The sequence below is a fragment of the Streptomyces sp. S.PB5 genome, assembly GCF_030403745.1.
Classification (GTDB): Bacteria; Actinomycetota; Actinomycetes; order Streptomycetales; family Streptomycetaceae; genus Streptomyces.
This window is the reverse complement of sequence record NZ_JAQMWP010000014.1, coordinates 1-57,671: the sequence shown is the minus strand read 5'-3', so window position 1 is coordinate 57,671 and position 57,671 is coordinate 1. Positions and strand designations below refer to the sequence as shown.

The following is a 57,671-nucleotide window of genomic DNA, read 5'->3' as shown; positions in this document are numbered from 1 at the left end:
CTTCGCCAGGATCGTGATGCCCTTCTCACGCTCCAGGTCGTTCGAGTCCATCATGCGGTCGTCGACGCCTTCGAGCTGGTGCGCGGCGAAGGCGCCGGCCTGCTTCAGCATGCCGTCGACGATGGTGGTCTTGCCGTGGTCGACGTGGGCGACGATGGCGACATTGCGGATGTCGTGGCGCGTGGCCATAGTGCGGCGTACTCCCGGAGTGGTGTGGAAGAGGCCTGCGCGTACGTCTGTGTTACGCGGACCCTGCCGGGCTGTACATGCCACGGCCTCACCCCATGGTACGGGGCCTTTCGGGCAAGGGCGCGCCGGGCTGCGCGGGGATGGCCCGGGGCGGCGGCGCGGGCGGCGTGGGGCGGGCGGTCCGCCCCGCACGTGACATGCGGTTTTGCGAGTACGGCCTAGGCGGCGTCCCGAGTTGCGACCGCCCCCGCCTCGCAGGACCGCCGGGCGGCCTGGCGGGCGAGGTCGTCGGTATCGACGGCCTCGTCACAGGACAGGACGCCGCCGATGTCGACGGTCCACTGCCGCGCCTGTCCTGTGGTGGCCGTGCCGTCCGGGCAGGAGTACTGGAAGTCCGCCGTCACCTCGCGGACTCCGGCGTACGTCACGAAGTCCCCGGCGTTGTCGCCCCCCACGATGCCGCTGTCCAGGGACGGGGCCTTGCCGTTCACGTCGGTGAAGGCCCACGTGTCTCCGCCGGCGGCCGCCAGGGTGGGGGCGTCGGAGTCGATCTCGCCGATCTTCTTGCCCAGCGAGAAGAGAACCTCCGCCGGGGACAGGGCCGGACCTTGGGTCTTCACCGAGGCACGCGGGGTGTACACCCGCTCCATGTGGCTCGTCATCGTGACGCCCTCGGGCAGCGGATGCAGGTCGGAGACCCCGGTCAGCCTGTCCGACTTCTCGACGTCGAACCAGGTGAACGTGCCGTTCGCGCACGCCTTGGCCACGGGCTTGGCGCTCGTCTTGTCGCCGCTGCCGTCCTTGCCCCCGTCACCGCTGCTGCCGGTGCAGGCCGCCAGGCCCGCCGCCAGTGCCACCGTGGCCAGTCCCGCCGTCCAGGTACGTCGTGCCTTGCCGCGCATACGCCGGCTTCCTTTCCCCCGTCGCGCGAACGCCCCGCGCCCGCGCCATGATCCTTGATCGAATCCATGATGCGGGTGCGGGGCGGGTGCGGGAACCGCCGTCCGTAACGGAACGGAACCAGTCGTCGGGCGGAGGGCCGGGTCAGTCGCCGGAAGCCGGGCTCGCCGACGCCTTCGCGCCCTTCTTCAGGAACCCCATGTCCTCGTACACCGGTGTCTGGAAACCGAAGGCACCGGCGTTGGCCACGTTCTTCTTCGCGGCGGTCAGCTGGGGGCGCTGGTAGAGGGGGATGGAGCCGGCCGCGGCCCAGATGCGGGAGTCGGCCTTGCGGATCAGGCCCCGGCTCTCGTTCTCGTCGAGCGTGGCCATGGCCTGCTCGAAGAGCTGGTCGACCTGGTCGGTGCCGACCCTCGTGTAGTTCTGCTCGACGTTCAGGGAGCCGTCGGCCGCCGGGACCGGCTTCGCGAAGATCGGGCGGGCGTCCGTCGCGGGGAAGGCCGACGTCGGCCAGGAGTACAGGGCGAGGTCGTACTGGCCGGAAGCGATGTGGTCCTTGAAGTAGCTCTCGTCGTCGACCTTGGAGATCTCGGTACGGATGCCGACCTTGCGCAGCATCCCCGAGATCCGGTCGGCGACCGTACGCAGCGTCTGCGAGCCCGGACCCGAGGGGAGCACGAAGCGGAGGGTCAGCGCCTTGCCGTCCTTGGCCAGCGCCCCCGCCGCCGCCCCGGCCGGAGCGGCCGTGCCGCGCGGCGCGTACGCCCCCGGCGCCCCGCCCTGCTTCAGCTTGTTCGCGTACTGCTGGCCGTCCTGTGCGAGGTGCTTGGCCCCCTCGCCACTGCCCTTGGGGTCCTTCTTCTTCTCCCGGTCGGCCTCGCGCGGCGCCTTGTCGTCCTCGCCGACGATGTACGTACCGTCGTCGCCGCCCTCGGACTCGTCCTCGGCCTTCCTGCCCTCGGCGCCCGCGGCCTTCTCCCCCTTCTCTCCCTTCTTCTTCTCCGTGATCGGGCCCCCCTTCACCCACCCGGCGTCCGCGAGCAGCGCCTGCGCCTCCTCAGGGTCCCGCCCGCCGAGCGCACCGCTGTTGTCGGCGTACGCGGCCTGGCCGGACAGCGCGAGGTGGCTGCCGACCGGCACGGCGGGCAGACCGAGCGGGGTGAGGACGACGTCGGCGAGCGCCTCCCGGTCCAGCGCCCGGGCCACGGCTCGGCGGACCCGCTCGTCGGCGAGGGGGCCGTCGGCGCCGTTGAGGGCGAGCTGGGTGTAGGCGGGTTCCAGGGAGCGGCGCACCTCGAAACCGCGCAGGGCCTGCTGCTGACGGCCGTACTCGGTGATCGCCTTCTGCTGCTTCTCGCGCGCGGTCGTCTCCTCCTCCGCGGCCTCCTCGTCGGAGCCGTTGGCGACGGCCCAGGAGCGCAGCGAGTCGGCGGCGTCGAGGTCGCTGCCGGGGCCCATCAGCGGGGTGGCGCTGCGGCGGCCGGCCTTGGCGGCGACGGTGATCCGCTTGACCGACTCGGGGTCGATCTCGGCCAGGTCCAGCTTGCCCGCGGCCAGTTCGGTGGCCCGCTTGTCGCGCGGCACGGCGCGCAGCACGATCTCGTCGAGCTTGGCGGGACGGCCCCACCAGCGCGGGTTGCGGGCGAGGGTGACCTCGTCGTCCTTGCGGTCGACCTTCTTGACCGCGAAGGGACCTGCGGTGATCTTGAGCTTCTTGCGCGCGCTGTCATTGAAGGAGTCCGGGGTTCCCATGACGTCCTTCGGGTACAGCGGCGAGAACAGCGACTTCCAGTCGGCGTACGGCCGCTCGAAGGTGACCTTGACCTCCAGGTCGTCGGCGCCGCGCTGGATCTTCTCGATGCGGTCGTACCCGGCGTTGCGGGCCGTCCAGTACGCGGTGTCCTTGCCGGACAGGGCCCGCCACTGCGCGGCGAAGTCGGCGGCGCCGATCTCCCGGCCGTCGCTCCACACCGCCTGCTGGTTCAGCTTGTACAGCACGACCTGCTTGGGCTCGGTCTCGACGACCTCGGCCTTCTCCAGGTAGTCGGGGTTGACCTGCGGCCGCCCGTTCGCGTCGAGCCGGTACATGGAGGGCAGTACGGCCTGGGCGACCCGGCTGGTGGTGGCGTCGGCGTCGGCCTGGAAGGTGTTCAGCGTCTCCGGCACGGAGTCCACCGCCCAGTGCAGGGTGCCGCCGTCCGCGACCAGGGAACGGTCGGCGGCGGCGATGTCCTGGTCGGCGAGCGGTCTGCCCGCCGGATGCTTCGAACTGCACCCGGCGAGCATGGACACCGCGAGCGCCCCCGCGGTGAGGAAGGCGACCGAGCGCATGACCGCGCGCAGTCCGACGTCGTCGTGGGACATGCCGCATACCTCCGGGGTTACGCCGCCGGTTTGGATCACGTTTGGCGGTATATGGAGCTGATCAGATGTATGCGGCCACTGAAGAGGAAAGGGTTCGGCGGACGGTGGCGACACGGCGAGGAGCGGCCGGAAGCCCACCCGTGCGGCGCAATCGCGGGCGTACAGGGGGCGCGCACGGAGGCTCACGATCCGCCAATCCGTGCACGTGCCTTCACAGCGGCCGGTGTGACGCGCAACACTCGCAGGCGCACATGAACGTGTTGCCGCCCTAAGTGAGGTCACGTCATGTCCGTGTACGACGAACTGGCATCGGCACAGCGCTCGCTCGACGAACTGATCCGGTATGTGAAACGACTGGAACAGCAGTTGGGCAGCGGTGGTCTGGAGATGCGCCGCGTCCGGGTGGACGCCGACCGTCTCCGCGAAAGCCTCGCCCTGCTCAAGGAGGCCGATCCGGCGCTCGCGAAAGCCAAGCGCTCCGACCTGGTCTCGATCCCCGACACCCCGTACGACAGCAGTCTGTGGACGGACTCGGACGACGAGGGACTCGGCGCCCACCACGGGCCCGGCCACTGAGCCCTCCTTCAACCCCGACCGGAGTCATAAGTTGGCCACTGGTACGGAACCACATCTGAACAGCGGCGGCGTACGCACCGGTACGCGCGCCGCGATCGACGCCCCGCACTTGCGGACCGACCGCTGGTGGCTGGCGCCCGCCGCCACCGCCGCCGGGCTGCTCGCGTTCATCGTCTATTCGACGTGGCGGGCGTTCGCCGACACCGACTACTACGCGGCGCCGTATGTCTCGCCGTTCTACTCGCCGTGTCTGGCGGAACGCTGCGAGCCCATGCGCAACGGCCCCAACTGGGAGATCTTCGGCGGCTGGTGGGGCATCTCCCCCGCGATCATCATCCTGATCTTCCCGCTCGGCTTCCGTCTGACCTGCTACTACTACCGCAAGGCCTACTACCGCGGCTTCTGGGCGTCGCCGCCGGCCTGCGCGGTCGCCGAGCCGCACAAGAAGTACTCCGGCGAGACCCGCTTCCCGCTGGTCCTGCAGAACCTGCACCGGTACTTCTTCTACGCCGCGATCGTCGTCGCCGGGATCCTGACCTACGACACCGTGCTCGCCTTCCGCGACGAGCACTACGAGTGGGGCCACATGGGCCTCGGCACCCTGGTGTTCCTGGTCAACATCGTGCTGATCTGGGCGTACACCCTGTCCTGCCACTCCTGCCGGCACATCGTGGGCGGCAAGCTCAAGCACTTCTCCAAGCACCCCGTGCGCTACAAGGCCTGGCAGTTCGTCGGGAAGCTGAATGCCCGTCACATGCTGCTGGCCTGGGCGTCGTTGGTGAGCGTGGCACTCGCCGACTTCTACGTCTATCTCGTCGCATCCGGTGTCTTCGACGATCCGACCATCTTCTGACAGAAAGGAGGGGCTTCTGATGTCCGTGGTCGACCGGCAGGAATGGGACGTCGTCGTGGTCGGCGCCGGCGGCGCCGGCCTCCGCGCCGCCATCGAGGCCCGCGAACGAGGCGCCCGTACGGCCGTCATCTGCAAGTCCCTCTTCGGCAAGGCGCACACCGTCATGGCCGAGGGCGGCATCGCGGCGGCGATGGCCAACGCCAACGAGCACGACAACTGGCAGGTCCACTTCCGCGACACCATGCGCGGCGGCAAGTTCCTCAACCAGTGGCGGATGGCCGAACTGCACGCCCAGGAAGCCCCGGACCGGGTCTGGGAGCTGGAGACCTGGGGCGCGCTGTTCGACCGCACCAAGGACGGCCGGATCTCCCAGCGCAACTTCGGCGGCCACGAGTACCCCCGCCTCGCCCACGTCGGAGACCGCACGGGCCTGGAACTCATCCGCACGCTCCAGCAGAAGATCGTGTCGCTGCAGCAGCAGGACATGAAGGAGACCGGCGACTACGAGTCCCGTCTGAAGGTCTTCCAGGAGTGCACGGTCACACGGGTGTTGAAAGACGGCTCCCGCGTCAGCGGCGTCTTCGCGTACGAACGCGAATCCGGCCGTTTCTTCGTCCTCGAAGCCCCCTCCGTGGTCATCGCGACCGGCGGCATCGGCAAGTCCTTCAAGGTGACGTCGAACTCGTGGGAGTACACGGGCGACGGCCACGCACTGGCGCTGCTCGCGGGCGCGCCCCTGCTGAACATGGAGTTCGTGCAGTTCCATCCGACGGGCATGGTCTGGCCGCCGTCGGTGAAGGGCATCCTCGTCACGGAGTCCGTCCGCGGTGACGGCGGGGTGCTGCGCAACTCCGAGGGCAAGCGGTTCATGTTCGACTACGTCCCCGACGTCTTCAAGGAGAAGTACGCCGAGTCGGAGGAGGAGGGCGACCGCTGGTACGAGGACCCGGACAACAACCGGCGTCCCCCCGAGCTGTTGCCGCGTGACGAGGTGGCCAGGGCCATCAACTCCGAGGTGAAGGCGGGCCGCGGCTCCCCGCACGGCGGTGTCTTCCTGGACGTGTCGACCCGGATGCCGGCGGAGGTCATCAGGCGCCGGCTGCCCTCCATGTACCACCAGTTCAAGGAGCTGGCGGACGTCGACATCACCGCGGAGGCGATGGAGGTCGGGCCCACCTGTCACTACGTGATGGGCGGCATCGCGGTCGAGTCGGACACGGCGGCCGCACGCGGCGTACCCGGTCTGTACGCGGCCGGCGAGGTCGCGGGCGGCATGCACGGCTCGAACCGTCTCGGCGGCAACTCCCTGTCCGACCTCCTGGTGTTCGGCCGCAGGGCGGGCCTGCACGCGGCCGAGCACGCGGCCTCCCTCGCCTTCGAGCGCCCCGCCGTGGACGACGTCCAGCTCGACATGGCCGCCGCCGAGGCCCTGCGCCCGTTCTCCGCGGAGGGTCCGGCGCCGGGCGAGGACGACGGACGCCCGCCGGAGAACCCGTACACCCTCCACCAGGAACTCCAGCAGGCCATGAACGACCTCGTCGGCATCATCCGCCGCGAGCCGGAGATGAAGCAGGCCCTGGAGAAACTCGCCGATCTGCGTGTACGGGCACGGCGGGCCGGGGTCGAGGGCCACCGCCAGTTCAACCCGGGCTGGCATCTCGCCCTGGACCTGCGGAACATGCTGCTGGTCAGCGAGTGCGTGGCACGGGCGGCGCTGGAGCGCACCGAGTCCCGGGGCGGTCACACCCGCGAGGACCACCCGGCGATGGACCGCAAGTGGCGCAACATCAACCTGCTGTGCCGACTGGCCGACCCGACGGGCGGGTTGGCGGCCACGGACCCGGTCCGCGGCCAGATCGACCTGATCCGCGAGACCACCGACCCCATCCGCTCCGATCTGCTCGCCCTCTTCGAGAAGGAGGAGCTGGTCAAGTACCTCGCCGAAGAGGAGCTCTACGAGTGAGCAGCTACGAGGCCCGCTTCAAGGTGTGGCGCGGCGATGTGCAGGGCGGCGGTCTGGAGGACTTCGCGGTCGAGGTGAACGACGGCGAGGTGGTCCTCGACATCATCCACCGCCTCCAGGCCACCCAGGCCCCCGATCTCGCCGTCCGCTGGAACTGCAAGGCGGGCAAGTGCGGTTCGTGCTCGGCGGAGATCAACGGGCGGCCCCGGCTGATGTGCATGACCCGTATGTCGGTCTTCACGCGGGAGGAGACGATCACCGTCACCCCGCTGCGCGCCTTCCCGGTCGTCCGCGACCTGGTGACGGACGTCGGCTTCAACTACGAGAAGGCGCGCGAGGTCCCGGCGTTCGTACCGCCGGCGGAGCTGGGCCCCGGTGAGTACCGGATGATGCAGGAGGACGTGGACCGCTCGCAGGAGTTCCGCAAGTGCATCGAGTGCTTCCTGTGCCAGGACACCTGCCATGTCGTCCGTGACCACGAGGAGAACAAACCGGCGTTCGCGGGCCCGCGCTTCCTGATGCGGGTGGCGGAGCTGGACATGCACCCGCTGGACGCGGCCGCCGACACCGGCCTCGACCGCAAGGCCACCGCCCAGGACGAGCACGGCCTCGGCTACTGCAACATCACCAAGTGCTGCACGGAGGTCTGCCCCGAGGGCATCAAGATCACGGACAATGCGCTGATCCCGCTGAAGGAACGTGCGGTCGACCGCAAGTACGACCCGCTGGTGTGGCTGGGGTCGAAGATCAGGAGGCGGACCTCATAGCCAGTCGCTGCACATAGAGCCCCAGCGCGAACACGGCCATGCCGGCCAGCGCATACGGGAAGAAGGCCGGGTGGCGCGATTCGTCGAGCGGTCCGAGGAAGAGGAACGTGCCGATCCCGGCCTGACCGACCAGCGTGCCGTACCCCCACATCCGGGGCCGCAGCACCTTGTCCCGCCCCCGCCCCGGGATCATCCAGCCGTCGATGACCGCGGCGAGACCGATCACCGCCCCGGCCGTCAGCACCACGACGGCCACCACCATCAATGTCTCGTGCACGTCGATCATCGTCGCACCAGGTCCAGGACGCGTACCAGGTCGTACTCGGCAGGGGCACGCATGGATTCCGTAAAGGGATTCCGCCCCCTGCTCCACCCCGGTCGCGCCGCCGCATTCCTGCTCATACGCTCCGAAATGTGACGTCATCCTCGATCAGGAGCCGGCCGCGGCGCGCGACCCCGCACATATCCGTGCGGGTGGCGCACACGCTGCTGGGCGGGCTGGCCGGGGTGGCGTGGCTGGTGCTGCCGGGGATGACGCACGACGGCGGGGCCGTGGTCGTGGAGGCCCGGGCGGGGGCCGTGGAGAAGGCGGCGGTGCAGGAGGACGACTCCTCGGGCGCCGACCTCGTCCTGCCTCTCCTCGCGGTGGGGGCCGCGGGGGTGATCGGGGGGTACGCGTATGTGCGGCGGACGCGGCGCGCCCGAACCCGGACCACTCCCGCCACGGCCCTCGTCGGACCGTGGACCCCCTCCACCGACGAACTCGACCGGCAGGCCCGCGCACTGCTCGTCACCGCCGACGACTGCGTCCGCACCAGCCGTGAGGAACTCGGCTTCGCCGAGGCACGGTTCGGCGCGACCCCCGTGGCCCCCTACGCACGGGCCGTCCGGGACGCCGAGGCCGAACTGACCGCCGCCTTCCGGATACGGCAGCAGTACGACGACGGCATACCGCAGGAGCCCGCCGCCCGGCAGCACGCACTCGCCGGGATCGTCGGCCGGTGCGAGGAGGCCGGGCGCCGACTGGACGCGGAGGCGGCCGGCTTCGACCAGCTGCGGGCCCTGGAGCGAGACGCGGACGAGGCCCTCAAGATCGCCGAGGACCGCTTCCGGGCCCTGGCCGCCCGGACCGCGTCCGTCGAGTCGCTCCTGGCCGGACTCCGCCGCCGCTACGCCCCCTCGGCCACCGCCGCCGTCACCGGCCATGCCGAACAGGCCAAGGACCGTCTGGTGCTCGCCACCCTCCGCCTCAACCACTCCCGCCAGGCCGCCGACCGCCGGGACCCCGACCTCGCCGCCGCCCATCTGCGCACCGCCGAGAGCGCCATACCCCAGGCCGCGGTGTTCCTGGACGGCATCGAGCGCCTCACCACGGAGCTGGCCGCCGCCGACGCCCTGACACCGGCGGCCCTGACCGGAGCGGAGGCGGCGATCGCGGGCGCACGGGAGCGGCTGGCGACCCTGACGGAGGCCCCCGCCGAGATCCCCAGCGGCGAGCTCTGGGCCCGGATCCTGCATTCCGACGGCGCCCTGGCCGCCGTACGGGACGCACGGACCACCGGGCCTTACGACCCTCTCGACGGGCTGCGCCGGATCGCGCGGTCGGCCGCGCCTCTGACGGCTGATCCGACGACCGGGGTGCTGGGTGCCGCCGCCCTGCTCGTGGCCCGCAGCGCCGTCGCCGGGGCGGGCGACTTCGTGGCGACCCACCGGGGCGCGGTGGGCGCGGCCGCCCGCACGCGGCTGGCGGAGGCGGAACGGCTGCTCGTGGAGGACCCGTTGGCCGCCGACGCGTACGCCGGGGAGGCCCGTGACCTGGCCGAGCAGGACGTACGGGTGCACGGCAATCCCGTCGAGGGGGCGGCCGCGCACGAGAGCGGGGTGGCCGGGGCGATCGTGGGCGGAGTCCTGCGGGACGGCGAGGCACCGGGGAGCTTCGGCGGCCCCCGCACCCGGGAACGCCGGGCACGGCTCTGACCGGGGCGCGGCCGCCGTCGCCCCTCAGAACAGGCTGAGCAACGCCTCCGCCGGATCCGCCAGGCCCGTCTCCCCGTCCGGCAACGGCAGTTCGAACCAGACGGTCTTGCCGCGAGGCGTCCGCCGGGAACCCCACGCGGCGCTGAGCAGCCCCACGAGCTGCAGGCCCCGCCCGCCTTCGTCCGTGTCCCGCGCCCGCCGCCGCCGGGGCTGCACCAGCCCGGAGTCCCACACCTCGCACACCAGCGTCCGGTCCAGCAGCAGCCGCAGCCGGATCTCGCCCTCGCCGTACCGCAGCGCGTTCGTCACCAGCTCGCTGACCAGCAGTTCGGTGGTGTCGACGAGCGGTTCGAGGTCCCACGACAGCAACTGCCCGCGCGCGTACTCCCGGGCCCGTCCCACGCTCCGCGGCTCGCGCGGCAGCGTCCAGTCGCCGACCGAGTCCGTCGGCAGTCCCTGGACCCGCGCCATCAGCAAGGCGATGTCGTCCTCGCCGTGGTGGGTGTCGAGGGTGTGGAGGACGTGGTCGCAGACGTCCTCCAGCGGCCGGGTCGGGTCGGTCAGCGCGCCCACGAACGCCTGGAGCCCCTCGTCGAGGGGGTGATCGCGGCTTTCGACCAGTCCATCCGTGTAGAGCGCCAACAGAGCACCTTCGGGAAGTTCGACCTCGACCTCCTCGAAGGGCTCGCCGCCCACACCGAGCGGCATCCCCGGCGGCACGTCCAGCATCAGCGCCGCCTCCCCCGGCTCCACCAGCACCGGCGGCAGATGCCCGGCGTTGGCGAAGGTGCAGCGGCGGGTCACCGAGTCGTAGACGGCGTACACGCAGGTCGCGAGGTACACCTCGGACAGATCCGCCTCGCGGGGGCGGCGGGCCGCGCGGGTCGCCTGCTGGACGCCACCGGGCGCCCCCAGCCCCCGCGCGATCTCGTCCAACGCGCTCAGCACTTCCGCCGGTTCGAGGTCCAGCAGTGCCAGCGTACGGACCGCGGAGCGCAGTTCACCCATCGCCACCGCGGCGCGCAGACCGCGCCCCATGACGTCCCCGACCACCAACGCCGTACGGTGACCGGGCAGTTCGATCACGTCGAACCAGTCACCGCCGACCTCGCTGGGCCGGTCGGAGGAGGAGTTGCCCGGCAGATAGCGGCAGGCGATGTCCAGCCCGGAGGCCACCGGGTCGCCCGGGGGCAGCAGCGACCGCTGCAGTATCAGCGCCCGTTCGTGCTCCCGCCGGTACAGCCGTGCGTTGTCGATACAGACCGCTGCCCGCGCGGCCAGCTCCACCGCCAGATCCCGGTCCCGGTCCCCGAACGGCTCGCTGCCCTTCGTACGGGAGAACTGCGCGAGACCCACCACGGTGTCGTGGGCGACCATCGGCACGGCGAGCGTGGACTGGACCAGGCCGCCCTCCTCGGCCGGGATGAACTGCGGGCGGGCGGTGCGCAGGGCGTCCGCGCAGGGGGAGTTGAAGGGGAAGTGGTGAACGGCACCGACCGCGACGGGCGGGCCCGAGCCGAGGAAGGGGGCATCGGAGACGGCGCTGGCGAAGGCGACGCGGCGGAGTTCGGCGCTGCCGTCGGCGAGCCCCGGCGGGGTCTCGTCGCCGGCCAGGAGGCCCTGGTAGAGGTCTACGGTCGCCAGGTCGCAGAAGCCGGGGACGACGACGTCGAGGAGTTCGCGGGCGGTGGTCTCCAGGTCGAGGGAGTTGCCTATGCGGGCGCCGGCCTCGTTCAGAAGGGCGAGATTGCGCCGTGCCGCGGCCGCTTCCCGGGCTGCCGCACGACGGGAGGTGATGTCGATTCCGAGCCAGGCAATGCCGATGGGGCGCCCTGTGCCGCTGTGCACGCGGTAGAGGTTGATGGACCAGTGACGGCGGTCGTCCGAACCCGGCACGAAGCCCGTGACGTGCATGTCCGTGATGGAGTTGCCGGTCTCCAGGACCCGGCGCAGGGTGGCGGCCACCCGCTCGGCCTCCGGGCTGCGGAGATAGTCGTGGACGCCGCGGCCGCGGTGGTCGTCCGGAGTGCCGCCGAAGGTGCTGGCGAACTGCTGGTTGGCGCGGCGGACCCGCAGATCCGTGTCGATCAGCAGGAAGCCGAAGGGAGATTGACCGAAAATCGACTGCGAGGCGGCTAGGTCGGTCTCAATCCGGCGCAGTGTGCGGACGTCCACGACGATACAGACGGCGGCCCGCTCGCCTTCCTCCGTCTGCGTGGGCATGACGTAGACCTCCGCGAGGCCTTCCTCGCCCGCCTCCCGGTCGGCCGACTCCGGCACCCGGAAGGGGACCACCCCGGTCCACTCGCGGCCGTCGAGGATCTCCGCCATCTTGCGCTGGCCGACCTCGCGCTGGGCGGGGTGGATGAACGCCTCGATGGGGTCCATGCCGACGGCGCGGTCCGCGGGGATGCCGAAAAGCTGCTCGGCGCGCAGGCTCCACTGGTCGACGAGGCCGTCGGGGCCTATGGAGAAGGACGCGACCTTGATGTAGTCGTAGATGGAGCCGGGCGGGCTGCTCTGCCACATCGCGTCGCCCACGGCCTCGCCCGTGGCACCACGCGCCGCCTCCGCCGCGGCATCACCCGCGGCGGGTGACCTCGCGCCGTCCGACGGGTCCTCGGACTCCGTGGCCTTCGCTGGTATCTCGCTCACGCGAACCGTCCCCTCCAGCTCACCGCGTCCGGCACCGGTCACCGGCAGCGGCTGCCCGCAGTATCCAGCACTACGGCGCCGCACAACACGGTGTTCACGATCACAGCACGGTCCCAGCGTTTTTTGGACCGCACCGCGAAAACACTTCCAGTCTTCTAACCAGCCAACACGCTGTCGAATCACGTACTCCGGCACCCGCCAGTGGCCTGAACCAGTCGGTGGACAGTGCCGGCCGTGCCGTACAGCCCGTAACGGCCCTGAATCATCCCGGTACGGCGAGTTCGAACCACACCGTCTTGCCCTCCTCACCAGGTCTGGTGCCCCAGCGGCGCGAGGAGTGGGCGACCAGTTGCAGACCCCGGCCGCTCTCGTCCTCGGGGCGGGCGACCCGTTCCCTCGGCGGGTCCGGAAGGGGGTCGGAGACCTCCACCAGCAGGACGGCGTCGAGGCCCGTGGGGCGGACGAGGCGCACGCCGATGGGGCCTGTGGCGTGCCGCAACGCGTTGGTCACCAGTTCACTCACCAGCAGAGCGGTGATGTCGGAGACGCTGTCCAGGTCCCAGTCGCGCAGCCGGCCGCGGACGGCTGCGCGGGCGGCGCGTACGGCGCCGGGGTCCGCGGGGAAGGTCCAGTCGGCGCAGTCGCCTTCGGTGTCGATCACGCCGATCACTTCCCAGGCCACACCCATGTCTGGTTTCGTGGGGTTAATGGGCACATACCCGATATCAGGCGCGCGTTACCGTGCGGGACGGCGCGTTGTGGTGCGAACGGCGTAGCGGGGGGCGTCGCGGCCCCGCGCACGCGAGAAGAGCGCCTACAGGCGCCCGGCGATTTCCCGGACCGCCGCCACGTCCTGGTCCAGCCACGGCACGTCCCACAGTTCCGCCGCTGTCAGCCAGCGCAGGTCGTCGTGGTCCTGCAGGGGCTTGGGGTCGGGCGAGCCCGGGAGCAGTTCCGCCGTCCAGACCTGGAGGACGTACGGCTCTCTCAGGGGCCACTGCCCCGGGATCCGCTCCCCGGCCGCCACCTCCACGCCGAGTTCCTCCCGGAGCTCGCGCACCAAGGCCGCCTCCGGGGTCTCGCCGGGCTCCACCTTGCCGCCCGGGAGTTCCCAGCGGCCGGACAGTTCGGGGGGTGCGCTGCGGCGGGCGGCCAGGAGGCGGCCGGTGTTCAGGAGGGCGGCTCCCACCACCACGATCGGTTCCGTCATGCGGCGGAGCCTACGGGAGGGAGCCTGCGGTCAGTTCGCCGTCGCGCTGCTGCCGTTCTGGCCGATGCGTTCGACCCAGTAGAGCTGCTTGTGGCCGCGGCTGTCGAGGCTGTCCGCGATCTTCTGGGCCTCGGCGCGGGTGGCGTAGCGGCCCACGCGGTAGCGGTTGCCGTTGTCGTCCTGTCGTACGACGAGCCAGGGAAGAGTGATCGTGCCGTCGTTCACCGCACCCCACCGCCCCTTCCCGCCCCGGCCTTCGCTCGCGGCTCTCGTCGTACCCCGCCCGCTAAGGAAACCGCAATCCGCATATGCCCGAGCCTACGCCTAACCTTTACGCACCGAATACGGATTCTCACAAAGAGGTACGCAACCAGCCAGAACGCAGGGGGCGCACGACGGCGAACGCGCCGTGCGCGGGCGGGAATGCGTCCGGTCAGCGCGGTGTGGGCAGGCCTGGGGTCACCTGCGAGAACGGCCAGATTGCAACGCCCGGCGCATGAGGTCCGTTTGGACGGGTACTGAGGGCAACTGCCGAAGCGGTGTGCGCTACTTCACCGGAAGGTGATAGGCGACCCGATAGCGGTCCGCCGGGATCACCACGTCCGCCGTCTCGACGGGACGGCCCGAGGCGTAGAACGTGCGGTGGACGACCACGACGACATGGCCGGGGACGCCGCCCAGCGCGAGGAGTTCCTCGGCGAGGCCGGGGCGGGCGCCGACCTCCTCCGTCACGTTGTCCACGATCACGTCGATGGCCCGCATGCGCTCGACGACGCCCATACCGCCGAGGGGGCCCTCCTCGGGGAGCATCACGGGGGTGCGGCCGGTGACGGCGAGGGGCTCCCAGGAGGTGGAGAGCATCATCGGCTCGCCGCTGTCCCGGTAGACGTACTTGGTGCACATCACGCGGTCGCCGGGGCGGATGGCGAGCCGCTCGGCGACCGCGACACTGGCCTCGGTCTGGGCGCTGCTGGACTCCCAGGTGCCGCGCGACTCGGCGTCGGCCTGCTCCTGGCGGAAAGGGGTGGCCCCGCCGTCCGGACGGAAGCCGGAGCGGGCGACCCGGCGGGGCACGGGGCGCTCACGGACATAGGTCCCGGAGCCGGAGCGGCCCTCGACCAGACCCTCCGCCATCAGGACCTTGCGCGCCTCCAGCGCGACGGTGTCCGAGACGCCGTACTCCTCGCGGATTCTCGCCTGCGAGGGCAGGCGGGTGTGCGGTGGCAGCGAACCGTCGGCGATCTTCTTGCGAAGATCACCCGCGACGCGCAGATACGCCGGCTGCTCACCGAAAGTCACTGGCCGCTCCCATCAGGTTGTACAGACAGCAACAGCGTGGCAACCGTGGGTTCCGCCATGCAAGCAAAGGCCAGGGAATCACTCGATGTAGTGACATGTGCCCGCGTCGGGCTTTACGCAGGCACTTTCTCCCCGCTATGGGGGCGCTCACACATCGAGTTCGCCTTCGCCTCCACCGCCGCTCCCTCCGCCGTCCTCCTCGTCGTACGTCGGCACGGTGGTGGCCAGGCCCAGAGCTTCGCGGGCGGTGACGGTGCTCGCGCCGTCGACGAACTCGTAGGCGAGGTCGTAGTGCTCGTAGTACGTGTCGACGTCCTTCGCCTCGGCGGCCTTCGTCCACTCCTTCCCGGCGGCCTCCATGCCCTTCAGGAAGTCCGCGACCGGCTTCTCGGCGCCGGCCGGCCAGGAGTGGCCGCGCAGCGCCTCGGCCTGCTCACCGAAGGCGGTGCCGACGTCCCCGGCCCATTCCCGGTTGGCCCGCAGATCGTCCTCGGCGTAGTCCACGGGCTCCTCGTAGAGCACCGTGTCGACGGCGTTGGCCGCCTTCAGGAAGGCGATCTGGTCGGCGTCGAGGGTCGTGGCGTCGTTGCGGAGGGAGCCGGTCAGGCTGTTCTTCTCGTCGACGTTGCCGAACACACAGGTGATCTCGCGGTCGCCGTAGTCCCAGCTCTCCTCGGAGGGCACGAGGTAGTAGATGTCCACGTCCTCCGGCACGGCCCAGACGTCCATCGCGTACGTCTCCCGCAGCGTGTAGCACTTGTCCTCGGCGGTGTCGGTGAGCGCGTCGTCGCCGGGGAACGATCCGGCGGGCAGCTTCTCGACGGCGAACACCTCGCCGTGGTGCTCCTGGGAGCAGGGCACCTCGTCGACGTCGTAGGCCTCGCCCGTCAGAGCGCCGGTGCCCGAGTCGAAGCAGTCGCCCTCGGCGAGCGCGTAGGCGGTGCCCTGGCCGCTCGCGGCGTCCTTGAAGCCGGCCCAGAACTCGCCGGCGGCGCCGGTGGTCAGCGACAGGGTCCACAGCGCCAGACCGACCGAGGAGAGGATCGACCCCGCGATCGCCATGCCCCTGCCGCGCTCGCCCTTCCTCTTGATCTGGCTCAGGGCGATCAGTCCGAGGACCAGACCGACGGCCGGCAGGAAGCAGAGGACGCCGAGGACCAGGGCGGCGATGGCGACCCCGTTGACGGGCACGGGTTGCGCGTAGCCGCCCCAGCCGTAGCCCCAGGGGCCGGGCGGGGTGTAGGGGCCCGGCGGGTACGGCCCTTGGGGCTGGTGGGGGCCGGGGGGTGGCGGTATGGACACGGGTACCGTGCTCCTGGTTCGGGCTGGTGATGCTCGGGGGAACTTGCGTGCGACTGGGCGCATGGTAAGCGCGGGGCTGGTGGGGGCGGTATGGCGGTCACGAATACGACGATCCGGGCGGTCAACGGACTGACCGCCCGGTGGGCGGACGCGTCCGGGGGCGGGACGGTGTTCTCGGCGGCCGGGGTGTGGCCGTTGCTCGCGTTTCTGGCGGACGGGGCCGGAGGCGCGGCGCGGGACGAGCTCGCGGCGGCCGTGGGGATGTCCGCCGGTGAATCGGCCGCGGCGGCACGGGAGTTGCTGGCCGGCATGGATCGGATGCGGGGGCTGGACTCGGCGCTGGGGCTGTGGACCAGGCGGACGCTGGAGCTGCGGGAACGGTGGGAGGCGGGACTGCCGGCCGGGGCGCACGGGGTGCTGACGGGGGACGCGGCCGTCGACAAGGGGGCGCTGGACTCCTGGGCGGCGAAACGGACGGGCGGGCTCGTCGAAGAGATGCCCGTTCTGCTGGACCGCCGCACCGAGATGGTGCTGGCGAGTGCGCTGACGCTGCGGACGGACTGGCTTCGGCGGTTCCGGACCTGGCCGCTGTGGCCGGACGCGGGGCCGTGGCAGGACCGGAGGCTGACGGGGCTGTACCGGCGGTCCGAGCTGCTGGACCGGATCGGGGTGGCCGACACGCCCCACGGCCGGGTGACCGAGCTGAAGGTGCTCGGCGACACCGCCATCGACGTCCATCTGCTGCTCGGGGAGGAGGGCATGACGCCCGGGCAGGTGCTCGGGGCGGGCGTGGGCGTCCTGGAGCGGCGGCACCCGGTGGTCCCGGGGCCCCTGCTTCCTTACGGCGAGGTGGGCCCGGGCCTCCTGGTCCGGAAGGTCCGCAGCGTGACGCCGGATCCTCCGACCCTCCACGTGACCACCGCGGCGTTCGGCATGCGGGCCGAGCACGACCTGCTGGAACTCCACCGGGTGTTCGGCCTCACCACGGCGATGAACCGTGAGCGACCGCACTTCCCCGGCATCAGCGACCAGCCGCTGGCCGTCGGCTCCGCGAAGCAGTCCACCGTGGCGGAGTTCGGGAAGCTCGGCTTCCGTGCGGCCGCGGTGACCGCGGTCGGCGTCGCCGCCGGCTGTGCCGCCCCCGCGTTCCGCTGGGTGACGACCAGGATCGACGCCGCCTTCGACCGTCCCTTCGGCTTCCTCGCCCTGCACCGCCACACACGCCTCGTCCTCGCGGCGGGCTGGGTCACCGACCCGACGGCGTACCCCGAGGACCCTGAGTACGACGAGGAGGACGAGTACGACGGGGAGGACGCGCCCTTCTGATCCGCGCGACACGGCTCGTCCTCGCGGCGGGCCGGGTGACCGACCCGGAGCCCGCCGCGAGGACGACCTGTCATGACGTACTCAGCGACCGTCTAGAACTGCAGCGCCCAGGCGTCGATCCGCCCGATGTCCTGCGCCGCGTTGTCGCTGACCCGCAGCCGCCACGTGCCGTTGGCCACCTCGGAGGAGGCGTTCACGGAGTACGTGGTGTCGATGTTGTCCGAACTGCCGCCGGTGCCGTACGCCTTGAGGGTGTACGCCGTGCCGTCGGGGGCGATCAGCTGGACCTGGAGGTCACCGATGTAGGTGTGGACGATGTGGACCTCCACGGCCAGGGCCGAGGGCGCGTTGCCCGTGACGCCGGAGACGGTCACCGGGGACTCGACGGTGGAGTTGTCGGCGATCGCGTAGTCCCCGGTGTTCTCGAAGCGCGGTCCTGGCGGGGTGACGGTGCCGCCCGGCACGTTCAGGAGCCGGTTGGGCGAGCCGGAGCCGGGGCTGGTGACCACACCGGTGGAAGCGAGGCTCACCAGCGCCGAGGACACCTGCGCGGGGGTCGCCGACCGGTTGTCCGCCAGGTACAGCGCCGCCGCGCCCGCCACGTGCGGGCTCGCCATCGACGTACCGGAGATGGTGTTGGTGGCGGAGTCGCTCGTGTTCCATGTCGAGGTGATGGACGAGCCGGGGGCGAACAGGTCGAGGACGGAGCCGTAGTTGGAGTAGCTTGCCTTGGCGTCGGTGGAGGTCGTGGCGCCGACCGTGATGGCCTCCGTGACGCGGGCGGGCGACCTGGTGGAGGCGTTGGTCGTCTCGTTGCCGGCCGCGACGGCGAAGGTGATGCCGGAGGAGATGGCGTTGCGGACGGCGGTGTCGATGGCGGTGTCGGCGCCGCCGCCGAGGGACATGTTGGCGACGGCCGGCTTGACGGCGTTCGCGGCGACCCAGTCGATGCCCGCGACGACCTGGGCGGTCGTACCGGAACCGGAGTTGTTCAGGACGCGGACGCCGACGATGTTCGCCTTCTTGGCGACGCCGTACGCCGTGCCCGCGACCGTGCCGGCGACATGGGTGCCGTGGCCGTGGCCGTCCTGGGCGGTGTTGTCGTTGTCGATGGCGTCGTAGCCGTAGCGGGCCCGGCCGCCGAAGTCGCTGTGGGTGATGCGGACGCCCGTGTCGATGACGTACGCCGTCACGCCCGTGCCCGCGGAGTCGGGGTAGGTGTACGAGCTGTTCAGCGGGAGCGACTTCTGGTCGATGCGGTCCAGGCCCCAGGAGGGCGGGTTGGTCTGGGTCGCGGCGATCGAGAAGGTGCGGTTCTGGACGACGGAGGCGACGGCCGGGTCGGCGGCCAGACGCTTCGCCTCGGCGGCGGAGGCCTCGACGGCGTAGCCGTTGAGGGCCTTGGTGTAGGTGCGCTCGATGTCGGCGCCGTACTCCTTGGCGACGGCCTTGCCCTGGGCGGAGCCCGCCCTGGTGCCGGCCTTGAGGGTCACGATGTAGCTGTCGGCGACGGCGTTCGCCGCGCCTTCGTACTGGACACGGCCCTCTGGGGCGGCCGTGGCGGGGAGGGCGGAGACCAGGCTCGCGGCGAGGGCGGCGGTCACGGCCGCGCCGAGCACTGCGTATCTTCGATTACGCATCACTGCCATCTGAGGGATCCTCCTCGATCGGTGGCGCATTCGACGGTGAACTAGATGTGCTCATGTCAAATAGCTGTGGGGTTGCTGTGCGCCCGCCGAAAGATTGATGCCTCCACAGGAATTGCACAAGAGGCCCTGCACGGCCGATCTACGCTGCGCACATGACCCCACTGCCGGACTGTTACTGCCCCTCGGACGGCACCCGCGTCCCCGGCGGGTCGCTCCTCTGGTGCTGCCCCGTCTGCCGCGGGCCCCTCGACCTGGACTTCCACCCGACTCCGGCGCCCCTCAAGTCCCTTTCCGGAAGGGCCAATTCCTTGTGGCGGTACGCCGAGACGCTCCCCCTGGGCGCCCCCTCGGTCTCGCTCGGCGAGGGCCGTACCCCGCTCGTGCCGCTGCGCGACGGGATCTCGGCCAAGCTGGACTTCCTGATGCCCACCCTGTCCTTCAAGGACCGCGGGGCCGTGCTCCTCGCCGAGCTGGCCCTGCGGCTGGAACCGCGCCGGGTGATCGCGGACAGCAGCGGCAACGCGGGCACGGCGATCGCCGCGTACTGCGCACGGGCGCGGCTGCCCTGCACGGTGTACGTCCCCGAGGGCACCTCGGCGAAGAAGCTGGAGCAGATCGGGGCGCACGGGGCACGCCTTGAGGTGGTCGCCGGTGACCGCGAGGCGGCGGCCACGGCGGCCCGCGCGGCCGCGGACGCGGAGGGCACCTTCTACGCCTCCCACGTCTTCAACCCGTACTTCCTGCACGGCACCAAGACCTACGTCCACGAGCTCTGGGAGGACCTCGGCGGCCGTCTCCCGGACGTCCTCGTCGTCCCCGTCGGCAACGGCACGCTCCTGCTCGGAGCGGCCCTCGCCGTGGCCGAGCTGCACTCCGCCGGACTCATCGACCGCCGGCCCGCCCTGTACGGGGTCCAGGCGGCGGCGGTCGCTCCACTGGCCCATGCCTGGCAGGAGGGTTCGGAAGACCTCGCCGGCACGACACCGACGGCACCGACCCTCGCCGAGGGCATCGCGATCCCCCGCCCGCCCCGCGCCCGGCAGATCCTGCGGGCGGTACGCGAGTCGGGCGGCACCTTCCTGACGGTGACGGAGGACCAGATCCGGCACGCCCAGCGGGACCTGGCGTCGATGGGGCTGTTCGTGGAGGCGACGGGGGTGGCGTGCTGGGCGGCGGTACGGGAGGGGGCGCTCGGGGAGCGGAGCGGAGTGGTGCCGTTGTGCGGGGCGGGGTTGAAGTCGGGGCTGGCGGGTGGGTAGTCGGGGGCCGTGTGCCCGGGGGGTCGCGTGGTTCGGGAGCCGCATGACTGAGGGGTCGCGTGGTCCGGGAACCGCATGACCGAGGGGCCGCATGACCGAGGGGCCGCATGACCGAGGGGCCGCATGACCGAGGGGCCGCATGACCGAGGGGCCGCATGACCGAGGGGCCGCATAGCCGAGGGCCGTGTGGCCGAGGGCCGTGCAGCCGGGGATGTCCCGGATCCCGTCCGGCGCGGTTCGACCGGGCGGGGTCCGGGTGTCGTCGTCCCTCGGTCGTCGAGCCGTCAGGCGTCGAAGCCGGTCGACCGGGTGCTCTTCTCCCACGCCAGGACGTCCTCGCGGACCTGGTCGAGGTGGCCCAGCACCGCCGTCACGCCGTCGTCGCCGAGCGGGAGGCGCAGCGGGGTGCGGTCGGCCTGGAGCGCGGCCAGGATCACCGCCGCCGCCTTGGCCGGGTCGCCGGGCTGGGAGCCGTCGCCGCCGGCGACGAAGCCGCGGGTGCCGCTGACCTTGGCGTACACCCCGCTGTCCGCGCTGACGCCCGCACGGTCGGTCTCGAAGAGGGAGGTCCGGAAGGCGCCCGGCTCGACGATCAGCACCTTGATGCCGAACTCCTCGACCTCGTCCGCGAGCGCCTCGGACATGCCCTCCAGGGCGAACTTGGTACCGCTGTAGGCGCCGAAGCCCGCGAAGGACATCTGCCCGCCCATGCTGCTCATCTGCACGATCGCCCCGGAGCGCCGCTCGCGCATCGACGGCAGTACCGCACGCACCAGGGCCGCCGGTCCGAAGACGTGCACGTCGAACAGCGCGCGCAGCTCCTCGTCCCCGGTCTCCTCGAACGCGCCGACGTGGGTGCGGCCCGCGTTGTTGACCAGTACGTCGATCCGCCCGTGCCGCGCCACCACGTCCCGTACCGCCGCCTCGGCGGCCGCCGCGTCGGCGACGTCCAGCCGCAGCGCCTCCACCTGGTCGGGGTGGGCGGCCACGAGGTCGTCCAGCGCCTCGGGCCGGCGTGCGGCGCCGACGACGACATCGCCCTCGGCGAGGGCCGCCTTCGCGATCTCCCGCCCGAAGCCGCTGCTCGCGCCCGTGATCAGCCAGACCTTGTTCATCTCGGATCCCCTGTCCTTGAGTGGCTTATGAACCAGCCTGCTGCGGAAGTCCGTTGCCCGTCCAAGACCCGCGGTGATAACCGGTTGGCATGACACCGGACGTCCATCTGCGGGACCTGCGCTACTTCCTCACCGTCGCCGAGGAGCTCCACTTCACCCGCGCCGCCGAGCGGCTGTACGTGTCCCAGCCCGCGCTGAGCAAGCAAGTGCGGGCGCTGGAGCGGCAGTTGGGAGTCGAACTGTTCCGGCGTGACCGGCACGGTGTCACGCTCACCGCAGCCGGCGAGGCGCTGTTGCCTCACGCCCGGCGGCTGTTGGAGTCGTGGGCCGAGGGGGCGGCGGCACTGGAGGCGGCCCGGTCGGCCCAACGCAGCACGCTGGTCGTGGGGATGAGCACCAGCCCGGGGCGCGGCGGCCTGCTGCCCGCCATCCGGTCCCGTTTCACCGCGGCCCACCCGGACGCCGTGCTCCGGGTGCGGCAGGTGAGCTGGGAGGACCCGACGGCGGGCCTCGCGGACGGGGACGCGGACGTCGCCTTCTGCTGGCTGCCGCTGCCCGACGCCGGGCGCTACGCCTGGACGGTGGTCGCCGAGGAACCCCGGCTGATCGCCCTCCCGGAGGCCCATCCCCTGGCCGCCCGCGCCGAGCTGGACTTCGCCGACCTCACCGACGAGCCCTTCCTCGCCCTGCCCGAGAGCGCCGGTCCGCTGCGCGACCACTGGCTGGCCCTCGACGAACACCCCGGCCGCGCGGTCCGCGTGGGCGCCGAGATCGCCGGCACCGAGGAGACGTACGAGGCCTTGGTGGCCGGCCTCGGCATCTGCCTGGTGGCCGCGGGCAACGCCCCGCTGATCACCTTGGGCGGGGTGGTGACACGGGCGGTGCGCGGGGTGAGCCCGAGCCGGTATGCGCTCGCCTGGCGCAAGGGGGACCGCAGACCGCTCGTGGAGGCGTACGCGCGGGCGTGCCGGTCGGTCGCGGAGGCCTGACGGGGCAGGTGCCTCGCGGCGCGTCGGGGCTGTCTACGATCCCCGCATGAGTACGTGGAGGAGGGCCCTGGCTGCGGCGGGGGTCCGGGATCCGGAGCTGCGCGGCGACTACGACGCCCAGCGGCGGCTGGTGGCGCGCTTCCGGCGCAGTTCGTATCTGGCGGCCCGGCTGCTGCTGCCGGCGCCGGTGCTGCCGCACGTGGTGGCCGCGACGGCCGTCATGCACCACGGGGACAACCTCCTGGACACCGGCTCGCGGCCCCAGCGGGTCGCGGCGTGGGCATCTTGGGAACAGCGGGTGCGCAAGGCCCTGGAGACGGGGGTGGGCGACGATCCGGCGATCCGCGCGTTGCTGCACACCGTGGCCGCGTATCCGCGGCTCAGGGAAGCGCTGGAGGACTATCTGGCCACCGCCACCGCCGAATTGGAGTTCACCGGCTTCACGACGGAGGCCGACTTCCAGGCGTATGTGGACGCCTACTCGCTGCCCGCCTTCATGCTGGTCGGCACGTTGCTGGGACCGGAGGCGGACGACGGTGGGTACCGGGCCCTGTGCCGGACCCTGATGGAGGGCAGCCAGCGCCTGGACTTCGTCAACGACCTCGCCGAGGACCTGCCGGAGGGCCGTCTCGGCATCCCCGCGGAGACTCTGGCCCGCTTCTCACTGACCCCCGAGGACCTGGTGGCGGGCCAGGCCCCGGCGGGCCTGCGCGACTTGGTGAACGACCAGATCGACGCCGCCCGCACGTCCCTGGAATCGGCCCGCGAACTGACCGCCCTGGCCGCGCCCTGGGGTCGCGCACTGGTGAACGCGGTGATCGAGATCGAACTGCTGACGGCGGACGCGGCGGCGGCACGGGGAGCGGGACTGCTGAACGGCTCCGCCGGCCCACCCCTGCCGGCCACCCTGCGCGTCCTGCACCACGCCCGCAAGCTGCGCCGGACGACGGCTTGACCACGGGCCTCCCGAGGACGGACAGGGGCGTCGCCCCGTTGACGATCTCGTGGCCCTGCCCCCGTCGATCCACAGGCGGCGGTCATCACCTGACCATGCCCGGCCGTCCCGGAAATTCCCCTGGTGAAGCCAGTGTTCGACCGGATCAGCGCGGCTGTCCGAGAACGTCGTCGATAACCATCGGCTATGGATGCCGGGTGCTCTTCTCCCACGCCATGACGCGGGTACGTGGCGGCCTGCGCCGCCGTCCGGTCCAACCCCGGCTGAGGGCACCGTACTTCAGGCACAACAGGAAGCGCTCGCTGTACCCTGTCGCCACTGTGTGTCAGGAGCCGCCGAGGCAACACGGGGGGACAGGGCGGATGGTCCAGACGGTGCAGCCCCACAGCAGCCGGTCAGGGGACTTCGAGGACGAGGACGAACAGCGGCGGCTGTCGGTGTTCCATCTCGTCGGTCTCGCGGCCGGCGGAGTGATCGGTTCGGGCTGGATCCTCGGCACCCACGAGGCGTACGAGAAGGCCGGTTCGGACGCCTATCTGGCCTGGGTCTTCGGCGGCCTGCTCATGCTCCTCATCGCCGCGGTGATGGTCGAACTCGGCACCGCCGCGCCCAAGACCGGCGGGCTGGTCTTCCTGCCCCTGCAGAGCAGCGGCGCACTGGTGGCGACGGTGGTCGCGGCCGGGCTGTGGATCTTCTACGCGATCAACCTGGCCAGTGAGGCCGTCGCGATGACCAGGGGTCTCGACGCCGGGATGAAGGGCCTCCTGGACAGTTCCGACACCCTGACCCTCAAGGGCTGGGTGTACGCGCTGACGTTCATGGCGGTGATCGCCGCGGTCAATCTGATCGCGCCGCGGATCTTCTTCACCATCAACTCCTGGCTGACCGTGGTGAAGATCGCCGTACCGGTGCTGGCCGTCGTCCTGCTCATCGTGGCCGCCGTCCACGGCGACGCGGCCCCGGCGCAGCACGACCCCAAGGGCGGCCTCGGCACCGACGCGGCGCTGCGCGCGGTGGTCACCAGCGGGGTGATCTACGCCTATGTGGGCTTCCAGGGGCCGCTCGACCTGGCCGGCAACATCAAGCGGCGCGGGATAGGCGAGGCGGCCCGGCTGCGGCGGGCGGTGTTCGGGACGATCATCGGCTCGATGATCCTGTACATAGCGCTCCAGGTGGTCTTCACCGAGTACTGGGTGACGGGCGCCGACGAGTCCAACCCGTACGCCCATTTCGCCAGGCTCGCCGGGCTGATCTGGCTCGGCTGGCTGCTCAGGGTCGTCGCCGTGGTCTCCCCCATGGGCGCGGGGCTCGTCTTCGCCCATGCGGTGACCCGTGAGGTCGCGGCGCTCAGCCGGGCCCATCTCACCCACCGGGGCCTGCAGACCGCCCGCAAGGCCACGCTGAACCGTCGCTACGACGTCTACTGGCTGGTGCTGCTCGTCGACTTCTTCGTCGCGGGGACCGTGCTGGTCGCGGTCGGCGGCAGCTGGCAGACCCTCGTGGAGATCACCGGGGTCCTGACCCTGGTCGTCTACGCCGTCCCGGGCGTGGTCCTCGTGTCCCTGCGGGACCATCTGCCGGTCCGCTCCCGGGTCCGGCAGCGCTTCCACGAGATCCTGGCGCGGACCAGCTTCGCCCTCATCGCGCTGATCCTGCACCGGGCGGGCTGGGGGCCCATGTGGCGGGGCATGCTGACCCTCGCGGTGGGCTGCGCTCTGCTGCTGTGGCTGCCCATCCTGGCCCGCCGGCTCCCCGCCTTCGGACGGGTCTACGACGCCAAGGTGCACGTCACGCTGTTCCGGGACTGGCGCACCAGCCCCGCGGCCCAGGCGGCGCTCTGGCTGATCGGCCATCTCGCGGTGCTGACCCTGCTCACCTTGGTGAGCGACACGTCGTTCGGCGAGGACTACGAGGTGCACCTCGGTGTCCTGGCCGTCGTCACGGCGCTGGTGTCCTTCCAGGGGCTGGTCACCGCGTCCCGCAGACACATGGCGGAGGTGCGGCCCATGCTGCCGGGACCGGCGGCTAGCGCAGCGAACGGATGACCTGCTTCGCCTCGTCGTGGAAGCCGCCGTCACGCAGCACGCGGACCGCCTCCTCCCGGCGGTGTGTGTCGGACCAGCGGCCCACCGTGGCGCGGAGCAGGAAGTGCCGGTCGTCCACCGGGAGTTGGCTTTCGCACAGCTTCCCGACGATCACGACCACGTCCTGGGGGGTCACCCGCTGCTCGTTCTCCAGGCAGCGTTCGAGCAGGTCCCAGCCGTCCTTGCGCAGCGCCTCGCGCAGGTCGGGGTCCGTCTCGTCGTACAGCTCGGCGGCGATCTCGGCGATGAGCGCGCCCGAGCCCGCGGACCGCCGTACGGAGTCCGGTGGGTCCGCCAGCTCCTTGCAGGCCCGATAGACGGCGTCACCACTCCTCGCGACGCGCAGCCCCCGGACGTATTCGACGAACAGCCCGGTGTCCGCGTCCTGTTCGAGGATGTGCACGGCGAGCCGCTGAGCGATGGTCTGGGCGGCGCGGTTGCGGTCCCGGGTGCCCTCGATTTTGCCGAGCAGGGCGACCAGGTCGGCGCCGGTGCGGCCCTCGGTGTGCACGGCGGCGGCGATCCGCAGCAGCCTGCGGCACTCCGCGGAGGCGTTGACGTTGCCCAGGACCGTGTCCAGGCGGTCGAGTTCGTGCGGGGAGCGCGCCTGCCTCTTGTCCCCGCCGGCCACGATGTCGGCGAGCAGGTCCCTGGTCGTGCGGGTGAGGAGCTCGGACTCGTGCCAGAACCGTACGATCTCGGCGAGCTCCTCCAGGTTCTCCCGGGTCGCGGCGTGCCACCGGATCCCCTCGCACTTGTCGGTGAGCGACTCCTTCGCCAACTGGCCGCAGATCTCCACGATGTCGTACTGCGAGCGCCGCCGGCCGACGTGCCTCATGAGGCTGTCGTCGCGGTCCGTGCCGGTCGCGATCAGCTGGGCGACTATCCGGCGGGTGTCGTGCACACGGTCCAGGACCCGCAGCTGATCGTCGATCCACTCCTCCAGGATCCGTTCGGAGGGGCTGAGTTCATGGAGTGCTCCGGCGAGGTCCTGGAACTCCCTCGGGACGGTCTCCGACGCCTGCACGGAGTTGTCGCCGGTGATCGAGAAGAGCGCCCGGCGCAGCAGTTCGGCCGCCTCCTCAGCGCAGCCCTCGTCGCGCAACGCGATGTAGAGCAGCGCCTTGTCGAGGTTGGTGCGTCCCGAACCCGGGGCGGTGAAGACGCTCACCGTGCGGTCGACCATCTCCTGTTTGCCGGCCTTACGGCACTGCCGGATGAACACGGCGACGTCGAGGACGGTCCGCTGGCAGGCGATGTCATGGATGACGCCGTAGGTCAGCCGCAGGCTGTCGTCGTCGATGTCCTGCTCGGCGTCCCACTGTTTGATCGCGAGTTCCGCGGCCTGCAGGATGTTGCGGCTCAACGCGGCGGTGGCGAGCAGGGTGATGGCGTCCCTGGTGTCGAACTCCCGGGCGGAGGCGATGAGTTCGTCGATGGAGCGTCTCAGGGCGAAGGCGTACAGGGCCCGGATCGCGGTCGCGGGCCGTGGTGGGGAGCCCGGCTCGGAGCCCCCTTTATCCCCCTCCCGTATCGCCTTCACACGGCCCTGGAACTGCTCCACCGGGCAGTCGGCCACCCAGGTGTACGCGGCGCCGTAGGCGACACTCCACGTCTCCGCGTCCCCGCCGCCTCTGGCCTCCTGGCCGTCCTTCATACGCGCAGTGCCCTGTCCACCTGGTTCCAGTAGCGGGCGAAGGCCCGGGGTTCGGTGAACGCGCTGTTGGCGCGGGCGCCTATGTAGCCCGCGAGATGACGACTTGCCTCGTCCGACGCGCCGTTGAGGAGGGCGACGACGGCTCCCGTCTTCTGAGCGTCCTTCAGCAGTTCGTCCAGCCGGTCGTCCCGGTCCAGCATCAGGGTCCTGACCCAGTCCTCGGGGGCGACCGGGAGTTGCGGGGCGAGGTCGCGGCGGGCGGGCTCCATGTGGTTGGTGAAGAGCGGTGTGCCGTCCCGGGCGTCGTTGAGGGACATGCGCGGCACCTGGTGGCGGGCGCTGGGGCAGCGCTCCATCTCCTGCTTCACGGCCTCCCTGAGCAGGCCGATGGTGAGCTGGTGGTTGTGGTCCTTCGTGCCGTTCTGCAGGATGCGCAGCAGATGTCCGCTGAACGGTGTGCACTGCGCGAGGTCGCCGGGCAGCGAGGGGCAGCCGGCCGCGTCGGCGAAGTGCAGGTTCTTGACGGCCGTGAAGACACAGGTGCCCTCGTCCAGTTCACCGAGCACGCCCGGGAGCAGGGGCTCCTCACCCAGCTGCGGCAGCAGATTGGAGTAGCAGCAGTCGGCGATGAGCACCTTCAGCCGGGCCCTGGCCTTGCGCATGACCCGGTAGACGTACCAACTGGACAGCCAGGTCCAGGGTTTGTCCTGGAAGGAGCGGCCCACGGAGAAGTGCACCTGGGCGCCGGGAAGATCGCTCCAGTACTGGCCGTGGCCGACGTAGACGACCAGGAATATGTCCTGCGGTGTGGTCTCGTCCGCGGCCTGCTGCAGCGCCCGCATCACCCCGTCGGTCGTCTGCACCTCGTCCTCGCCGAGCACCCGGCAGCTGTCCGGCCCCCACATCCCGTCGGCGGCCAGCACCTCGCCGTACATCCGTGCGCTCGCGCCGATCGACGGGTGGCTGTCGATCCCCGAGTCCGCGGCGTAGCGCGCCGGACCGATCACGACCGCCCGGAAGGCCATGTCAGTCACCCCGTTCGGGGTCGGGTACGGGCGTGGGGTCGGGGTCCGGCACGGGCTCGGTGTCGATCCTCGCCTCCGGCGGTTCGAGCCGCTCCCGGCGCCACCGCTCGACGACGCCCTTCACCGCGGCCACCGTGGCCTCCAGGGTCATCTCGGCGCCCTTGACGGCCACCGCCACGAGGATGATCTCCACGATCCCGCTCGACAGGACGCGCCCCTCGGCGACCGGTTCCGGCCGCCACGACATCCGGGTCGCCGCCTCCAGCTCCGCGAGCATCCGGTCCGGGTCGTCCAGTCCGGTCAGCCCCTTGACCGAAACCGAGATCCTCGTCGCCATGCACAGCCTCCCCCGCGAGCCAACACCCGTATCAGCGTACCCACTTGGGCAAGCCTCATCCGGAGGACGGAAAGGGTCGCGGCAGCTTTGCCGGGGGCACGGAAGCAGCTCCGCCGGGGCGTGGAAGCGGAACTCGCCTCACCCGGGCGCCGCGCGCTCCCCGTCCGTCATGCCCAGCCGGGCCTGTTCCTCCTCGACGATCCGGCGGGCCAGCTCCATGTCCGAGACGTCGACCGCGTCCGGGGTGGCCTCGGCGACGGCGCTGCGGCGGGCGTACACGTCGAACAGGCGGGTCTTGTTCTCCAGCAGCTTCACCAGGCGTTCGTCGACTCCTCCGGTGGTGAGGAGGCGGTGCACACTGACCGGCCGGACCTGCCCCATGCGGTGGGCCCGGGCCACCGCCTGGTGTTCGAGGGTCGGCTTGATCTGGGGCTCGCACAGGACGACGACGGAGGCGGCCTGGATGTTGAGGCCGAGGCCCGCCGCCTGGATCTGCGCCAGGAGCACCGCCGGTCCCGGGACTGCGGCGAAGTCGTCGACGAGCCGCTGCCGCCGCACGGCCGGGACGCTTCCGGTCAGCGGGCCGAACACCCGCGCACCGTCGGCGGTGCTCTTCTCGCCTTCTGCCGCGAGCGCCGCCTCCACCGCCCCCAGCACATCCTTGAACAGCGAGAAGACCACCGTCTTCTGCCCGTTCTCGCCGGCCTCCCGGACGATCTCCCGCAGCCGGTCCAGCTTGGCCGACTTCTCGGGGCGTGCGTACGCGGCCCTGCGCATCGCCATGAAGTTCCCGGCGCGCACGGCGTCGCGATAGGCATCCTCGTCCGAGGCGCTGAGCTCCTCCCACTCGTCGGTGTGCTGGAGGCTGGGGAGTTCCGTCAGTACGTCCTGCTGGTTGCGGCGCAGATAGACCGGGGCGACGGCCTTGCGGAAGGCGACCGAGCCGCCCGGCGCGTTCCCCTCCCCCAGGGACTCCCCGAGATCGCGGTCGAGCATCCCGACCAGGTTGCGGAACTCCCCGACCCGGTTCTCCATCGGGGTTCCGGTCATGAACAGGGCGCGCTCGCAGTGCTCCGCCCACTGGGCGACCGTCTGGGACCGCTTGGCCTTGGGGTTCTTCACGGCGTGCGCCTCGTCGACGACGAGCAGTCCGACCTCGCCGCCGCCCGGCACCGGGAAACCGCGCAGGGCGTCGAACGTGGTCACCGCGACCCCGCCGCGCCCCTTCCAGTCGGCGAACGCCTCGCGCCGGTCGGGCCCGTGCAGCACGAAGGGGCGCAGCGTGCTGCGCGCCTCGATCTCCCGCGTCCAGTTCACGAGAACACCCGCCGGGCACACGACCATGAAGTGGCTCTGCCCCTCGGCGGCCAGGTGGGTCAGCACGGCGATCGCCTGGATGGTCTTGCCCAGCCCCATCTCGTCCCCGAGGATCACCTTGCGCTGCGCCAGGACGAACCGTGCGCCGAACGCCTGGTACCCGCGCAGGGACACCCGCCGCAGCGAGTCGTCGAGCTGCTGGCCCCGCACCCGCTCGGCGATCTCGTCCGGCAGAAAGCCCTCGGCGGCGGCCGTGTCGGGCGGCCGCTCGGAGATCTCGGCGAGCAGGCTGTAGTACTCGGCGGACCGCAGCTCGAAGTCCACCCAGGCCGCGATGTCGGTCGAGGGCCCCCGCAGCAGATCCACGGAGGCCTGGGCGAGCAACCCTGGCAGACCGGCCCGCTCCGCCTCGTCCGCCGCCGCCCGGATCCCGGCGACCGCCGAGAGCGCACGGGCCCGCTTCTCCCCGCCCGCCAGCAGCATCCGCAGGCGCCCGGTGACGGGCCGGGCCTCATCCAGCAACGGACCGAGCCGCTCCGCCAGGACGACGGCCCGATCCACCGCCCGCCGGGCCTCCGGCCCCGCCTCCACCAGCACATGCAGGGCCATGACCAGCGAGGTCGTACGGGGCTCCGGCCGGTCCACGTCGATATGGACGGCCACCGTCTCGTACGCCGCCTCGGAGAGCCGGCCGGCCGCGCCGAGGATGTGGTCGACGGTCCGCTTGCCCACGCCCGGGATCTGAAGGAGCCGGTAGGAGCCCGCTTCGAGCACCCGTCCGACCGTGTTAAGGCCGCTCTTCTCGACGGCCCCCAGCTGCAGCCGCCCCTCGGTGACGTCCCGCAGCCGGGCGATCGGGATGGCGTCGAGCTCCCGCTTCACCTCGGCGTCCATGATCGGCTTCAGCGCCGCCCGTACCGCCTCGACGGCCCTGCCGTGATCCCCGACCACGGCCTGCGCAGCCTCGTACAGCCGCGCTCCCCTCGCGACGACGTCCCGCTCCTCACGCCCCACGCGCCCCGCCCCTCTCGCACCGGCCCCAATTCTCCCCCGCGGGTCCCGAAACGTCGTCGGCCCCGCCAACAGGCGGGGCCGACGACGTTCTCGATGGGACCAGCCTGCACAAAGACATCGCCCATGGCCGGCGATCATGCCGGCAGAAGCTGACGCCGAGTCATTGACCTTCCCTTCGGAAGAGCTGCACCCTGTTCGGTCAGGCGAACTCCCCTGCGACAGACGGGCCTTGACCTCGGCCCCGGGTGGAGCTGTTCCGGCGTGACCGGCACGGCGTGGCGCTCGCGGAGGCAGGCAGGCAGGCAGGCAGGGCACTGTCGCCGCATGCCCGGCGGGTGGTGGACACATGGGCTGAGAGCGCGGCGGCCCCGTCGGCGCAGCGCAGCACGCTGGTCGTGGGGATGAGCACCAGCCCGGGGCGCGGGCGGCTGCTGCCCGCCGTCCGGTCCCGTTTCACGGCCGCGCACCCGGACGCGGTGCTGCGGGTGCGCCAGGTGAGCTGGGAGGACCCCATCGCGGGGCCGGCGGACGGGGACGTGGACGTCGCGCTCGTCCGGCTGCCGCTGCCGGACGCGGGCCGCTACCGGTGCACGGCCGTCGTCGAGGAGCCCCGGCTGGTCGCCCTCCCGGACACCCGCCCCCTCGCGGCCCGTCCCGAGCTCACCTTCGCCGACCCGGCCGGCGAGCCGTTCCCGGCCCTCCCCGAGAGCGCCGGACCGCTGCGCGACCACCGGCTCGCCCTCGGCGAACGCGCCGGCACGGAGGAGACGTACGAAGCCCTGGTCGCCGAGGGCAACGCCCCGCTGATCACCCTGGGCGGGGTCGTCACGCGAGCGGTGCGGGGGTGCGCGGAGGCGTGCGGGGCGGTGACGGGTGTCTGACGGGTTGCCGATCCAGCACGTCAGCCCTGTCCGTATCGGCGGTCGCATGGAAGGGATTCGGCGAGCAGCAGCACCAGGGGATGGAACCGGTACCGGTGGACGCCCTCGCCCGCCGAGGGCTCCGCGTCGAGCAGGGCCGCGTCGGCGAGTTCCTCGAGAACGCGCTGGGCCTGGGTCTCGGCGAGGCCCGTCGAATCCGCGAGGAGGCGGGCCGTGAACGGGCCGAGGCCCAGCCGGGCCAGCCACGGCAGCGCGGTCCTGGTGGCCTGGCACAGCTGGTTCAGCGGCTGCCCCAGCACGCGTCGCAGGTCGGCATCGCCGTACGAGAGCGCCTGCAGGCGGCCGGCCGGCTCGCGCAGGAGCGCCGACATCCGGTCGAGGGACCAGTGGGGGTGAGCGAGGAGCCTGGCGCCGGCGATACGCAGCGCCAGCGGAAGCCCCGCACAGTAGCGCACCACGTCGCGGGCCGCGGCGGGCTCCGCCGCCACCCGGGCCGGGCCGACGAGCGCGGACAGCAGGGTGAGGCCTTCCTCGTCGGACATCGGTCCCAGCGCCACCGTGTGCACGGCGGGCACCGAGGCGAGTCGGGTCCGGCTGGTGATCAGGGCGGCGGCGGCCGGGTCGGCGGGCAGCAGAGGAGCGATCCTGGAGTCCGAGCCCGCGCCGTCGAGGACGACGAGCAGCCGGCCATGTGCGGTACGGGCCCGGTAGCGCCGGATGAGCTCCGTGAGGTCCGAACCGCCCCAGGCGCTCTGGTCGCCCAGGTCGAGGAGGAGTTCGGAGACGACCTCCGTCAGCGGCCGGGGCGCGCCCTGCCCGTCCTGCAGGACGGCGTGCAGCACGCCGTCGGGAAAGCCGTCGGCGAGATCATGCGCCACCTCGGCGGCGAGCGCCGATTTGCCGCTGCCGGACATTCCGGTGATCTGCACGGTGCGACGGCCCTGACCGGCGCCGCTCAACAGCAGCCTCAGCCGGGACAGTTGGGCCGCGCGTCCCGTGAACGAGCCGACGCGGGGCGGCAGGAGCGCCGGCCGTCTGTCGTGCACCGGCAAGGGCTCGCCGCGCAGCATGGTCAGATACGCCTCGCTCAGTTGCGGCCCGGGTGCGACACCGAGCTGCTCGTCGAGGACCCGGCGGCCCTCCTCGTAGACCCGGACGGCCTCGGCCTGGTGGGAGGAGCGGTAGAGCGCGGTGATGAGGTACGCCCGCAGTGGCTCGGCCATCGGGAACCGGGCGACCAGGGCGGTCAGTTCGGCGATCAGGGTGCGATGGCGGCCGCAGGCGAGATCGGCTTCGATGCGCTGCTCGAGCACCTCGGTGCGCAGGGACTCCAGGCGGGGGCGTTCCGCCTGCAGGAGGTGCTCGGTGGTGTTGTCCAGCGGGTCGCCCGTGAAGCAGGCGAGCGCGTCCGCGAGCAGTTGGGCCGCCTGCGGGTGGCGGCCTTCCGCGAGGGCCTGCTGCCCCTTGCGCCGCAGCCACTCGAAGGTGAAGAGGTCGGTCTGCCCGGCCTCGGCGTGCAGCACATAGCCGGGGCCCTGCCGCAGGATCTCGGCCGCACCGCCGAAGTGCTTGCGCAACCGGGAGACGTATGTGTAGATCTGCGCGCTGTGCGTGGAGGGCGGGGTGTCGCCCCAGAGCATGTCGCTCAGGCGGTCGTCGGAGACCGTGCGGCCGCCTGCGAGCAGCAGGGCGGCGAGCACTGTGTGGATCTTCGTCCCGGACAACGGCAGCCGCTCGCCGTGCCGTTGCGCCGAGACCGGGCCGAGCAGGCGGAACTGCAGGGTCGGCACCTCACGCGAGGGAGTGCGGGGGTGCGCGGGTACACCTGCCGCCATGTCGGCGGTGGTTGTCCAAGCAATCACAGCGATCGTCCGTTTCCGGCGCACGGTTCGCGCGCATCTGGTCGGGATGACGCAGCCGCTCAGCAAGCGGCCGATGGTCGTCATGGACCGTACGGAAGGGGGCTTTCGGTCAGATTTCGCGTCGCCATTCGGAGGCGAAAGAGAGGAGAAATTGAGGCGACAACGCAGATCACTAATGTCTGCCTCGAGAAAGCAAGCAGGTACCCGCAAACAGAGGAAACTGACGATGCGCAAGTCCCACAAACTCGCAGCAGGCGCCTTCATCGCCACCGCCGCCCTGCACACGCTGCTGCTGGCCGGTACGGCTCACGCGGAGGACAACGGGGGTCTGCAGAGTGCGGAGGTCAGCGGGGCCGGGATCGAAAGACCGCTGAGCTTTGCGCTCGATCGCGTCGCCGAGGTCGGTGACCTCGCGGAGGACACGCTCGACGGCGACCTCCCCTGGAACTGATTCATCGTCGGTCGAGCGGGGGACCCGGCGGCACGGTCCGGCCGGGTCCCCCTCGGCGCGGGTGGCGTCCCGCCGAGTGGTGCAGCCATCCGGACCGCGCCAGACCGGATGGTCCGTGACCGGCCGGCCGGGCCGAAGCTCCACACCGCTGCGCGAGCCGGTCAGGGCGGCGCGGGCCGCCATGACCCCGGCGCGCCGAGCCGAACCCGGCCGCGACCCGCGACGCCGCGAAAGCCGACCGGCCGCACCGCTCGGCGGACGCCGTTGGCGAATCCGTGTGGCGCTCGGCAAGTGTTGCCCGAGTCTCAACGACACGCCGGGCTTACGGCATGGCGCTGAGACCGAGCGCACATTCGGGCCGCGCCTTGCGGGTCAGGGGCCCTTGAGGAGGTGTGCCAGGAGGGTGGCGTCCGCCGCGGAACCGTCCAGACCATGGTCGATGGCCGTGCGCAGACGCCTGGTGCGGCGCTCCCAGACGACGGCGTCGAGAGCCTGGAACTCCTCCCGCGCCCGGTCCAGCCGCCCCAGCGCGGAGTCCGCGCCGCAGAGCGCCTCGATACAGGCCAGGCTGGTGTCGACGCGGGCGCGCAGGAAGCGGTCCCCGATCAGCTCGGTGGCCCGCAGGGCTCTCGCGAGAACCGCACGCGCCTGGTTCGTCCTGCCCTGCCGCCAGTGGGTCTCGCCGAGGGCGCACAGGCCGTAGGTCTCACCCACTTTGTCGCCCTGGCCCCGGCTGAGGCTGATCACGTCCTGACAGACCTGCTCCGCCTCGTCCAACCGATCGGCGCCGATCAGAGATTCGGCGAGACGGTAGAAATTCTGCGTCCGGCTGCGGATGGAACCCGCCTGATAACTGGCCTCGATCGCCTGGTTACTGAGCTGAACAGCACGCTCCGGATATCCGGAATCCAGCTCGATCTGCGCGAGCAGGCCAAGGGCGTAGGAAAGTCCCACCGGGTCGCCGGCGGTTCGGAACAGTTCCAAAGAGGCGGTGCAGTATTTCGCCGCGGCTTCCAGATCCCCGGTGAAACGCACGCACACCGCGAGGTTGCGCAGGGTGATGGCCTGTCCCTGTACGAAGCCGGACCGCTCATGGAGTTGCGCGGCCTCGCCGATCAGGCGCTGCGCCTCGGCATACCGGCGCTGGTAGATGCCGATGGTTCCGAGGCTGCTGAGCATGGTGCCGGCCCCCAGCAGATCACCGGCCGCCCGTGCGCAGTCGAGGGCCAGTTCGGCGTTGCGCTGCCAGTCCGCGAGGTAGCTGCGGGTTTCGAAGAGCGGTACCAGACGAACCGTCAAGGCCCAGGCGTACGCGGCGAAACCGCCCTCGGCCGCCTGCCGGATCAGTGCCGACGCGGACTCGCGCTCCGATTCCATCCAGTCGACAGGATTGACGAGCAGCTCCGTGGCCGTGTCGGCCGGTACGCACAGGGTGCGGTCGAGGTCGTCGGGGAGGGCCTCGTCCGGGCCGTACAACTGCCGATGCGCCTCATCCGCGAGCCCGAGCATCGCTGAAAGCACCCGCTTCAGGCTCGCCCTGCGCACCGGCTCGGGGTCCTCGACCTGGGAGCGTTCCCAGGCATACAGGCGCAGCAGGTCCTGGAAGCGGAAGCGGGGCTCGGTGTGCTCCGGTACCGAGCTGAACTCCAGGAGCTGCGCGCCGACCAGCTGCCGCAGCAGGCCCTCGGCCTCGCTCAGTTCCACGCCGAGAGCGGCGGCCCCGATCCACGCCGGGAAGTCGGGTACGGCGAGCTGGCCGAGGAGCCGGTAGAGCCGGGCCGCCTTGACCGACAGTTCCCGGTAGCTGAGCCAGACGCCGGAGCGGAGCCCGCCCTCGTCGGGGCTGAGCAGGTCGAGCCGGCCGCGCCGGTCCTCCATCCGGCTCGCCAGCTGGCGCAGGGAGCCCCGCCAGTCGGAGATCAGCCGGGTGGCGACGATACGCAGCGCGAGCGGCAGCCGGTCGCAGAGGTCGGCGAGCCGGCGGGCGGACTCGGGTTCGGCCTCGACGCGTTCGGCGCCGATCACGCTGACCAGGAGCTCGTGAGCCTCCCGCTCGGTCATCCGGCTGAGCGCGATGCGCCGCGCACCGTACTCACCGACCAGCGCGGACAGCGGATCGCGACTGGTGATCAGCACCCGGCTGGAGCCCGAGCCGGGCAGCAGCGGACGGACCTGGTCGGGCGAGGCGACGTTGTCGAGGACGATCAGGACCCGGCGGCCGTCGAGGGTGCTGCGGTAGAGCGCGGCCCGCTCGTGGAGTTCGGCGGGGATCGCGACGCCGGGCAGACCGAGTCCGCGCAGCGCCTGGTCGAGCGCGGCGAGCGGGGTCACCGGCGCGCCACGCTCGCGGAAGCCCGCCATGTCGATGAAGAGCTGCCCATCGGAGAAACGTTCCGCCGCTTTGACGGACCAGTGCACGGCGAGCGCGCTCTTGCCTACGCCCGCGACGCCGCAGAGCACCGCAAGGGGCGGTCCGGTGGTCTCGAGGAGGCCGTCGAGCTGCCTCAGCTCCGGCAACCGGCCGACGAACCGCTCGGCAGGGCGCGGCAGTTGACGCGGCACCTGTTTCTGCTCGGTACGCGGTGTCCGCGCCTGAACCGGGGATCCGGCGAGCACTTCGCCGTGCAGTGCCTGCAGTTTCCCGCCGGGCTCGATCCCGAGCTCGTCGATCAGGATCCGCCGCCCCTCGCGGAAGCACTCCAGGGCGTCGGCCCGCCGCCCCGAGAGGTGGTAGGCCCGCATGAGCAGGGCCCGCGCCTCCTCACGGAGCGGATGCTCGGCCACGAGCGGCGCGAGGTCGGCGATCACCCTCCGATAGCCCGCGAGGTGCAACTGCTGGGCCGCGAACTCCTCGGCGATGTCGAGGCGCAGTTCGCTGAGCCGTGCGACGGTGCTGTCGATCCCCTCCCCTGTCATGCCGTCGAGCACGGGCCCGCGCCACAGGGCGAGGGCCTGCTCGAAGTGCTCGGCGGCGGCGGCGTGTTCGCCGTCCTCCGCGGCCCGCCGTGCGCGGGCGACCAGCTCCTCCATCTCGAGCAGGTCGATGCGGTGGTGCCCGGGATGCAGGACGTAGCCGGGCGGGGCGGTCTCGATGAGGCCGTCCACGCCCGCTTCCTCGCGCAGTGTCTTCCTGAGCGCCGCGATGCAGATGGCGATCTGGTTGCGCGCGGTCGCCGGCGGGGCACCGTCCCAGACGGTCTCCGCCAGCGAGTCGACGGAGACCACCCGGCCGGGGGCGAGCAGGAGCATCACGAGCACTGTGCGCTGGCGTGCGCTGCGGATCGGCAGCTGCCGGTCGTCGGCGCAGACCTTCAATGCGCCGAGCAGCTGAAACATCAGGCGAGGTGGCATCCCCCCGCTCACCTCCCCCAGGTGTGCAGTCCCGATGATCATTGTGTGTCCGCCACCCGGGCATGACAAATGTCGAACAGGAAAACTCACGCTACGCGCCGGTCACATGGCACACCGGAAGGGCGACCGGGCCTCTCGGCACGCTCGGTGAAGGGGGGATCACTCGTTGCGGTCAGTAGCCTCCCCACTGCGACAGGAGCATCGCTCTCTCCCGCTCGCTCAGCAGGTCCACCTGCCCGGCCGGCCGGCCGGGATCCCGGGCCAGTTCGGCAAGGGCCCGCAGCGTCCGTTCGAGATACGCCGCCGCCTCCTCACGCGGCACCACATCGGGCCGGTGTCCAAGGCGTACGGCGAGCCCGCCGTCCCGCTGAGGTACGGCCACCAGGCGCAGGGGGTAGTGGGTGGCGTCGTCGAGACCGAAGCCGGTGACCTCTGCCCGGGCGCCGGCGGGGTTCAGGGCCGCCGTGTCGAAGGGGTAGTTGACGAGCATGGTCGTGGTGTCGAACAGCCGCGCGTGTCCGGTCGGGCGCTGAATCCTGCCGAGCCCCAGATGCAGATGGTCGAGCAGGTCGGCGCGTTCGTCCTGGGCGCGGACCAGGGCGTCGATCAGTCTCGCCTCGGCGGGTACCCGGATGCGCACCGGGACGGTGTTCACGAAGAGCCCCACCATCCGCTCGGAGCCCGCCAGTTCGGGAGGCCGGCCCGAGACGGTGGTGCCGAACAGGACGTCGTCGCGACCGGTCGTCCGGGCCAGCACCAGGCCCCAGGCGAACTCGAGGGCCGTGTTGAGCGTGACGCCGTGCGGCCTCAGCCGTTCGGTGAGTTCCGCGGTCACGGCTGCCGGCAGCTCCTCCTCGAGCGTGTGCTGCAGCACGGCCGCACGGTGCTCGGACTCGGGCGCGACGAGCAACGGCTGCGCGTCACCGGCCAGATAGGCGGCCCAGGCCCGCTCCGCGGCGGCCTCGTCCTGGCCGGACAGCCACCGCAGGTGCTCGCGGTGCGGTACGGGCCTGGGCAGGGCGGCCGCGCGGCCGTCGGCCCACAGCCGCAGCAGTTCGCCGACCAGCACGGGCGTGGACCATCCGTCCCAGATGATGTGGTGACCGGTCAGCACCAGGCGGTGGCGGTGCGCTCCGAAGCGGATCAGGGTGAGCCGCAGCAGCGGGGGCCTGGTCATGTCGAAGGGGCGCACCCGGTCGCCCTCGGCGATGAGTGCCGCTTCGGCGGCCTGGTCGTCGGCCGGGCGGCCTGACAGGTCGATCTCCGCCCAGGGCAGGGCCGCTTCGCGGTGGACCGTCTGCACGGCGGTGCCGCGCGGCGTGGTCCGGAAGGACGAGCGCAGCGCCGTGTGCCGGGCGAGCAGCCGCTCGCCCGCGGCGAGCAGGGCGGCACTGTCCACCGGGCCCTCGAGATCGAGCCGTACCTGATTGGTGTACACGTCGATGCCGTCGGCACGGCCCCGCGCCTGCTCGGCGTAGAAGAGGAAGCCCTCCTGCAGGGCGGTGACCGGGAGGATCTCGGTGAGGCCGGGGGCCACCTGCTCGATTCTCTCGATCTCCTCCTGCGTGAGGTCGAGCAGCGGCAGGTCCGAAGGGCTGCGGCCGCCCGCGCCGGGCTGGTCGGCGAGCGCGGCGAGCGCGGCCAGCTCCGACTGCCACAGGTCCATCAGCTCGGCGGTCTGCGCGTCGGTGAGCACTCCGGACGCGGTGGTGCACAGCGCGTGCAGGTACTGCCCGTCGCTGTGGACGTTCAGTTCCAGAGCATGCCGCAGGGGCATCCCGGGGCCGCGTCCGTACGGCAGTTCGTCGCCGCTGAGGACACGCCAGCCGGGGGCGATGTCCTCGGCGCCGATCCGGCCCAGGTAGTTGAAGAGGATCTGCGGGCCGGGCAGGTCCGCGAGCGCCGCGCCCCCGTGCGGGTCGTAATGGCGCAGCGCTCCGAAGCCGGGTCCGGCGTGGGCCCGCAGCTCCTCCTTGACCTGCTTCACCGCGGCGGCCGCGGTGCCGCCGTGGCCGGTGACGCGGACCGGGTGAACGCTGGTGAACCAGCCGACCGTACGGGACAGATCGAGGTCGCCGTCGCGGCCGTGGCCTTCGATGTCGACGAGCACGGGGGCGTCGTGGTCCGCGCCGCCGTACCGGACCCGCCACGCGGCGACAGCCCTGGCGAGAGCGGTGAGCAGCAGTTCGTCGGGGCGGCAGTGGAACGCGCCCGGCACCTCGCCGAGCAGCGGTCCCGCGATGTGCGGCGGCACCGTGATCCTGGTGTGCCGGGCGGTGGCGGCGCTGTCCCGGGCCGGGTCCGTGCGGCGCTCACCGAGCGGGGGTTCACCGGCGCCGTCGAGGACCTCGGTCCAGCGGCCGAGCTCGTGCCGCCAGGCCCCGTCGGCGGCACGCCGTTGCAGATCGAGGGCCCAGGCGCGATACGGCGTGGGGACGGGGGCGAGCGCGTCCGGGTCGTATACGGCGGCGACCAGGTCCGGCAGCAGGGCGCGCCAGGAGACGCCGTCCACCATGAGGTGATGGACACACAGCAGCAGCCGGTCGGAACCGATCCGTACGGCCTGCAGCGTGACGCCGGACCAGGGGTCGAGCCGGTCGCGGGCGGCTTCGGCCACGGCGGCGACGGAGGCCGAGGCGTCCTCGCGGCGGTAGCAGCCGGCGGGGTCGGTGGTGCCGGGGGCGGCGATCTCGTAGCGGATGCGGGCCATGCCGCCCTTGCCGCGCGTTCCGGCCCCGCCACCCACCACGGTCTCGCTGCCCGGCACAGCCTCGCTGCCCGGCACAGCTTCGGGGCCCGGCACGCGCCCGTCGACCGGCACGGCCTCGGGACCCGCGACGCGCCCGTCGCCCAGGACGGCTTCGGGGCCCGCGACCCACCCGCCGCCCGGCACAGCCTCGCCACCCGCCAGGGTCTCGGGGCCCGCCACACGCCCGTCGACCGGCACGGCCTCGGGACCCGCGACGCACCCGTCGCCCAGGACGACCTCGGGGCCCGCGACGCACCCGCCGCCCGACACAGCCTCGCCACCCGCCAGGGTCTCGGGGCCCGCCACGGTCTCGGGGCCCGCCACGGTCTCGCTGCACGGCACGGCCCCGCCACCCGCCACGGTCTCGCTGCCCGGCACGGCCTCGCCAGCCGTCACGCGCCCGTCGCTGTCGCGCACGAGGCGTGCCCGGAGCAGGTCGTGTCGGTTGAGCAGGGTGCCGAGTGCGCGGACGAGGTCCGCGTCATCGGTCTGCGGCGGGAGTTCGAGGAGGACCGCCTGGTGGAAGCCGTCGACCGGGGCGCCCTGGGCGAGCGCGTCGTGGGCCACCGGTGGCAGCGGCGCCGGGCCGGTCGCCGGTTCCGTGGGCCGGCCGGCGCGCTCGGGACGGGCGGCCGCGGCGAGCGCCTCGGGCGTGTGCAGCCGGAAGACCTCGCGTGCGGTGATCTCCAGGCCCCGCCCTCGGGCGAGGGAGACCACACGCATGGCGAGGATGCTGTCGCCGCCCCGGTCGAAGAAGCCGTCCTCGGCCGACACCCCGGTCAGCCCGAGGACCTCTTCGAAGACCTCCACGAACACCCGCTCGGCGTCGGTGCCGGGGGCGCGGCGACGCGCGGCGGCCGGCTGCTCGGGCGCGGGCAGCGCGGCCCGGTCCACCTTGCCGTTGGGCGTCAGCGGCAGCGCGTCGAGCAGCACGACCGTCTGCGGCACCATGTAGTCGGGCAGCGTGTTCGCCATGGCCGTACGGATGGCCCGCGGGTCGCGCGCGGACCCGGCGACGTACCCGGTCAACTGCTGTACGCCGGGCCGGTCTTCGCGTACCACGACCACGCACTGCGCGCTCCCCGCGGCCTGCGCGAGGGCCGTCTCGACCTCGCCGAGTTCGATCCGCAGCCCGCGGATCTTCACCTGGTGGTCGCTGCGCCCGAGGTATTCGAGGACCCCGTCCGCCCGCCACCGCACCACATCCCCGGTCCGGTACATCCGCTCGCCCGGAGCGCCGAACGGACAGGCCACGAAGCGCTCGGCCGTCAGGACGGGACGGCCCACATAGCCGCGGGCCAGCTGGACTCCGGCGAGGTACAACTCCCCCGCCACGCCCACCGGAGCGGGCCGCAGCGCGGCGTCGAGCACATAGGTGCGCACATTGCGGATCGGCGCTCCGATCGGCACGGACCGCTCTTCCCGCGCGGGCCGGCACTCCCAGGCCGTGACGTCCACCGAGGCTTCCGTCGGCCCGTACAGGTTGTGCAGTTCCACTCCGGGCAGCACCTCGAAGAACCGCCGCGCGAGCTCCGCGGGCAGCGCCTCGCCGCTGCACACCACCCGGCGCAGCCCCGTACAGGCCGCGGCCGCCGGGTCACCGAGGAAGGCGCCCAGCATCGAGGGCACGAAGTGCACGGTGGTGACCTGTTCGTCCCGGATCAGCCCGGCGAGATACTCGGGGTCGCGATGCCCCTCCGGACGGGCGACGACCAGCGTCGCACCGTACAGAAGTGGCCAGAAGAACTCCCATACGGACACGTCGAAACCGGCCGGGGTCTTCTGCAGGACCCGTTCCCCGGGCCGCAGTCCGTAGCGGTCCTGCATCCACGCCAGGCGGTTGACGATGCCCTGGTGCGGGACGGCGACGCCCTTGGGCCGGCCGGTCGAGCCACTGGTGAAGATGACATACGCGGTGTCCGCCGGGCCGGCCGCCGCGGCGGGGCGGTGCGCGGGGTACGCCTGCGGGTCCGGCTCGTCGAGCAGGAGCGCACGGCCGTCCGCCGGCAGCCGCTCGGCGACGGCCGTCGTGGTGAGCGTGCACACCGGCCGTCCGTCCTCGAGCAGTTGGGCGATGCGTCCGAGCGGATAGTCGGGGTCCACGGGGAGATAGGCGGCGCCGGTCTTCAGGACGGCGTACAGCGCGATGATCAGGTCGAGGGAGCGCGGCACGGCCACGCCCACCAGCCGGTCGGGGCCCGCGCCCTGGGCGAGCAGGCGGTGCGCGAGGCGGTTCGCCGCGGTGTCGAGGTCGCGGTAGCTGACGCCGCGTCCCTCGAAGACGACCGCGACGGCGTCCGGTGTGCGGTCGGCCTGTTCCTCGAAGCGGGAGATGAGGGTTCCCGTGGGCCGCGGGCCCGCGGTGTCGTTCCAGCGGTCGACCACCGTCTCGTGCTCACCCGGTGTGAGCAGCGTCAACTCGCCTACGGGCAGACCGGGTTGTCCGGAGATCTGGGTGAGCAGTCCGGTCAGCCGGTCGAGCAGCAGCCGGGCCTCGGCGTCGGGGATCAGGTCGGGCCGGTGGCCGAGCCGCAGGTCGAGGGCGCCGTCGTCCAGGGTGGCGGCGAGCCGGAGCGGGTAATGGGTGGAGTCGGCGACGGCCGCGTCCACGAGGGTCAGTCCCGCCTCGGTGAGCGGGGCGGCGATCGCCGCGTAGTCGACCGGGAAGTTCTGGAAGACCGTGGTCGTGTCGAAGAGCGGGCCGTGGCCCGCCTGCTTCTGCACGGCGGTCAGGGCGAGGTGCTGGTGGTCGAGGAGCTCGGCCTGTTCGCGCTGCAGCCGGGTGAGCGCCCGCGCGGCCGGCTCGGCCGCGTCGAGGCGTACGCGCACCGGCAGGGTGTTGAGCAGCATGCCGACCATCCGGTCCACGCCAGGCAGCTGGGGCGGCCGTCCCGAGACCGTCCCGCCGAACACCACGTCGTCGCTGCCGGTGAGCCGGGACAGGAGCAGTCCCCAGGCGAACTGGACCGCGGTGTTGAGGGTGAAGCCGCCCGCGCGGCCCGCCTCGGCGAGCCCTGCCACGACCTCGGCGGGCACCTCGGCGCGGGCTTCGCGCTGGAGCACCGCCGGCAGCTCGGCCGCCTGCGGGGCGTACAGCGTCGGCCCTTGGAGCCCGTCGAGGGCCGCCACCCAGGCCTGTTCCGCGCCTGCGCGGTCCTGAGCCCTGTGCCAGGCGAGGAAGGTACGGAAGGGCGGGGCGGGCGGCAGGGCGGCATGCTCCCCCGAGGCGTACAGCCGGAAGAGTTCGGCGAGGACCACGGGCACCGACCAGCCGTCCCACAGGATGTGGTGCACGGTGACGACGATCCGGTGGTGCCGCTCCGCGAGGCGCAGCACGGCGAAGCGCAGCAGTGGCGCAGTGGTGAGGTCGAAGCCGCGGCTGCGTTCATCAGCCGCGTGCCGCAGCGCGGCGTCCTCGCGTCCGGACTCCGCCAGACCCGTCAAGTCGTGCTGAACCCACGGTAGTTGTACGTCCTTGTGCACCAGTTGCACCGGACGCTTCAGGCCGTGGTGGCGGAACGATGCGCGCAGGGCGCTGTGCCGGGCCAGCACAGCGCGGGCGGCGGTGTGCAGCCGTGCCGGGTCGAGGGGCCCGTCGAGGTCTACGCGGATCTGGGTGGCGTAGACGTCGACGGAGCCCGGCTCGTTCTGGGCGGCGTGCAGCAGGAAGCCCTCCTGCAGCGGCGTGAGCGGGAGGAGGTCGGCGACACCGGGGGGCAGTGCGCTCATCGCGTCTCACCGGCCTCGGCGGTCAGGCCCGCGGTGAGCAGGGCGAGTTCGTCGTCGTCGAGGTCCAGCAGCGGGGTGTCGTCGTCGAAGGCGACGGCGGCCGGGTCCACCGGCCGGGCGGCCGCGGCGAGGGCCTCAGGGGTGCGCAGCCGGAAGACGTCGCGGGCGCTGATCTCGAAGCCCGCGGCCCGGACCAGGGTGACCACGCGCAGGGCGAGGATGCTGTCGCCGCCCAGGTCGAAGAAGCCGTCCTCCACGGTGACGCGGGGAACGTCGAGCACCTCGGCGAAGGCGGCGGTGAAGGCCTGTTCGGCGGGTGTGGCGGGGGCGCGGCCTGTTCCGGTCCCGGTGAGCTCCGGCGCGGGGAGTGCGGCTCGGTCGAGCTTGTCGTTCGCGGTGCGCGGCAGGGCGTCGAGGATGACCACGGCCTGCGGCACCATGAACTCCGGCAGGGTCCCCGCCAGCGTCTCGCGGAGGGTGTGCGGGTCGAGTCCGGCGCCGACGGCGTACCCCACGAGCCGCTGTGCTCCGGGCCCGTCCGCGCGGACCACGACGGCGGCCTGGTCCACGCCGGGCACCGCGCCCAACGCGGCCTCGATCTCGCCGAGTTCGATCCTGAAGCCGCGGATCTTCACCTGGTCGTCGCCGCGCCCGAGGTATTCGAGGACCCCGTCCGCCCGCCACCGCACCACATCCCCGGTCCGGTACATCCGCCCGCCCGGAGCGCCGAACGGACAGGCCACGAAGCGCTCGGCCGTCAGGACGGGACGGCCCGCATAACCGCGCGCGAGCCCCGTACCGGCGAGGTACAGCTCGCCGTTGACACCCACCGGCACCGGTCGCAGTGCGCTGTCGAGGACGTAGGCCCGCATGTTCTGCATCGGGGCGCCGATCGGCGGGAGTTCGTCGATCCGGTCCATGGTGTGGCAGGCCGCGAACGTCGTCGTCTCCGTCGGCCCGTAGCCATTGACCAGTTCGAGGCCGGGGCAGGCCTCGCGGACCCGGCGCAACGAGGCGGGCGCGGCCGCCTCGCCGCCGGTGATGACCGCGCGCAGACCCGCGAACGCGCCCGGGTCCTCGGTGGCGATCAGATTGAAGAGCGCGGCGGTGAGGAACGCGCTGGTGACGCCGTGCCGGGCGGACAGCTCACGCAGCTTCGCGGCGTCCAGGCCCGCGGCGGGCGCGACGACGACCGTGCCGCCGGAGAGCAGCGGCACCCACAGCTCGTACGTGGAAGCGTCGAAGGCGTGCGGGGAGTGCATCAGGAGACGGTCGTGGGCGCCACCGCGCCAGCGCGGATCGGCGCTGAACGCCACGACGTCGCGCTGCTCGACGGCGACGCCCTTGGGGACGCCGGTCGAGCCCGAGGTGTACATGATGTACGCGAGCTGCCGGGGCGACACGCTGCGGCCGGGGCGGGGAGCGGTACCGAAGCGCTCGGCAGCGGCGCCCGCGCTCTCGGGCACGCGCAGCACCACCCGGCCCTCGGCGAAGGGCAGTTCGGCGTCCGGGCGGTCGGAGATCAGCACCGGGGCGCCGATGTCGCCGAGCACCCAGGCGATGCGCTCGGCCGGGTAGCCGGAGTGCAGGGGGACGTAGGTGCCGCCGGCCTTGAGCACGGCGAGCGTGGCGACGACCACCGCCGGGGAGCGCTCGAGGAGTACGGCGACCGGGGTCTCGGCGCCGACGCCGTGCTCGATGAGCCGGTGGGCGACGGAGTCGGCGCGGGCGTCGAGCTCCGCGTAGGTCAGCTCCATGTCGTCCGCGGCCACGGCGATCGCGTCCGGGGCGCGGGCCGCCTGCTCCTCGAAGAGCCGCGCGAGGGAGCCGTCCGGAACAGGGCCTTCGGTGGCGTTCCAGTCGGCGGTCACCCGGCGCGTCTCCTCGGCGCCGAGCAGGTCGATCCGACCGAGCGGCGCGGCGGGCCGCTCGGTGATCCGCTCCAGGAAACGCAGGAACCGGTCCTGGCAGCCGTCGAGGCCGCCTGCCGCGTACCGCTCGGGGTTGCCGTCGAAGTCGAAGCGCAGACCGCTGCCGTCACCGCGGTCGTAGACGGCTATGGAGAGGTCGTCGACGGGGCCGAGCGCCAGGTTGTGCGCGGTGGCGGGCAGGCCCGCGAAGTCGAGCCGGTACGGGAACGCCATGATGTTGACGACCGGGCCGGTGAGTCCCGCGTCGCCGTCGGTCAGGCCCAGATCTCGGCGCATGTCCTCGTAGCGGTACCGCTGGTGCTTGAGCACCTGGCGGGTACGGGCGGTGACCTTCGGCACGAGCTCGGCGAAGCTGTCCTCGGGGCTGACGGGGATGCGCAGCGGCACCACGTTGGAGGCCAGACCCGGGGTGCTGCGCAGCACCGCGGAGTCGCGGCAGGCGACGGGCAGTCCGAGGACCACCTCGCGGGCGCCGGTGCTGCGGTGCACGAAGGCCGCGGCCGCGGCGATGACCAGGACCGGCCAGCGGGTGCGCACGGCACGGGCCGCGTCGGCGAGCCGGTCGGCGAACTCCTGCGGGCGGTGCGTGCTGCGCCGGATGTGCACGGCTCCGGGGTCGGCGGGGCCGGGCTCGGGGCAGGCGATCTGGTCGTGGAGGCGGGCGGGGGCCGGCAGGTCCGTCAACTCCCGCTGCCAGAAGGCGCGGTCGGCATCAAAGGCCTCGCCGGCCCGGTACGCCGTCTGCTCGTCGAGGAGTTCGGCGAGGGACGCGGACGGTTCGACGCCGTCCTCCGGCAGTTCGCCCGTGACCAGTTCGGTGTATCTGCGGGCGACCTTGCGGGAGATCAGGGAGCCGCCGTAGCCGTCGATCAGCACATGGTGGACGCGCTGGTAGTAGTGGAAGCGGTCGGCGGCCAGGCGCAGCAGCGCGAAGGTGCACAGGCCGCCCCGGGTGAGGTCCATGGCCGTGCCGAGGTCGCGGTGGATCCACTCCATGGCCGCGGCGTGCGGGTCGGCGGCCACCGAGACGTCCACGTGTTCCAGGCCGCGTTCGGGGGCGCTGTGCAGCAGCTGCCACAGCGAACCGTCGCCGTCCTCGGCGAGCGCGTGCACCCGCAGCGTCTCCACCTCGTCGATCGTGTGCCGCCAGGCCTCGTCGAAGAGATCGGGCCGCACCGGGCCGTTGATCTCCACGTACTCGGAGATGTTGTACGCATGGCCGGTCGGATCCATGTGGTGCGCGAACCAGATACCGGTCTGCGCCGCGGACAGCGGCAGGCGGGTCAGAGATGTCACGGTGCTTCCCCAGGAGTCGGGCGTCGGTTACGGCGGTCAGCTGATGTGCTGCTCGCGTCGGGCGGGCAACTGGCGCGCTGCTCGCGTACGGCTCTCAGCCGGCGTACTGCTCGCGCAGACTGCGCGGGCGCAGGTCGGTCCAGTTGGCTTCGATGTACGACTGGCAGGCCGCGCGGTCGGTGCGGTCGAGGGCGGTGCGCCAGCCGTCCGGCACGGCGACCGCGGCGGGCCAGAGGGAGTGCTGGTCCTCGTCGTTGACCAGGACCAGGAACTGCCCGTCGGCGTCGTCGAAGGGGTTGCTGCTCATCAAAGGCTCCTTGCGGGGGGCTGCGGGGCGGGGAGATCGGCGGCGAGCGCGTCGAGCACGAGCGCGGCGAGCGCCGGCATCTCGTCCTCCAGGTAGAAGTGGCCGCCGGGCAGTTCCCGCGTCTCGCAGCCGGCGATCGTGTGGCGGTTCCACTGGGCCGCGTCGGTGAGGGCGAACGAGGCGTCGCTGTCGCCGGCGATCGCGGTGATGGGACAGGTGAGCGGGGCACCGGGCACATAGCGGTAGCCCGCGATCAGACGGAAGTCGGCGCGCAGCACGGGCAGCACGAGGTCGCGCAGATCGGCGTCCTTGAGCAGCTCGGCCCCGGTGCCGCCCAGCGCGTCGATGTACGCCATGGCCGCGGCGTCGTCGGCGAAGTCGAGCGCGCGGCCGGTGTCGATGTGCGGGGCGCGGCGGGCGGAGGCGAACAGCCTGCGCAGGGCGACGGGATGGGTGGCACGCAGCCGGCGGGCGGTCTCGAAGGCGACGGTGGCGCCCATGCTGTGGCCGAGGAACGCGGCCGGCAGATCGAGCCGTCCCGCGACGGCGTCGGTGACCTCGGCGACGAGGTGCCCCATGGAGCGGGGCATCGGCTCGCCGTAGCGGTCCTGCCGTCCGGGGTACTGGACGGCGACCACCTCGATCTCCTCGGGCAGCAGGGCCGCGAGTGGGTGGAAGGCGCTGGCGGCGCCCCCGGCGTGCGGGAAGCAGAACAGCCGCAGCCGGGGTGCGGGCCGCGGGTCGAACACCCGCAGCCAGCTGGAACGAGTCATGAGGGCTCCCTGGTCGTGGCCTTGACAGAGACGGTCGTGGCCTTGCAGCGACGCGGGCACAAACGGCTCCGGTCCTGGACGGAGTGATCCGTCCAGGACCGGACTGTGTCAGGAGTGGCTATATTTTTCCGTTATGCCGGGAAGCAGTCCGCGTGGCCCAACTGCCCGCTCACTGGGCGTACTTGACCTTCACATCACCGCCGTCGCTGCGGACCTCGATCTTCCGCTTGGCGTTCGGGTCGTTGTCGACGGCCGTCTCGCTCTTGCCGCCCTCGGCGTCGATGCTCACGGCGTACGGGCCGCCGGGAACCTGCACGGTGATGTCACCGCCGCCGCTCGCCGCGTAGATGCGGTCCGGGGCCTTGGTGAAGGAGACGTCGACATGGCCGCCCTCGGTGCGCAGCCGGGCCGGTCCCGCGAGCCCCTTGCCGGTGATGTGGCCGCCGCCGCTGTCCACCCGCAGCTGGGTCTCGGCCGGCAGCTCGATGCGGTAGCTGACCGAGCAGTCACCGGTGTCGCAGCCGCCGCCGGTCAGCCGCAGCTCACCGCCCTCGACCTGGTGACTCGTGGCCGGCTTGTCGTCGCTGTAGGAGAACTTCTCGGTGACCTTGACGGACTCGGCGTCGGTGACGATCAGTTCGACATGGCCGCCCTTGGTGTCGAGATCGAGCGCACGGACCTTGTCGGTGACGGTGTAACTGGACTCGGAGTTCGACTTGTCGTTGCCGAACGCCTCGTCCATCTCACACCCGGAGAGCGTGGCGAGAGCGGCTACGGCGAGGGCGGCGGTGATGGGCTTGCGCATGGGTGTCAGGTCCTCAGGAGGGTAGGTGTCTGGGCGGTCTCGGGCTCCTCCGCGGGCTCTTGGACGACGGGCTCGTCCGCGGACGGGCCAGTACCGGGACGCGGACGGCCCCAGGCGCGGTCGCCGAGCAGGGCGAGGACGGCGGGCAGCAGAATGCCGCGGACGATGGTCGCGTCGAGCAGGATGGCGGTCGCCATGCCGATGCCGAGCATCTTGTACTCGATACCGGAGAGCGTCGCGAACAGCGCGAACACGGCGATCATGATAACGGCGGCGCTGGTCACCACCCCGGCGCTGGCGCCGACGCCCTGGGTGACGGCGTCCTCGGCGCTCTCACCGCGCTGCCGGCGCTCGCGGATCCGGCTCAGGATGAACACGTGGTAGTCCATGCTCAGGCCGAACAGGATCACGAACATGAACAGCGGCAGCCAGTTGACGATCCCGCCGAACGAGGTGAAGCCGAGCGGCCCCGCGAGTCCGCCGTGCTGGAAGGCCAGCACGATCACGCCGTAGGCCGCGCCGATGGACAGCAGGTTGAGCAGCACGGAGGCGATGGCCACCAGCGGGGCGCGGAAGGCGGCGATGAGCAGCACCAGGGAGATGGCGAGGACGAAGCCGATGACCCACGCCGAGCGCTGGTCGAGCACCTCCGCGAAGTCATGCAGTCCGGCGGTGCGTCCGGTGACCGCGTAGTGGAGTCCTTCGGTGGACTCGAAAGCGCGCGGCAGGACGTCCTCGCGCAACTCGGTGAGCGCCTTGACCGACGTGGCGTCGGTGCCCTTGCCGGCCAGCGGCACCTTGACGCTCAGGACGTCGCCGACCTTCTGCACGGTGACCGGCTCGCCGAGCAGCTTGCTGCCGGCGGCCGCCTCGCGGACGGCGTCGACGGCGGCGTCCGCCCTGCCGTCGGTGGCGCCCTGGCCCCAGACGACGATCTGCGCCGGATCCGGGCCGCCGGGGAAGGCCTCCTGGAGCCGGATGCCGGCGTCGACCTCGGGAATGCTGCGCGGCAGTGAGTCGAGGCGGCCCGGCTCGCTGAGCTTCATGTCGAGTGCGGGCACCGCCAGCGCGCCGAGTGCGAGCAGCGCGGCGCCGCCGAGCAGCAGCGGCTTCTTGACCACGGCGGCGGCGGTGGCCGTCCACAGCGTGGACCTGGTGGCGGTGGTGCGCCGGCGGCCGAGGAACGGCACCCGCAGGGCGTCGACCCGGGGGCCGAGCAGCGAGAGCGTCGCGGGCAGCACGGTGACGGAGCCGAGCACGGCGAGGCCGACCACGATGATGGTGCCGACGGCCATGCCGTTGAACACGTCGACGCCGGTGAGGAAGAGCCCGGCCATGGAGAGCATCACGGTGAGCCCGGAGACCACGACGGCGTGCCCGGAGGTGCGCGCGCTGATCCGCAGCGCCTCGGCGGGGGTACGTCCGGCCGCCCGCTCCTCGCGGTCACGGCGCAGATAGAACAGCGAGTAGTCGACACCGACCGCCATGCCGACGAGCAGCACCACCGAGGAGACGGTGCTGTTGGCCGGGACCACCGTGCCCGCCACCGCGAGCAGGCCGGTCGCCGCGAGCACCGCGGTCGCGGCGAGCAGCACCGGCACCGCGGCGGCGACCAGGGCGCCGAAGACCACGAGCAGGATGATCAGGGTGACCGGCAGCGACAGCGTCTCGGCCTGCGCCAGGTCCTCGTCGGCGGCCTGGTCGACGGCGGCGGTCAGGGACAGGTCGCCGGCCATCGCGAAACGGACGTCCGGGTGCGTCTCGCGCACCTCGGCCACCGACTTCTTGATCGCGGCGAACCGGGTGTCGGCCTTCGGACCGGGGCCCGGGATCTCGAAGGTGACCAGGGCGCTGCGGCCGTCCTCCGAGACCAGCTCGGCGGCCGCCTCAGCGCCGTCGAGCGGGCTGAGCACCTTCTCGGCCGCGCCGTCCGCACCGCGCAGCGCCGCGACCACGTCCTTGACCGCGGCCCGCAGCCGCGGGTCGTCGGCGAAGCGGCTGTCGCGGCGATCGGACTCGACCAGGATGTTCTCGGAGTACGACGCGATGGTCCGCTCCTCGCGGATGATCCGCTGAGCCCGGCCGGACTCTCCGGCGTCGGTGGTCTTGGCACCGCTTCCGGCGGCCGAGCCCGCCAGCACGGAGAGGACCACGAGCAGCAGCCAGCCGGCGATCGACTTCTTGGCGTTACGGGCCGACCAGCCCGCGATCCGCTCGGTGAGCGGCGCGCGTGCCGGGGGAACTCCGGCCTCGGTGGGGGGATGTGTGGGCATGAAGTCTCCTACGGTGCGGTGCGTGCTCCGGCGGTTCGGCGCCGTCGCGGTTCCTGTAGGTCCTATACGGGGGTTCTCTACTGGATCGATATCGGCCGGTCTGGGCCGTTCGGCGCGCTCTCGTGGCCGTCTCCTCCGCGTCGTACGACGGGAGAGGCGAGTGCCGTGAGCGCGAGCAGGGCCATGGCTGCGGCGGCGCCGAGCACGGCGGTGGTGCTGCCGAGGGCATGCAGCAGGAAGCCGCCCATCAGCGCCCCGAGGGAGTTGAGGCCGGAGCCGATCAGGGTGAAGACACTGGTGGCCCTGCCCTGCATGGCATCGGGGGTGACCAGGACCTGATAGCTGCCCGCGGCGACATTGAGCAGGGCACCCGCGCCGCTCATCCCGGCCATCAGGGCGCCGAGTTGGACCGGATGGTCGGCCACGGCGACGGCCGCCATCAGGACGGACCACAGGGCCAGGGCACCGATGAGGATCACCTGTACGGGAAGACGGCGGTTGATCCAGGGGGCGACGAGGGCGCCGGTCAGACCGCCCAGGCCGCCGAGCACGCCGAGCACGCCGACCATGGCGGCGCTGTGCCCGTTCTCCTTGACGATCAGGACCATGGCCAGGGTGATCAGCTGGAAGGCGAGGTTGCTGCCGCCGACCAGGGCGATGGACGCTCTCATGAAACGCTGCCGCCACACCCACACCAGGCCTTCGCGTATCTCCCGGCGCAGGGAGCGGGGCTCGGGCCGCGCCTTGTCCTGCAGGTCGGCACGGATCCCGGACACCGTCGCCAGGGCGAGGAGATGGCCGAGTGCGGCGGCGCAGAAGGGCAGCCAGCGCGCCGCGCTGAACAGAGCCGCGCCCAGGGGCTGTCCCAGCAGCCCCGCGCCGTGACCGCGGGCCTCGCTCTGCGCGAGGGCGGTGCGCAGTTGGCCGGTGGGGACGACATGCCGTACGGCGGCCCGCTCGGCGAGCCGGTGCAGGATGCCCGCGGCGCCCTGGACGAAGGCGACGGCCATGACGTGCCAGAGCCAGAGCCGGCCGGCGAGCAGCGCGGCGACCAGGGTGGTCATGGCGGTGAGTCCGGTGAGGCTGCAGGTGATGAGCACACGGCGCCGGTCGAGCCGGTCGACCAGGGCGCCCGCCGGCAGCAGTACGAGCAGTTGGGGCAGCAGGGAGGCGAAGCCGACGAGTCCCGCCTCGGCCGGGCTCCCGCCGGCCCAGAGGTAGAGCAGCGGATACGCGGTGACGGCGGCGCGGTTGCCGAGCAGCGCGGCACCGGCGCCGAGCCACAGGCGACGGAAGTCGCGGTTGCGGCGCAAGGGCGGGAAGGCAGGGGCGTCGGGAGGGAGGGTGTCCGTTGAGGTCATGGGGGCTTCCGGGTGTCTTCCGGGGGTGTGGAAAGGGCTGCGGATTCATGTGCGGAGCCGGGCAGATGGCCCGCGTGGCGGCCGGTCGAGGCACCGGGGTGCGACGTCACAGGCGTCCGCCCGGACGCGGTCGGCCGGACGCGGTCGGCCGGGCCGCCCAGGCCCTGTCGTCACCTTCCCGTCGTTCGCCCGAAGGGCCCGCGCGGCGGCTTGGGGGCGCCCCCGCGCGAGCGCATTCGAGCGTGCGTGCCGGGCGGCGTGACGCCGCGGAGATCCATCAGAAGGGCGCCCTGGGAGCGCCCGGGTCACCGGGCGGCGGTCGTCGGGCCGCGGTGGGCGGGGCCGCGCGGGCGAACCCCCGTCGCGCTGACGGGGGTTCGCCGGGCTGTCAGCGGGGGTCGCCCGCCGCGTTGCGCACTCGGGCCGCGACCGCCTTGGCCACGTGCTCACCGGACTCACCATTGGTGAGCACCACCAGGCCACGCCCCGTGCCCAGGCGCAGCACGGACGCGCCGTAGTAGCCGACCGGGGTGCCGCCGTGCCCGAACTCGGTGTCGGAGCTCAGCACGTCGACGACGGTGCCGAGCCCGTAGAGGCTGTCGGCGGCAGGCGTCAGCATCAGCTCGGCGGTCTGCCTGGACAGCAGGCCGAGCGGCCTGCCGAGCGCGGAGCGCCGCAGTTCGAGCGCCGCCCGGGCGAGGTCGGACGCCGTGGTCCACAGCCCCGCCGCCGCGGCGTCGGGCCTGATCCGCCGGCCGCCCTCGATCAGCCGGCCGTCGGCGTCGTGTCCGTACGCCGCGAGCACTCCGGACCGCTCCGGACAGTCGGCGGCGAAGCTGCTGTCGTTCATGCCGGCCGGCAGCAGCACGAGGCGCCGCATCAGCTCGTCGAACGGCTCACCGGTGACGTCCTCCATCACCTTCTGCAGCACGACGTAGTGCACGTTGGCCTTGCGGAACCCGGCACCGGGCTCCACTCCACGGCCCACGGGGGCCACCGCCGGATCGGCCGCGCCGGTCAACAGGTCGAGCAGGGACGGCAGATGGCCGCCGGGCACGAACCCGTTGCCCGGGGTCGGGGTGAGACCCGAGCGGTGGCCCAGGAGGTGGCGCAGGGTGACCGGGGTGTCGCCGGGGGCGCCCGGCACCTGCCAGCCGGCGAGGTAGCGGTTCACGTCCTCGTCGAGCCGCAGCACCCCTTCCTCCACGAGCCGCATCGCGCCGAGTGCCGCGATGTGCTTGCTGATCGAGCCGGCCTGGAACCTCGTCCGCGGGGTCACCGGCCGCCCCTGTCCGTCTTGTCCCGCACTCTCCACGGCGACCAGGTCACCGCCTTCGAGCACGGCGACGGAGGCACCGGGCACGGCGTAGTCGGCGAGCAGCGCGTCCAGTTCACTGCCCGCGGGCACCCGGGACCGGCCCGCCGCGGACTCGGACGGCGCCGGCTCGGATGCCGCCGCGTCCACGGCCGCGGCCACGTCGGCGAGCGTCTCGTGCTGGTAGAGCATGAACAGCGACAGCGGCAGCCGCTCCCGCTGGCAGGCGGCGATCACCTTGATCACCTGGATCGAGTGTCCGCCGAGGGAGAAGAACCCGTCCTCCCGGCCGACCTGCTCCGCACCGAGCACATCCGCCCAGATCGCCGCGAGACGCCGCTCGGTCTCGCTGCGCGGTGCGCTGTACCGGCGCTGCCGCACCGCCTCGGCGGGGTCGGGGAGTTGAGCCCGGTCGATCTTGCCGTTGGCGTTGAGCGGCAGGGCCGGCAGCTCGGTGAAGCTGCCCGGGATCATGTAGTCGGGCAGCTGGTCACGGCAGTACGCGGTGAGCGCGGCGGAGTCGAACGCGTCGGCTCCGGAGCGCGGCACCACATACGCGGCGAGCCTGCCGTCACCCGGGGCGGGCTCGTATCCGATGACGAGCGCCTCGCTGATCTGCGGGTGGTTGTGCAGGACGGCTTCGATCTCGCCGGTCTCGATCCGATAGCCACGGATCTTCACCTGGTGATCCGTACGGCCCAGGAACTCCACCACGCCCGGCTCCACCCAGCGCGCCAGATCCCCCGTGCGATACATCCGGGAACCGGACGGACCGTACGGGTCGGGCACGAACCGCTCGGCGGTCAGGGCCGATCGGCCGAGGTAACCGCGGGCGACACCGGTTCCGGCGACGTAGAGCTCACCCACGGCACCGACCGGGACACGGCGATAGCCGGAGTCCAGGACGCGCATCACCATGCCGGGCAGCGGAGCCCCGATCGGCACCACACCCTGCCCCGCGCCCAGCGGCACCGGGTGGATGCAGGTGCCGACGGACGCTTCGGTGGGCCCGTACTCATTGACCAGACGGCCCTCACCCAGGACCCGCGTGAACCGGGACGCGAGCGAGGCCTGAAGAGCTTCACCCGCCACCACGATCACCGACGCCAGACCCGCGATCCGCTCGTCGCTCAGCTGCTGGGCCAGGATCTCCAAATGCCCCGGCGTCAGCTTCAGGAAACTGAACGGACCGGCCGCCACCAGCCGCTCACCCAGCTCCGACAGGTCGAGATCCTGCGGCAGCAGATGCACCCGCTGCCCCGCCAGCAGCGGCGCCCACACATTCGGCACCACCAGATCGAAAGCCACCGACGAGAACACCGCACCACCACCGGAACCGGCACCCGCCAACTCCCGCTGCGCCCAGCCCAGATGATTGGCCAGACCCCGATGCGTGACCGCCACACCCTTCGGACGACCCGTCGACCCCGACGTATAGATCACATAGGCCAGCTCATCCGGATCAAGAACCACACCCGACGCCGCATCCGAACCGCCCGCAACCGCACCAGCAACCTCCGGATCATCCACGCAGACCAGTCGGCCGTCGAACTCCACCGGCGCCGAGGCCAGTTCAGTGACCAGCACCTTCGCGCCGGCGTCAGCAAGCATCCCGGCGACCCGGCCGGACGGGAAGCCCGGGTCCAGCGGCACGAACGCCGCCCCCGCCTTCCACACACCCAGCATCACCGCATGCAGGTCCACACCCCGCTCGAGCAGCACGCCGACCACCGAGCCACGACCGACCCCGACAGACCCCAGATACGCCGCCCACCGATTCGACGACACCTCCAACTCCCCGAACGACAGCGAGAAACCAGAGCCCTCGACGGCCACAGCATCCGGCGCCGCAGCAGCCCGCTCAGCGAAGACGACCGGCACCGGCACGCCCTCACGCACAGCACCCTCACCGGAGGCCTCCCAGCCGCTCAGCGACTGAGAGTCCACCGTCGGCAAGAACACCGCCGAAGCGTCCCCTCCGCCACCGAGCGCCATCGCCTCGAACACCGCCCGGTACATCCCCGCCAACCGCTCACCATGGGCACGCGACACCAGTCGCGGCGAGCAGCGCAGTTGCAGGCGTCCCGGTGCCGTCGACACGGCGAGGCCGAACTCGTTGGTGCTCGATCCGAGTGCCGCGGTGGCGTCGACCATGGCGCCGCCCGCCGCGTCCTCGGCCTCCTCGAAGTCGTGGAAGCTGAAGTACGCCTCGATGAGCCGGCCGCCACCGCCGTACTCCCCCTCGATCACCGGCATCGGGAAGTGCCGGTGGGTCCAGGTGGTCCGCTCGGTGGCGAAGGTCTGCGCGACCAGGTCCCGCCAGGTGCGGGCCGTGCGGTGGTGCGGGATCGGCAGCACGTTGAGGAACATGCCCGCGATCCGGTCCGCTCCGGGCGCCTCGGGACGCACGTGGTGGGTCAGGCCCGAGAGGAAGGCCTCCTCCGGGGTGAGCTGGCTGAGCACCTTGAGGTGCGCGGCGAGCAGCAGGCTCTTGAAGGGCGCCCCCGACTGCACGGCCAGGCGGCGCAGTTCGGTCTCCAGGTCGGCGTACGGCACGCTCAGGACGTAGAGCCCGCCGTCCTCCTCTTGGTCCGAGCCCCAGCCGGCCGGGACGGTGAACCGTTCCGTGCCGGTCACGAGCGTCCGCCAGTAGTCGCGCTCCTCGGCCGACTCCAGGGCCTCGAGCTCCGCGGCGACCGTGTCGGCGAACCGCAGGGCCGGGCTCTCGTGGACCACAGGCTCGCCCGCGAGCAGTCCGTGGTAGGTCCCGAACAGCTCGCTGAAGAGCTGACGTGTGCTCCAACCGTCGAGGATCACATGGGAGTTGACGGCGGTGAGCTGCCAGCTGCCGTCCGCGCACAGGTGGACGGTGAACCGCAGCAGCGGCACGGACGCCGGGTCGAGCGGCGTGCGGGACAACCGCTGTGCGTACTCCCTGACCGCCGCCTCGGCCCGTTCGTCGGTGAGCGCCGTCAGGTCCACGAGCTCGACCTCGGCGCGCACGTCACCGTGCACCAGTTGCAGGGGGACGGAGCCGCGGTCGAGGCTGATCCCGGTGCGCAGCACGTCGTGCCGGGCCACCAGGGAGTCCACCGCCTGCTGGAAGAGCCGCGGGTCGAACGCCCGCTCGTCGCGGATCCGCAGACTGCTCACCAGGTGGTACGCCGGGTTCTCGGGGTCGGAGAGCATCTCGATCTGCATGCCCAGCTGGCTCTGGGTCAGCGGGTAGGCGTCGTCGAGCCCTTCGGGAAGCAGGTCGCGGTCCGCCTCGGGGACCAGCTCGAACGGTTCGACCGGACGGCGCGGGCCCGAGCCGCCGGCTTCGCGTCCGGCGATCAGAACGCAGAGGCGCTCGAGGACGGGGTGCTCCATGAGGTCACGGACCTCGGCCTGGTAGCCGGCGTCGCGCAGGGTGCCGACGAGGATGACCGCGCGGATGGAGTCGCCGCCGAGCTCGTAGAAACTGTCGTGGACGCCGACCTTGTCGACCCCGAGCACCTGCTGCCAGATCTCGGCGACATGCGCCTCGAGAGGGGTGCGGGGAGCGGTGAACTCGCCCGCGCTGCGCAGCTGTCCGGCCTCCGGAGCGGGCAGGGTCCTCTTGTCGAGCTTGCCGTTGGTGGTGAGCGGGATCGCGTCCAGCTCCACGAAGGCCGCCGGGATCATGTAGTCCGGCAGCTCCTGGGCCAGGGCCTCGCGCAGGACACGCGGTTCGATCACCGAGCCTTCGACCGGGACGAGGTAGGCGACCAGGCGCTTGTCGCCCGGGGTGTCCTCACGGACCACGGTGACGGCCTGCCGTACC

At 72.0% G+C, this 57,671-nt stretch carries 37 protein-coding genes and 1 pseudogene (1 of these 38 running past the window's edge); 12 read left to right on the top strand and 26 right to left on the bottom strand.

The window, feature by feature from the left end:
• From typA to PH203_RS32305, 3 genes are all read right to left on the bottom strand, one after another.
• A protein-coding gene (gene typA / locus PH203_RS32315; RefSeq protein WP_289924480.1) for a translational GTPase TypA crosses the window boundary here: on the bottom strand, positions 1-189 show its 5' portion. 1,719 nt of this gene lie to the left of the window's left edge; the window shows 189 of its 1,908 coding nt (coding positions 1-189); the start codon lies at positions 187-189; its stop codon lies beyond the left edge, outside the window.
• Positions 190-407: 218 nt separating this feature from the next.
• Complete coding sequence (locus PH203_RS32310) at positions 408-1,091, bottom strand: hypothetical protein (RefSeq protein ID WP_289924479.1); 684 nt, start codon at positions 1,089-1,091, stop codon at positions 408-410.
• A 142-nt stretch (positions 1,092-1,233) separates the two neighbouring features.
• A complete protein-coding gene (locus PH203_RS32305; RefSeq protein ID WP_289924478.1) occupies positions 1,234-3,453 on the bottom strand; it encodes an ABC transporter family substrate-binding protein in 2,220 nt (739 codons plus the stop codon).
• 285 nt (positions 3,454-3,738) lie between these two features.
• On the opposite strand from PH203_RS32305, the gene PH203_RS32300 reads away from it, so the two are divergent.
• Genes PH203_RS32300 through PH203_RS32285 form a run of 4 tightly spaced genes read left to right on the top strand, consistent with a single transcriptional unit; the run spans position 3,739 to position 7,612 of the window.
• Positions 3,739-4,029, top strand: coding sequence for a hypothetical protein (locus PH203_RS32300; protein ID WP_289924477.1), 291 nt, complete (start codon positions 3,739-3,741; stop codon positions 4,027-4,029).
• A gap of 31 nt (positions 4,030-4,060) precedes the next feature.
• Positions 4,061-4,882 carry a hypothetical protein gene (locus PH203_RS32295; RefSeq protein WP_289924475.1) on the top strand — a complete coding sequence of 274 codons (822 nt, stop codon included), beginning with the start codon at positions 4,061-4,063 and terminating at the stop codon, positions 4,880-4,882.
• A gap of 19 nt (positions 4,883-4,901) precedes the next feature.
• A complete protein-coding gene (locus tag PH203_RS32290; RefSeq protein ID WP_289924474.1) occupies positions 4,902-6,845 on the top strand; it encodes a fumarate reductase/succinate dehydrogenase flavoprotein subunit in 1,944 nt (647 codons plus the stop codon).
• On the top strand, positions 6,842-7,612 hold the full coding sequence (locus tag PH203_RS32285) for a succinate dehydrogenase/fumarate reductase iron-sulfur subunit (protein WP_289924473.1): 771 nt from the start codon (positions 6,842-6,844) through the stop codon (positions 7,610-7,612). Before PH203_RS32290 ends, PH203_RS32285 begins: the two co-directional genes overlap by 4 nt.
• On the opposite strand, the gene PH203_RS32280 is transcribed toward PH203_RS32285, so the two are convergent.
• The gene (locus PH203_RS32280) at positions 7,593-7,898 is read right to left on the bottom strand and encodes a hypothetical protein (RefSeq protein ID WP_289924472.1); all 306 of its coding nucleotides are present in this window, start codon (positions 7,896-7,898) and stop codon (positions 7,593-7,595) included. The two genes, PH203_RS32285 and PH203_RS32280, sit on opposite strands and share 20 nt — an antisense overlap.
• Before the next feature lie 128 nt (positions 7,899-8,026).
• Here PH203_RS32280 and PH203_RS32275 point away from each other — a divergent pair, with 128 nt between their 5' ends.
• On the top strand, positions 8,027-9,589 hold the full coding sequence (locus PH203_RS32275) for a hypothetical protein (RefSeq protein ID WP_289924471.1): 1,563 nt from the start codon (positions 8,027-8,029) through the stop codon (positions 9,587-9,589).
• 24 nt (positions 9,590-9,613) lie between these two features.
• Here PH203_RS32275 and PH203_RS32270 read toward each other — a convergent pair whose 3' ends face one another.
• The 6 genes from PH203_RS32270 to PH203_RS32245 form a co-directional block, all read right to left on the bottom strand.
• A complete protein-coding gene (locus PH203_RS32270; RefSeq protein ID WP_289924470.1) occupies positions 9,614-12,244 on the bottom strand; it encodes a SpoIIE family protein phosphatase in 2,631 nt (876 codons plus the stop codon).
• A 262-nt stretch (positions 12,245-12,506) separates the two neighbouring features.
• Complete coding sequence (locus tag PH203_RS32265) at positions 12,507-12,932, bottom strand: ATP-binding protein (RefSeq protein ID WP_289924468.1); 426 nt, start codon at positions 12,930-12,932, stop codon at positions 12,507-12,509.
• A gap of 126 nt (positions 12,933-13,058) precedes the next feature.
• Positions 13,059-13,454: a (deoxy)nucleoside triphosphate pyrophosphohydrolase gene (locus PH203_RS32260; RefSeq protein WP_289924467.1), complete on the bottom strand. Its 396-nt coding sequence runs from the start codon at positions 13,452-13,454 to the stop codon at positions 13,059-13,061.
• A gap of 30 nt (positions 13,455-13,484) precedes the next feature.
• Positions 13,485-13,679: an SPOR domain-containing protein gene (locus PH203_RS32255; RefSeq protein ID WP_289924465.1), complete on the bottom strand. Its 195-nt coding sequence runs from the start codon at positions 13,677-13,679 to the stop codon at positions 13,485-13,487.
• Between the two features lie 321 nt (positions 13,680-14,000).
• On the bottom strand, positions 14,001-14,753 hold the full coding sequence (locus PH203_RS32250; RefSeq protein ID WP_289924463.1) for a GntR family transcriptional regulator: 753 nt from the start codon (positions 14,751-14,753) through the stop codon (positions 14,001-14,003).
• A 147-nt stretch (positions 14,754-14,900) separates the two neighbouring features.
• Positions 14,901-16,055 (bottom strand): DUF4190 domain-containing protein, encoded by a 1,155-nt coding sequence (locus PH203_RS32245; RefSeq protein WP_289924461.1) that lies wholly within the window; start codon positions 16,053-16,055, stop codon positions 14,901-14,903.
• Positions 16,056-16,145: 90 nt separating this feature from the next.
• Between PH203_RS32245 and PH203_RS32240 the strand changes: the two genes are divergently transcribed.
• The gene (locus tag PH203_RS32240) at positions 16,146-17,381 is read left to right on the top strand and encodes a serpin family protein (RefSeq protein WP_289924459.1); all 1,236 of its coding nucleotides are present in this window, start codon (positions 16,146-16,148) and stop codon (positions 17,379-17,381) included.
• Between the two features lie 92 nt (positions 17,382-17,473).
• On the opposite strand, the gene PH203_RS32235 is transcribed toward PH203_RS32240, so the two are convergent.
• The gene (locus PH203_RS32235) at positions 17,474-19,030 is read right to left on the bottom strand and encodes a S8 family peptidase (protein ID WP_289924458.1); all 1,557 of its coding nucleotides are present in this window, start codon (positions 19,028-19,030) and stop codon (positions 17,474-17,476) included.
• A 152-nt stretch (positions 19,031-19,182) separates the two neighbouring features.
• Between PH203_RS32235 and PH203_RS32230 the strand changes: the two genes are divergently transcribed.
• Positions 19,183-20,289 (top strand): pyridoxal-phosphate dependent enzyme, encoded by a 1,107-nt coding sequence (locus PH203_RS32230; protein ID WP_289924457.1) that lies wholly within the window; start codon positions 19,183-19,185, stop codon positions 20,287-20,289.
• Positions 20,290-20,573: 284 nt separating this feature from the next.
• Here PH203_RS32230 and PH203_RS32225 read toward each other — a convergent pair whose 3' ends face one another.
• Positions 20,574-21,404 (bottom strand): oxidoreductase, encoded by an 831-nt coding sequence (locus PH203_RS32225; protein ID WP_289924456.1) that lies wholly within the window; start codon positions 21,402-21,404, stop codon positions 20,574-20,576.
• An 89-nt stretch (positions 21,405-21,493) separates the two neighbouring features.
• Here PH203_RS32225 and PH203_RS32220 point away from each other — a divergent pair, with 89 nt between their 5' ends.
• The 3 genes from PH203_RS32220 to PH203_RS32210 all read left to right on the top strand — a co-directional run bounded on the left by PH203_RS32220 (position 21,494) and on the right by PH203_RS32210 (position 25,393).
• The gene (locus tag PH203_RS32220; RefSeq protein ID WP_289924454.1) at positions 21,494-22,393 is read left to right on the top strand and encodes a LysR family transcriptional regulator; all 900 of its coding nucleotides are present in this window, start codon (positions 21,494-21,496) and stop codon (positions 22,391-22,393) included.
• Positions 22,394-22,439: 46 nt separating this feature from the next.
• Complete coding sequence (locus PH203_RS32215; RefSeq protein ID WP_289924453.1) at positions 22,440-23,348, top strand: squalene/phytoene synthase family protein; 909 nt, start codon at positions 22,440-22,442, stop codon at positions 23,346-23,348.
• A 362-nt stretch (positions 23,349-23,710) separates the two neighbouring features.
• The gene (locus PH203_RS32210; protein WP_289924452.1) at positions 23,711-25,393 is read left to right on the top strand and encodes an APC family permease; all 1,683 of its coding nucleotides are present in this window, start codon (positions 23,711-23,713) and stop codon (positions 25,391-25,393) included.
• Here the strand turns inward: PH203_RS32210 and PH203_RS32205 are convergent.
• The 4 genes from PH203_RS32205 to PH203_RS32190 all read right to left on the bottom strand — a co-directional run bounded on the left by PH203_RS32205 (position 25,374) and on the right by PH203_RS32190 (position 30,782).
• The gene (locus tag PH203_RS32205; protein WP_289924451.1) at positions 25,374-27,089 is read right to left on the bottom strand and encodes a hypothetical protein; all 1,716 of its coding nucleotides are present in this window, start codon (positions 27,087-27,089) and stop codon (positions 25,374-25,376) included. The two genes, PH203_RS32210 and PH203_RS32205, sit on opposite strands and share 20 nt — an antisense overlap.
• Entirely contained in the window at positions 27,086-28,114 is a 1,029-nt protein-coding gene (locus tag PH203_RS32200) for a caspase family protein (RefSeq protein WP_289924450.1), read from the bottom strand. Before PH203_RS32200 ends, PH203_RS32205 begins: the two co-directional genes overlap by 4 nt.
• A 1-nt stretch (position 28,115) precedes the next feature.
• Positions 28,116-28,451, bottom strand: coding sequence for a hypothetical protein (locus tag PH203_RS32195; protein WP_289924448.1), 336 nt, complete (start codon positions 28,449-28,451; stop codon positions 28,116-28,118).
• Positions 28,452-28,589: 138 nt separating this feature from the next.
• Positions 28,590-30,782, bottom strand: coding sequence for a DEAD/DEAH box helicase (locus PH203_RS32190; protein ID WP_289924446.1), 2,193 nt, complete (start codon positions 30,780-30,782; stop codon positions 28,590-28,592).
• Positions 30,783-31,084: 302 nt separating this feature from the next.
• Here PH203_RS32190 and PH203_RS32185 point away from each other — a divergent pair.
• Positions 31,085-31,627 (top strand): annotated as a pseudogene (locus PH203_RS32185) (LysR substrate-binding domain-containing protein); the annotation flags it as partial.
• Between the two features lie 56 nt (positions 31,628-31,683).
• Here the strand turns inward: PH203_RS32185 and PH203_RS32180 are convergent.
• Positions 31,684-33,498 (bottom strand): BTAD domain-containing putative transcriptional regulator, encoded by a 1,815-nt coding sequence (locus PH203_RS32180; RefSeq protein WP_289924444.1) that lies wholly within the window; start codon positions 33,496-33,498, stop codon positions 31,684-31,686.
• A 253-nt stretch (positions 33,499-33,751) separates the two neighbouring features.
• Between PH203_RS32180 and PH203_RS32175 the strand changes: the two genes are divergently transcribed.
• Positions 33,752-33,976, top strand: coding sequence for a hypothetical protein (locus PH203_RS32175; RefSeq protein ID WP_289924442.1), 225 nt, complete (start codon positions 33,752-33,754; stop codon positions 33,974-33,976).
• A 372-nt stretch (positions 33,977-34,348) separates the two neighbouring features.
• Here PH203_RS32175 and PH203_RS32170 read toward each other — a convergent pair whose 3' ends face one another.
• The 9 genes from PH203_RS32170 to PH203_RS32130 all read right to left on the bottom strand — a co-directional run.
• Positions 34,349-37,327: an AfsR/SARP family transcriptional regulator gene (locus PH203_RS32170; protein WP_289924440.1), complete on the bottom strand. Its 2,979-nt coding sequence runs from the start codon at positions 37,325-37,327 to the stop codon at positions 34,349-34,351.
• Positions 37,328-37,499: 172 nt separating this feature from the next.
• Entirely contained in the window at positions 37,500-43,805 is a 6,306-nt protein-coding gene (locus PH203_RS32165; RefSeq protein WP_289924438.1) for a non-ribosomal peptide synthetase, read from the bottom strand.
• Positions 43,802-47,032 carry an amino acid adenylation domain-containing protein gene (locus PH203_RS32160; protein WP_289924437.1) on the bottom strand — a complete coding sequence of 1,077 codons (3,231 nt, stop codon included), beginning with the start codon at positions 47,030-47,032 and terminating at the stop codon, positions 43,802-43,804. Before PH203_RS32160 ends, PH203_RS32165 begins: the two co-directional genes overlap by 4 nt.
• 94 nt (positions 47,033-47,126) lie before the next feature.
• Entirely contained in the window at positions 47,127-47,339 is a 213-nt protein-coding gene (locus PH203_RS32155; protein ID WP_289924435.1) for an MbtH family protein, read from the bottom strand.
• On the bottom strand, positions 47,339-48,112 hold the full coding sequence (locus PH203_RS32150) for an alpha/beta fold hydrolase (protein WP_289924432.1): 774 nt from the start codon (positions 48,110-48,112) through the stop codon (positions 47,339-47,341). The genes PH203_RS32155 and PH203_RS32150 overlap by 1 nt, the downstream gene beginning before the upstream one ends.
• 169 nt (positions 48,113-48,281) lie before the next feature.
• Complete coding sequence (locus PH203_RS32145; protein WP_289924431.1) at positions 48,282-48,917, bottom strand: DUF4097 family beta strand repeat-containing protein; 636 nt, start codon at positions 48,915-48,917, stop codon at positions 48,282-48,284.
• Positions 48,918-48,922: 5 nt separating this feature from the next.
• A complete protein-coding gene (locus PH203_RS32140) occupies positions 48,923-51,190 on the bottom strand; it encodes an MMPL family transporter (RefSeq protein WP_289924429.1) in 2,268 nt (755 codons plus the stop codon).
• Positions 51,191-51,267: 77 nt separating this feature from the next.
• Positions 51,268-52,551 (bottom strand): MFS transporter, encoded by a 1,284-nt coding sequence (locus PH203_RS32135; protein WP_289924427.1) that lies wholly within the window; start codon positions 52,549-52,551, stop codon positions 51,268-51,270.
• A gap of 388 nt (positions 52,552-52,939) precedes the next feature.
• The coding region (locus tag PH203_RS32130) for a non-ribosomal peptide synthetase (protein WP_289924425.1) at positions 52,940-57,671 on the bottom strand (4,732 nt) is incomplete at its 5' end.

Bases quoted from the DNA above. Each gene is read 5' to 3' on its own strand.
- PH203_RS32310 (WP_289924479.1), bottom strand. From the start codon at position 1,091: ATGCGCGGCAAGGCACGACGTACCTGGACGGCGGGACTGGCCACGGTG.
- PH203_RS32305 (WP_289924478.1), bottom strand. From the start codon at position 3,453: ATGTCCCACGACGACGTCGGACTGCGCGCGGTCATGCGCTCGGTCGCC.
- PH203_RS32300 (WP_289924477.1), top strand. From the start codon at position 3,739: ATGTCCGTGTACGACGAACTGGCATCGGCACAGCGCTCGCTCGACGAA.
- PH203_RS32290 (WP_289924474.1), top strand. From the start codon at position 4,902: ATGTCCGTGGTCGACCGGCAGGAATGGGACGTCGTCGTGGTCGGCGCC.
- PH203_RS32280 (WP_289924472.1), bottom strand. From the start codon at position 7,898: ATGATCGACGTGCACGAGACATTGATGGTGGTGGCCGTCGTGGTGCTG.
- PH203_RS32265 (WP_289924468.1), bottom strand. From the start codon at position 12,932: ATGGGTGTGGCCTGGGAAGTGATCGGCGTGATCGACACCGAAGGCGAC.
- PH203_RS32260 (WP_289924467.1), bottom strand. From the start codon at position 13,454: ATGACGGAACCGATCGTGGTGGTGGGAGCCGCCCTCCTGAACACCGGC.
- PH203_RS32240 (WP_289924459.1), top strand. From the start codon at position 16,146: ATGGCGGTCACGAATACGACGATCCGGGCGGTCAACGGACTGACCGCC.
- PH203_RS32235 (WP_289924458.1), bottom strand. From the start codon at position 19,030: ATGGCAGTGATGCGTAATCGAAGATACGCAGTGCTCGGCGCGGCCGTG.
- PH203_RS32230 (WP_289924457.1), top strand. From the start codon at position 19,183: ATGACCCCACTGCCGGACTGTTACTGCCCCTCGGACGGCACCCGCGTC.
- PH203_RS32225 (WP_289924456.1), bottom strand. From the start codon at position 21,404: ATGAACAAGGTCTGGCTGATCACGGGCGCGAGCAGCGGCTTCGGGCGG.
- PH203_RS32220 (WP_289924454.1), top strand. From the start codon at position 21,494: ATGACACCGGACGTCCATCTGCGGGACCTGCGCTACTTCCTCACCGTC.
- PH203_RS32215 (WP_289924453.1), top strand. From the start codon at position 22,440: ATGAGTACGTGGAGGAGGGCCCTGGCTGCGGCGGGGGTCCGGGATCCG.
- PH203_RS32210 (WP_289924452.1), top strand. From the start codon at position 23,711: ATGGTCCAGACGGTGCAGCCCCACAGCAGCCGGTCAGGGGACTTCGAG.
- PH203_RS32205 (WP_289924451.1), bottom strand. From the start codon at position 27,089: ATGAAGGACGGCCAGGAGGCCAGAGGCGGCGGGGACGCGGAGACGTGG.
- PH203_RS32200 (WP_289924450.1), bottom strand. From the start codon at position 28,114: ATGGCCTTCCGGGCGGTCGTGATCGGTCCGGCGCGCTACGCCGCGGAC.
- PH203_RS32195 (WP_289924448.1), bottom strand. From the start codon at position 28,451: ATGGCGACGAGGATCTCGGTTTCGGTCAAGGGGCTGACCGGACTGGAC.
- PH203_RS32180 (WP_289924444.1), bottom strand. From the start codon at position 33,498: ATGGCGGCAGGTGTACCCGCGCACCCCCGCACTCCCTCGCGTGAGGTG.
- PH203_RS32175 (WP_289924442.1), top strand. From the start codon at position 33,752: ATGCGCAAGTCCCACAAACTCGCAGCAGGCGCCTTCATCGCCACCGCC.
- PH203_RS32170 (WP_289924440.1), bottom strand. From the start codon at position 37,327: ATGCCACCTCGCCTGATGTTTCAGCTGCTCGGCGCATTGAAGGTCTGC.
- PH203_RS32165 (WP_289924438.1), bottom strand. From the start codon at position 43,805: ATGAGCGCACTGCCCCCCGGTGTCGCCGACCTCCTCCCGCTCACGCCG.
- PH203_RS32155 (WP_289924435.1), bottom strand. From the start codon at position 47,339: ATGAGCAGCAACCCCTTCGACGACGCCGACGGGCAGTTCCTGGTCCTG.
- PH203_RS32150 (WP_289924432.1), bottom strand. From the start codon at position 48,112: ATGACTCGTTCCAGCTGGCTGCGGGTGTTCGACCCGCGGCCCGCACCC.
- PH203_RS32145 (WP_289924431.1), bottom strand. From the start codon at position 48,917: ATGCGCAAGCCCATCACCGCCGCCCTCGCCGTAGCCGCTCTCGCCACG.
- PH203_RS32140 (WP_289924429.1), bottom strand. From the start codon at position 51,190: ATGCCCACACATCCCCCCACCGAGGCCGGAGTTCCCCCGGCACGCGCG.
- PH203_RS32135 (WP_289924427.1), bottom strand. From the start codon at position 52,551: ATGACCTCAACGGACACCCTCCCTCCCGACGCCCCTGCCTTCCCGCCC.